The following is a 57,671-nucleotide window of genomic DNA, read 5'->3' on the forward strand; positions in this document are numbered from 1 at the left end:
AGCTACGCGGCCGCCCCCGTTACCGGGGCGGCCGGACGCCTCGGTGACCGGCTGGAACGTGTGATCTACGTGGACAGCGCCCCGTTCCCCGCGGGCATGTGCATGCTCGACCTCATGCCACCGCAGGCCGCCGACCAACTGCGTCAGCAGGTCGCCTCATCCGGCGACGGCTGGCGGCTGGCGATGCCGCCCGCCGAAGTCCTGGGCCTGTCCAACAGCCTAGACGGACTTGACGAGACCCAGCTTGACCTCCTGCGCACGCGTGCCACGCCTCAGCCGTTCGGCACTTACACCCAGCCCCTGACCGGACCAACCGAACCCGGGCCCGGCGTGGATCGCGTCGTGATCGCCTGCCATGACTTCACGGGGCTGCTCGATGCCGGCGTGCCGATGCTGGCCTTCCTGAACCAGCCGCCGTGGCAGCGCTTCGGCCTGTCCACCGGGCACTGGCCGATGCTCTCGGCGCCTGCCGAACTCGCCGGCATCCTGCATGCCGCCGTCTCCTCATAAATCCGCTCTCACCCGGCGAAGCGATAAGGACGCCGACGTTACTGCTCGTCGGCGTCGTCAGGGCCGCGCAGCGGTCTCATCCCGCCGGGCAGCTCTGGCAGTTGGAAGGAGTACCGGCCGAGCATATTGATGTGGTGCCGCACGAACGGCGAAAGACGGGCCACGTCGGCGTCGCGGACGTCGAAGCCCTGCCCGCTCAGCTCGGCGACGGCGGCGTCGATGTAGCGGGTGTTGAACAGCACGACGGCGTTCAGGACCAGGCCCAGGGCGCCGAGTTGGTCTTCCATGCCGTCGGCGTAGCGCTGGTAGAGCTGCCCGTTGCGGCCGTGGAAGATCTTGCGGCTCAGGGCGTGGCGGCCCTCCTGCAGGTTGGCCTGGGTCTTGATCTGGCGGCGGTAGCCGGGTTCGTCGGCCAGTCGCAGGATGTGAAGGCTCTTGGGTATGCGGCCATATGAGGCGATGCGGCCTTGCTGACCTGACCGGCGCCCGCATGCTCGCCGAGATCGGCGACGACCGGTCCCGCTTCGCCGACGCCCGCGCGCTGAAGGCCTACGCCGGATCGGCGCCCATCACCCGCGCCTCGGGCAAGAGCCTGGTCGTCCACCATCGCAAGGTGAAGAACCAGCGCCTGGCCGCAGCTGGGTATGTCTGGGCCTTCGCCTCCTTGCGAGCACCAGGCCCCCGGGCCCACTACGACCGCCGGCGCGCCGAAGGCGACCGGCACTCCAGCGCGCTACGCAACACCTTCAACCGGATGCTCGGCTGTCTGCACCACTGCCTCCAGAAGGGCACGACCTATGACGAACACGTGGCCTTTCCGGCGCGCCTGGAGGCTGCCGCTTGACGCCCTTACGCAGGTCGAATGTCTTCGCACTCGCGTTGATTTTGCTACGTGTCGCTGAATGCCTTCACAGCTCTGGGCCCTACGCTCACCCAGCTGAGTAGGGATACTCACGCGCCGTTCTAGCAGCCTTTATACGCTTCGATCATGTTTCTGAAGCTGGCCGCCACCGGGCGGTGGCTCGGATGGGCAGCCGTCGTCGCGGCGGTCGCAGCCGCCGCCGGCCTCTGGCTCTGGTGGACGCACCCTTTGGACGACGGCAACGACCGCTGGAAACTGGTGGCCGCCCAGTCGTCGGTCACCTACGGACAGGTCATCGCCACCGGCGAGCACGACGCCTGGGCCGTCGGCTGGGACATCCTCGGCATCGGCGCCTGGCTGCCGATGGCCGACGGCCCACACCGCCCCACGGTCTTCCACTGGGACGGCGACCGCTGGACGAAAAGCGACTTCCCAGTGGAACGCGGCGACATCAGCTCGCTCGCCGCGTCCTCCCCCTCCAACGTGTGGGCCCTGGCCAACGACGAGAGCGGCACCTCCGTCCTGCGCTGGGACGGACGCACCTGGGAGATCGCCCAGAAGCTTCCCGGTACGGCCGCGAGCCTTGCCGTCACCGCTGACAACGACGTGTGGGCCTGGGGCGATCACAAGGCCTGGCACTACAACGGCGCCACCTGGTCGGAACAGGGCGTCTCCTTCTCCGCCTATCGAGTCAGCGCCCGCTCCGCCTCCGACATCTGGGCCCTCGGCTGGGCCCTCGACGGCGAGGCCTCATCGGTGCACCACTTCGACGGCAAGGCCTGGACCCGAGTCGACGTGACCGCGGCGCTGCCCACGGCTCCGCCCCCGTCCGACGATTCTCCACTCGACCCGACCGGTCCTCGACTGGGCGCCATCACCGCCGACCCGTCCGGCATCTGGATTACGGGGGAGATCGAGGCGTCGTCGTTCCTGCTCTCCCAGACCGGTTCCGGCTGGCGCAGCGAGGACACCTCCGCGAAGGCCGGACGCATGGGCCGTGACCGCCCACCCGTTCCCGACGGCAAGGGCGGCCACTGGTTTCTCGGCTCCACCGACTTCAACGGTGACGACTCCGCCCTCGCCCACCGCGACCCATCCGGCCACTGGACCAGGCTTCCGTCCAGCGGAGAACTCACCTCGCTTTCGGCCGTCCCCGTTGGCCCGCTCCTGGCCACCGGAGTGATCGGCAAAGCCGTTCCATCCGTGCCTACCTGGCCGAGATCGCCGACCTGTCACCGGCCAGCCGCAAGCGCAAACGCGCCGCCGTCGCCTCCTTCACCAAGTGGGCGGTCCGCCACGACCTCCTGCAGGCCAACCCGATGGACCGCATCGACACCGTCAAGGTGCCCAAGAACCTGCCCCGCCCCGCCGCGGCGGCCGACGTCGCCAAAGCTCTCGCGGTGATCTGCTCGCGGCGGCCGCGCAAGCGACAGGCCTGTACCGGGCGCTCGCCGAAGCCGAGGAAGCCGACATGTCCGACGACGCACAGGCCATCGGCCCCCACCGCCCGGTCCGCGCCCGCATCACCGGCCGCAGAAGCGGCACCGACCCGGAGCTGATGGAACGGCTCACCGCACAAGTCCTGGACGGCGACACCGTGAGCCTCCGTCGACTTGAAGACGCAGGTCAAAGGGCTGGCGTGACGGTCGCCCCAGGTTCTCACGCTGGTCGGAGGCGGCAGTCTCCGGAGTAGATCGTCTGTCAGCGGTTGACTCCCGCCCAGAATCGGTCTCGATGTTCTGCCCGTTCTGTTCTTCAGGGCCGGTGACCCGTCACCGGCGGTCTCAAGACCAGGCGATCTCGCCATGGCGGTCGATGAAGCGTCCGGTGCCGGCGCCCCGATCAGCGGGTGAGGAGGGCGCGCAGGGCCCCAGCGACGCCGGCCGGGTCCTCTTCGGCCATGAAGTGCCCGCATCCGACCGTCGTGTGCACCAGGTCGGGGGCCCAGGCGCCCCACAGCGCCTCGGCGTCATACCCGAGGGCGGCCCCCCAGTCCTGCTGGAGCACGGTCACCGGCATCCGCAGCAGGTTCCCCGCCTCCCGGTCCGCCCGGTCGTGGTCCACGTCGATGCCCGCCGACGCGCGGTAGTCCGCCACGATCGAGGGCACCGCCGCACGGCAGGCGTCCAGGTAGGCGGCGCGTACGCCGGCGGGGATCGCCTCGTGGTCCAGGGTCCAGACGTCGAGGAAGTGGCCGAAGAAGTCGTCCGCGCTCGCGCTGATCATCCGTTCGGGCAGGCCGGGCGGCTGGGCCAGCAGGTACAGGTGGAAGCCGACGGCGGCGCCCGCGCCGTGCATCACCTCCCACATGTCCAGCGTGGGAAGCACGTCGAGGCACGCCAGGTGGCTGATCGAGGCCGGGTGGTCGAGCCCGGCGCGGAAGGCGACCAGCGCGCCCCGGTCGTGCCCGGCCAGCGCGAACCGCTCATGTCCCAGCGCCCGCGCCAGGGCGACGACGTCGGCGGCCATGGTGCGCTTGGAATAGGTCTCGCGACCGGCCTCGGCTGGCTTGTCGCTGGCGCCGTAGCCACGCAGGTCGGGACAGATCACGGTGTGGTCGGCGGCCAGGTCGGCGGCGACGTGCCGCCACATCAGGTGGGTCTGGGGGAAGCCGTGCAGCAGCACGATCGGGCTCCCCGACCCGGCGACGGCCGCGTTCAGCGACACGCCGTCGGCGACCGGCACGCGAAGGTAGTCGAAACCGGGAAGGACAGGCGCCATCACGCGCCCCCCTTTCTGTGCGGGATCAGATGCCCCCAGGCTGCCGGGCGTGAATGAGCATCCGGTCAGCGCGCTAACGTGACCTAAGGCCAGGCGGGGAAAGGGGCCGCAGGTGGGGATCGCGTTCGGCGTGCTGGGGCCGGTGACGGCTTGGGACGGCACCGGCGGCGCGATCGCCCTGAAGGGGCCGCGGCACCGGGCGGTGCTGGCCCGGCTGATCGTCGCCCGCGGCCGCGTCGTCCCGGTCACCCGCCTGATCGACGACCTGTGGGACGAACCGCCAGAGGGCGCGGTCGGGGCCGTACGGACGTTCGTGGCGGCGCTGCGCCGCGCGCTGGAACCCGACCGGCCGCCCCGCACCCCCGCACGGCTGCTGGTGACAGAGGGACCGGGGTACGCGCTACGGGCCGGCGCCGACGCGGTGGACGCATGGCGCTTCGAACACGCGGTGGCCGCCACCGCGGATCAGTCCCCCGAAGACGGGCTCGGACGGCTGGAGGAGGCGCTGGGGTGGTGGCGCGGCCCCGCCTACGCGGAGTTCGCCGACCAGGACTGGGCCCGCGCCGAGCGCTCCCGCCTGGCCGAGCTCCGGTTGCACGCGGTCGAGCGTCACGCGGAGATGCGGCTGGCCCTGGGCCGGGCGGCCGAGGCGGTGCCCGACCTGGACGCGCACGCGGCCGGGCACCCTTGGCGGGAGGAGGCCTGGCGGCTGCTCGCGCTCGCGCTGTACCGCAGCGGGCGGCAGGGCGACGCGCTCGCCGTGCTGCGCCGGGCGCGGGCGTTGCTAGTGGACGAGCTGGGAGTGGACCCGGGCCCGGGGCTGCGCCGCCTGGAGACCGACATCCTGCGCCAGGCCGATCACCTTGAGTCCTCCGTGCGCGGCGCGGCCGAACGGGTGTGGGCCGAGGCGACCGCCGCCTACGACCGCGCGGTCGCCTCCGGGGCGCGGGCCCGCCTTGAGTCGACGGCAGGACTACTGCGCGATCTCGCCATGACCGGGGGCGGCGGCCTGCAGGCGGCGCGCGAGCACCGCGTGGCCGCCGTCGAGGCGGCCGAGGAGCTCGGCGACGCGGAGCTGACCGCCAGGGTGATCGGCGCCTTCGACGTCCCGGCCGTCTGGACCCGGTCCGACGACCCCTGGCAGGCGGCGCGCATCGTGGCGGCGGCCGGGCGCACGCTGGCCGCCCTGGTCCCCGATCCCCAGACTGCCGATCCCCAGACTGCCGGTCACGAGGCGGCCGGTCACGAGGCGGCCCGGGCCCGCCTGCTGGCCACGATCGCGCTGGAGTCGCGCGGCGACCGCTCCGGCCGGGGGCCGCGGGCAGCGCGGCAGGCCGAGGAGATCGCCCGCCGCATGAACGACCCCGCATTGCTGGCGTTCGCGCTGAGCGGCCTGTTCATGCAGACCTTCGATCGCACGGGCCTGGCCGCCCGCCGCGACGAGATCGGCGCCGAACTGGTGGATCTGTCCGCCCGGCACGGCCTGGTCAGCTTCGAGGTGCTCGGGCGTCTCGTCCGGATGCAGGCCAGGTCGGCCCTCGCAGACTTCACGGCCGCCGACGCCCACGCCGCGGAGGCCGAGCGCCTGGCCGCACGGCACGAGCGGCCCCTCGTGGGCGTGTTCACCGCGTGGTATCGGGCGCTGCGCCTCGATGCGACCGGCCGGGCGACGGTGGAGGAGGCCGAGGCCGCCTACCGGGATGCCGCCGCCCGGCTGGACGGCGCCGGCATGCCCGGGATGGAGCGGGGCCTGCTGCCGCTCGCGTTGCTGTGCCTGCGCCTGCGGCACGGGCAGCCCCCGCCCGAGGTCGAACATGCCGATTGGGGGCCGTACGCGCCGTGGGCCCGGCTCCTGGTGCTGCTGGCGTGCGACCGCCGCGCCGAGGCGGCCGCGGCGCTGCGTGCCCTGCCCGAGCCGCCGCGTGACCTGCTGACGGAGGCCATGTGGTGCCTGGCCGCCCGGGCGGCCCTCACGCTCGGGGACCGCACGACGATGGAACGCGCCCACGCCGCGCTGCTGCCCGCGGCGGGCGAGCTGGCCGGGGCGGGCAGCGGCGTGCTGACGCTCGGCCCGGTGGCCGAGCACCTGGACGACCTGGCCGCCGCGCTCCGGCGGCCGACAGGAGTCGCGCCGAGCCGGTCGTGAGCCTGCTCTCCCGCTGCGGAATCGTCGGCTCAGCAGGGCTGGAGTGAGGGGAGGCGGCCCGCGAAGAAGGCCGCCGGAGGCACGCCCATCAGGGTGCGGAACTCGGCGGTCATGTGGGACTGGTCGTAGAAGCCGGCGGTCGCGGCGAGCTGCGCCCAGCGCGCCGTGTGGGCCCTGCCGCGGGCAAGCACCCGGCGCACGCGATCGATCCGCTCCAAGCGCGGGGCATCACGGTGGGGTGAAGGCCTCCGGGCGATGTGAACCTTGGTCGACTCACACCACGCCAGAAGGCCCTCACCCTTTTCGAGATCATCGACAGCGGGTCGCCAATACTCCTCCGCCGTCACCGACGTCCATGGGCAGAACACCTAGCGCGCCGGCTGACGCCGCCGCACCGGGGTCACCAGTTGGCCGGCAGGCCCGGGGTCGTGGCGGGCAGCCGGTGGCCCGGCGGGTGGATGACGTAGACGATCCCGCCGCTGCCGGTGCTGCGCAGCCAGACGTTCTCGAACGCGGCCCGCGGATACACGTGGCGTACGGCGTCGTCGTCCCGCGAGGCGGGGTCGTTGGCGATGACGTCGCCCGTGGCGGTGAAGCCGATGATCACCATGAGGTGGCCGTTGGTGCTGTATCCCGCGCCGGGCAGCTCCTCCGCCTTGAACGACTGGGAGGTGACGACCGGGACGCCCGCCCTGATCAGCCGCTCCAGTTCGGTCAGCGAGCGCAGCCGGGTGACGAACCCCTCCATTCCGTACCGCCCGGCGTAGGCGGTGTTGAACGGCCAGTTGCCCGCGCCCTCGTAGGCGTAGTCGTAGGTGTGGCGGGCGGCGTAGTCGACCTCGGGGTCGGGATCGGAGGGATCGACCCAGGAGGTGTCCCGCGCGCTGGGCCATCTCCCCCAGTAGCCGAGCGCCATGGTGGTCGAGGTCGGGCTGCACCAGGCCTCTCCCCCGCCGTCCCACTGCGGGTAGTGGCCCTCGTGGACGTTCTGCGAGCGGCGCGGCACGGGCAGTTCGACGCCCCACGCGATGCCGCCCGGGCTGACCGGGACCGTCTCCCGGTCCGGCACGGCGGAGGCCATCGCGCCGAGCGTGCGGACCACCGGCCGTACGGCCGAGCCCGGCGTGCGGTACAACGTCACACGCAGCTGGTACGCGGTGATGGCCCGGCCCGCCGCGGCCACGAACGTGTCGACCGAGACCGTGCCGTCGGCGTCGCGCTGTCCCGGCAGCGACGTGCGGCGGATGTCCTCGTCGCCGTACGCCCAGCGGCCGAGGACGTACCACTTCGTCTGCCCGGCGGCGTGGCGGCCGCGCATCTCGACCTGCAGCCAGCTGCCGGCCGGGACGTCGGCGGTCCAGGAGGCCACCAGTTCGGTGGCGGCGAACCCGACCGGCCGCTCGGGGCCGGTCCACCGGGCGTACTCCCAGCTCTTCGTGCCGAGCGCGTCGGTGTACGAGATCGTGCCCACTGGGGCGGCGAAGGAGAGGGTCCTCCCCGCCTTCACGCCCTCGCGCGTGCCGGGGCCGAAGACCGCCCGTTGGTAGACGACGTCGACGCCGCCCGGCGGGGGTTCGGCCCCGGCGACGGCGGCGGTGGCCGGGGAGGGGACGGTGAGGACGGATGCCGCCAGGACAACCGTCAGGAAGGCGGACAGGAGGGTGGACAGGAACGCGGTCGGCACGCGCATGGCTCACCTCGGGGTCTCGTCGGCGTCCTCGACGGTAGGGAACCCGGGCGGCCCGGCGCATCGGCAGGAATACGTATCCGGCCCCGCGGCGCCCGCACACTCGCGCCCCTCGCCGCACCACCACTTATGCCTTAAACCCCCAGAAGTCACATTAGTCACCCGTTTTGCCAATATTTTGCTATTAATCGTCCGAAGGCCAGGAATCGTCATGGCACGCTGAAACGCATGCCGACCCGTAAGCTTTTCCTTGGTGTCTCCATGGCGGCCTTTGCCCTGTTCACGGGGGTCGCGTCGCCCGCGCTCGCGCAGCCCGCCACGGCCGCTCCCGGCCCGGCCGCTCTGGTCCGCGAGCACACCACGGCGTTTCCCGCGTACACGGCGCCGCACGCGTACGGCCGGGCCGTCTATCTTTTCGACGCGACCACGGGACAGGAACTGCTGGACAAGAACGCCGGCAAGCGGATGCCGGTCGCCAGCCTCACCAAGATCATGACCGCCTATGTCGTCCTGCGGGAGGCGAACCTCGACGACCGCGTCAAGATCAAGCGTGAGGATGTCGAGTACGCCTGGAACAACGACGGCACGACGGCCGATCTCGAACCCGGCGACACCCTTCCGGTCCGGGAACTGCTCTACGCGCTGCTGCTCCCCTCGGGCGCGGACGCCGCGCACGCCCTGGCCCGCGTGTACGGCCCGGGAGTGGACGGCTTCGTGGCCAAGATGAACGCCACCGCCAAGAGCCTCGGACTGAACGACACGCTCTACGTCAACGCCGACGGGCTGCCCACGCGCGCCGGCGACGGCTACTCCACCGCCCGCGACCAGGCCCGCCTCGCGGCGATCACGCTGCGCGACCCGGTCTTCACCGAGATCACCTCGACCCGGCAGCACTCGACCGGCGACGGCAGGTACGACTGGTCCAACACCAACCACATGCTCGGCCTGCCCGGCGCGATCGGCGTGAAGACCGGCTTCACCAACGCCGCCGGGTTCTGCCTGGCGTTCGCCGCCGACCGCCACGACCACCGGCTGGTCGGCGTCATCCTCGGCGAGGACGACTCCAGCCGCCGCTGGGACACCGCCGGATCTCTGCTCGACTGGGCGGCCGAAAGCTGATTTCTTCACCAGAAAAGGTGGCGTCCGGAAAACACTCCGGAAAAGAGGGCCTTCCCACATCGGCGGAACGCGGTTAGTTTCCCGATCAGTGTCCAGCGGAGGCCGATCTCGGTCTCCAGTCTGCTGGGCCGTCTCGGATCGTCATTGGACCCGAAGGAGAGCCCAATGCGCGCCACCCTCGGCATGCGGGGCGTAGTCGCCGTCGCGGCGTCCGCCCTCGTGCTTCCCCTCCTGCCCGCCGCGCCGGCGAACGCCGACCCCGACCCCGCGGGGGTCGTGCAGACGATCGTCGCGTCCGCGGTCAAGAAGCACCTGACGAAGCTGCAGCAGATAGCCGACGCCAACGGTCACACCCGGGCCGCCGGCACTCCCGGCCACGTGGCCTCCCGCGACTACGTCGCCGGGGTGCTGAAGAAGGCCGGTTACAAGGTGACCCTGCAGGCGTTCGAGTTCCCGTTCTTCAAGGAGAACGCCACCGCGTCGCTGGAGCGCACCGCGCCGACCCCGAAGACGTACGCGCCGACTCCGCCGGACGGCAGCACCGTCGGGGAGTTCGCGACGATGACCTACTCCGGTTCCGGCGACGTCACGGCCGCCGTCCGGAACGTCGACCTGATGCTGCCGCCCGGGCCGACGCCCAGCAGTTCCACCTCCGGCTGCGAGGCCGCCGACTTCGCCTCGTTCCCGGCCGGCTCGGTGGCGCTGGTCCAGCGCGGCACCTGCACCTTCCAGGTCAAGGCGGAGAACGCGCAGGCCGCCGGGGCGGCCGCGGTCATCATCATGAACGAGGGCCAGCCGGGGCGCACCGAGACCCTGCAGGGCACGCTGGGCGCGCCCACCGTGCACATTCCCGTCGTGGGCGTGAGCTTCGCGGTCGGCCAGGAGCTGGCCGGCACCGCCGGGACCGTCGTCCACGTCAGGACGAGCACCACCAGCGAGATCCGCACCACCCACAACGTCATCGCCGACTCCAGGTGGGGCGACCCGAACAAGGTGGTTCAGATCGGGGCGCACCTCGACAGCGTGGTGCCGGGGCCGGGCATCAACGACAACGGCTCGGGCAGCGCCGCGATCCTGGAGGTCGCCGCGAAGCTCGGCGCCGTCCCGACCCGGAACGCGCTGCGCTTCTCCTTCTGGAGCGCCGAGGAGCTGGGCCTGCTCGGCTCGGAGCACTACGTCGCGAGCCTGTCGCCGGCCGACCTGGCGAAGATCAAGCTGTATCTGAACTTCGACATGGTCGCCTCCCCCAACTACGCGCTGAAGATCTACGACGGTGACGACTCCGACGCCACCGGCGCGCCCGCCGGACCGGCCGGCTCCGACGAGATCGAGAAGCTCTTCGTGAAGTACTTCGACACCATCCGGCAGGGCCACGTGGGCACCGACTTCGACGGGCGGTCGGACTACGGGCCGTTCATCGACGCCGGGATTCCCGCGGGCGGGCTGTTCACGGGCGCGGAGGGCGTCAAGACCCCCGAGGAGCAGGCGCTGTTCGGCGGCACCGCCGGCCAGGCGTACGACTCCTGCTACCACAAGGCCTGCGACACCATCGCGAACATCAACGACAAGGCCCTCGCGCTGAACACCGGCGCGATCGCCACGGCGGCCGTCGTCTACGCCTTCAGCCGTGACCTGCCCGGGCCGGACACCCGGCCCACCGCCCGGACCGCCGCGGCCTCCGCAGGCGCCCACGCGGACCACGGGCACGCCCTGACCGCGAGCTGATCCCCCGGCCGTACGCGGGGTCGTCCTCCGGGCCCCGCCGGACTTCGCGTCCGGCGGGGCCCGCCGCGTCTCACCCCGCCGTCAGCTGAAGACGACGTCGCTGCAGATGAAGTACGCCTGGTCCATGTGCGAGGCCTGCCAGATCGTGAAGACGACGGCCCGGCCGCTGCGCCCGGACGTGCTGGCGTTGATGGAGTAGCTCTGGCTCGGCGCGTACCTGCCGGTGCGGGTCAGCAGCTGCAGGTCGTTCCAGGTCAGGGCTTGCCTGGTCGGATCGAAGCCCGGCTTGGTCACGTAGACGAGGAAGTAGTCGGCGCCGTGGCTGGCCTGGTCCTGGAGCTTGACCGTGAAGCTGTTGCGGATGGTGGTGGTCTTCCACGCGCCGACCGCGTCCATCGCGTTGTAGCGGCCGCTCTCGGCGTGGCCGCCGCTGCACAGCTGCCCGTTGGGGATGCCGGCCTGGAAGTTGCCGCCGAGGCCGTTGCGGTACAGGCCGTTCCAGTTCCACATGGCGTTGGGCTCGGCCTGCCACGCCTGCCAGCACATCGGGTCCTGCTGGGCCATGGCCGGGTTCTGGAAGTCGTTGCCCCAGCGCTGCCAGCAGCCGTAGACGCGGGAGGCGGGGTCGATGACGGAGCCGTGGGCGAGGGCGGCGCCCGTCCAGGTGGCCAGGCAGGCCGCCGACGCGGTCAGCAGGGCCGTGAGACGCGGGGCCCAGCGGCGGGCGCGGGGGCGTGCGTGGAGCTGTGCGTGGGGCTGTGACTGCGTGTGCACTGTTGGGTCTCCATCTTCCGGTGGGGGGTTCCGGGCGAGATGGGGAGCGCTCCCGAGTTGCTGCGATCGTAGCCGACAGGCTGGAGTCGGCAAGCCTTACTCATGTCTGTAAGATCCATCGCCGCACCGCCGCCCGGACACCGGGCCCGCGGCACGGCCCGTCCGACCTGGCCGTTCACAGCGGGACACCGCGACCCGTGCGGGGGGCGGAACCGGACCCGCCGCCCATGTACCTTTCAGCGCGGCACGAGCGCCCCCCAAGCGCCGCCCGGCCGGGCGGCGGCTTGCAGCGGGAGGAAGCCGGCCGTCGCGGATCACGACGGGGTTGATCACGACGGGTCGGGGCGGCCGCTCGGGCCCTGCTCCGACTTGTGCAGGAACGGCGAGCGGCCGAGGACCACGATGCCCGCCACCAGCGCGACCAGCCCGCCCACCTCCCCCGCCAGGGCGGGCGGGTCGACGCGCAGGCGCTCGCCGAAGAGGGCGACGCCGAGGAGGATGCCGACGATCGGCTCGGTCGCGGTGGTGGCGGGCAGCGAGATCCGCAGCGGCGCGGCGTCGAACGCGCTCTGGTTGAGCAGGATGCCGGTCACCGCGATCACCGGCAGCGCGTAGAGCTGCGGGGAGGCGAACAGCGCCCCCGGTCCCCGCGCCAGCGTGAGCAGGGCACCGCGGGTGAGTGCGTCCTGCAGGCCGTACAACGCCCCGGCCGCGGCGGCGAACAGCATCGCCTTGGTCTGCAGGGGCACCCGCAGCGCCACCACGACCATTCCGGCGGCGACGGCGACCACGACGAGCACGGCGATCCACGCCAGGGACCCCGACGCCGGCATCCCGCCCCCGTGCGGGCGCCCGGCCACCAGGAACGCGGCGACGCCCCCGCTGACCAGCACCGCCCCCAGCCACTCCGTCCCGCCCAGGCGTTCCTGGTACAGCAGGGCCGCCGCGCCCAGGGCGAAGATGAGGTTGGTCGCCAGAAGCGGCTCGACCGACGCCACGTCGGCGCGCCGCAGCGCCAGCGCGCCGGCGATCTGGCCGCCGACCATCAGGGCGATCCCGGCCAGCCACACCGGCTTGCGCGCGAGGTCGAGCAGCAGACGCACGTGCAGCATCTCGCCCAGTGGCTCGGTGTACGCGACGTGCTGCTGCGCGACGAAGCCCAGCCCGAGGAGGGCCGCCGCCGCGAGGCCGAGGAACACCGTGACGGTCATGATCCCGCGCCCCACCCCCTCGCGCGCCGGTCGCGTCCTCCCAGGTTATGCGCCCGTCCCCGGTCCCGCCCGGGTCGCGTGCGACGTGTCCATCACTCCGTGCGGTGACGCAGGGTGTCCGATCGGTAACCGCTTTTTATTCCGGATGCCGCCGATCGGTAACACGCCCGGACTGAAGTAGCCGTCACGAGAGCGATGGCACCGCCTGGAGGTCCGGATGGCAGCACACAGCACGCCGCGGCTCGCCGGGGCACACTACCCGGTGGCGGTCGTCGGCGGCGGACAGGCCGGGCTGTCGATCAGCCACTGCCTGGGCCGGCGCGGCGTCGAACACGTCGTCGTCGAGGCGAACCGGGTGGGCCACGAGTGGCGCGAGCGCCGCTGGGACTCCTTCTGCCTGGTGACCCCCAACTGGCAGTGCGACCTGCCCGGCTTCCCCTACAAGGGAGCCGACCCCGACGGCTTCATGGTCCGCGAGGAGGTCGTCCGCTACCTGGAGGACTACGCCGCCTCCTTCGGGCCGCCGCTGGCCGAGGGCGTACGGGTGACCCGGCTTCGGCGGGCCGTGAGCGGGGTTTTCGAGCTCGCGACGACCGCCGGGGACCTCACCGCCGACCAGGTGGTGGTAGCGACCGGCCCCTACCACGCGCCGTCGCTGCCCCGCCTGGCCGAGCGGCTGCCGGCCGGCGTCGAGCAGGTCCACTCCTCCCGCTACCGCCGCCCGGCCCAGTTGCCCGAGGGCGAGGTCCTGGTGGTCGGCACCGGGCAGTCGGGCTGCCAGATCGCCGAGGACCTCCACCTCGCCGGCCGCCGGGTGCATCTCGCGGTCGGCGGCGCGCCCCGGGTGGCCCGCTTCTACCGCGGCCGGGACTGCGTGGCGTGGCTGCACGACATGGGCCACTACACCAGGAGCATCGACGAGTTCGGCGACGCCGACGCCGTGCGCATGCGCGCCAACCACTACGTCACCGGCCGCGACGGCGGGCGCGACATCGACCTGCGGGCCTTCGCCCGCGACGGCATGCGCCTGTACGGCCGGCTGACCGGCGTGGACGGCACGAGGCTGGAGTTCGCCGGCGACCTGAAGGACAACCTCGACCGGGCCGACGCGGTGGCCGAGGGCATCAAGGACGCCATCGACGCCCACATCGCGGCCCGCGGCGTCGCCGCCCCCACCGAGCCCCGCTACGTCCCGGTCTGGGAACCCGGCGAGCCGGTGCGTCACCTCGACCTGGCGGAGGCCGGGGTCACCTCGGTCGTCTGGGCGACCGGGTTCACCCGCGACCATCGATGGATCGAGATCCCCGCGTTCGACGGGCGCGGCTACCCGATGCACTGGCGCGGCGTGACGAGCTGCCCGGGGCTGCACTTCCTCGGGCTGCCCTGGCAGCACACGTGGGGCTCGGGCCGGTTGGCGGCCGTGGGCCGGGACGCCGAGTTCCTGGCCGCCCACATCGAGGCGTCCCGGAGACTCGCCGACGTGTGCGGGGTGCTCACCGGGGCCCCCGCCGGACTCTCCCCCGCCCTCCCGGTCGGGTGACGCCATGGTCTTCGACGCGCACCGCCACATCGGCGTACTGCCCGCCCACCCCTTCTACGGCGGCCCTCCCGTGAACCCCGACGTCACCGCCCGCGCCACCGTCAGGCGGCTCATCGCCGACCTCGACGCGGAGGGCACCGAGCGGGCGCTCGTGCTGCCCAACTACGGCGTGCCCGACCCGGACGCCGCCTTCGCGCTGAACGAACTCGCGCTGGAGGCGGCGCAGGCCGACGACCGCGTCCGCGCCGGGCTGTGGGTCTCGCCGCTGCCGCGCGACGAGGAGCGCACCGCCCGCGCCCTCGCCCTGGCGGGCGAGGCGGGCGTGCGGGCCCTCAAGCTCAGCTTCCTCCTGGGCGGCCGTCCCACCGACCCCGCCTGCCGGCCCGGACTCGACCGGATCTTCGCGGCGGCCGCGCGGCACGGGCTGGTCGTCCACGTCCACACCTCCCCCGGCGCCGCCTCCGACATCGACGAGGTCGGCCACCTGGTCGAGTGGTACGCCGACCGCGTGCCGGTCCACCTGGTGCACTTCGGCGGCGGGATGAGCGGCCACATCAAGCTGGCCGGCTCCCGGTTCTTCGACTGGATCGCGGCCGGCAAGCGCGTCTACACCGACCTGTCCTGGGCCATCGGCTTCGCGCCGTACTGGCTGGCCCGGGAGATCGAGCGGCGCGGCCTCGGCCACGACCGGGTGCTGTTCGCCAGCGACCAGCCGTGGGGCGACTTCGCGGGCGAGCACGCCCGGATGCGCGCCGCGACCGGCGGCGGCGAACTGGGCCGTCTCGTCTTCCACGACACCTTCGCCTCTCTCTACGACTGATCCCACCTATTCGAAGGAGACGCACGTGACCGTCGACATGACCGACCTCGAGAAGAAGAGCATCGAGGAGATCCCCCACCCGTCGCTGCCCGAGGGCTCCACCATCTACGGCACCACGAAGGTCTTCCCCGACTACAAGGCCGAGAACGGCGAGTCGTACTTCACGCTCGTCCACGGCATCGCGCACGAGTCGTCGGTGAGCTTCGTGGCCGTGCTCCAGGCCACCCGCGCCCTGCGCAAGGGCTTCGAGACCGCCATCTACTTCTACGGCCCCGGCTCGCTGAACTGCCTGGCCACCCGCGGTTTCCCGACCACCGGCAACTCGGCCTTCCCCGGCGAGCACAACATCAACAACCAGCTCAAGACGTTCATCGCCGAAGGCGGGAAGGTCTACTGCTGCCGCTTCGGCCTGTCCCTGCACGGCGCCCGCGAGGAGGACCTGATCGAGGGCGTCATCCCGACCCACCCGCTGGACGTGCAGGACGCGCTGATCCACTACGCCCGCAAGGGCGCCGTCATCAACTCCACCTACCAGCTCTAGCGCCGTGACCGACGTACGGATCATGACCCGCGCCGAGCTGGCCCTGCGCGGCGTGGCGCTGGACACCCCCGTGCGGCGGCCGGAGGGCGCCGGGCCCAGCGGCGACGGCCACGTCCTCGTGGACGGCGCCGGCGCCGCGCTCCCGGTCAACCCCGACAGCCCGTTCACGGTGCGGGACGGCACGGTCTGGCTCGGCGAGCAGGACACCGGCGTCACGCTGGTCCCCGTCCGCAGGCCCCGGTTCTACGATCTGGTCACCGCCGACGGCGTGCCCTACGAGCGGATCGCCCGGCTGCACGGCGCCGACGTGCTGGCCACGACCGTCGTGCAGACCTGCGTCCGGTACGGCGAGGCCGACCGCTGCCGGTTCTGCACAATCGAGGAGTCGCTGCGGTCGGGCGCCACGACCGCCGCCAAGACGCCCGCCCAGCTCGCCGAGGTGGCGGAGGCGGCGGTGCGGCTCGACGGCGTCCGGCAGATGGTGATGACCACCGGCACCACCGCCGGGCCCGACCGGGGGGCGCGGAACCTGGCGCGGTGCGTGCGCGCCGTGCTGGAGGCCGTCCCGGAGCTGCCGATCCAGGTGCAGTGCGAGCCGCCGGGCGACCTCGCCTGGATCGGCGCGCTGCGCGAGGCCGGGGCCACCGCGATCGGCATCCACGTGGAGTCCCTGGACGAGGAGGTGCGGCGGCGCTGGATGCCGGGCAAGTCGTCGGTGCCGCTGCGCGAGTACGAGGCCGCCTGGGACGAGGCGGTCCGGGTCTTCGGGCGCAACCGCGTCTCGACGTACCTGCTGGTCGGGCTGGGCGAGGACCCCGGCGAGCTGATCGCGGGCGCGGGCCGGCTGATCGACCGGGGGGTCTACCCCTTCGTGGTCCCGTTCCGCCCGATGCGGGGCACGCTCGCCGCCCGCGACGGGATCGGCGCGCCCGGTGCCGGGCTGCTGCGGCACGTCACCGAGAGCGTGGCGGCGCTGCTGCGCGCGGCCGGCATGCGCGGCGCGGACCAGGGCGCGGGCTGCGCCGCCTGCGGAGCGTGCGGCGTGCTGAGCGCGGCGGGCGGGTGAGGGCCGTGTACCTCGACGGCGGCACGCGCGCCCCGGCGCGGGAGACCCCGCCCGACATCCTCGCCCTGCTCGGCGACCACAGCACGCTGTCCCGCCGGACCGGCATCCGGATCGAGCAGGCCGGGGACGCCGCGACGCTGGCGGCCTACCACCGCCTCCGCCGGGAGGCGTTCGTCCGGGAGCAGGGCCTGTTCGAGGGCCACGACCTCGACGACCGGGACGACGACCCGCGCACGGTCGTGCTGGTGGCCAGGGACCCCGCCGGCTCGGTCGCCGGCGGGGTGCGGCTCGGCCCGGCCGGCGACGGCCCCGACATCGGCTGGTGGACGGGCGGACGGCTCGTCGTGGCCCCCGCCGCCCGCGGCACGCGGCATGCGGGCGGGGGTGCGGGCGCGGCGCTGGTGCGGGCGGCCTGCGCCCGCGCCGAGGCGGAGGGCGCGCTGCGGTTCGAGGCGACCGTACGGGCCGGGGCGGAGGCGTTCTTCCGGCGGCTCGGATGGGCGCGGGTGCGGCCGGCGGTGGTCGCGGGCGCGCCGCACGTGCTGATGCGCCACCCGATCGGCCGGATCGCGGCGCAGGCGGCCGCGGCCAAGTCGGCGCTCGGCCCGCTGCTGGCCGCCCTGCCGGGCGGTCCGGCACGGCTGGGCGGGCCGGGCTTCGTCGGCGACGACGGCGCGCCGGTGCCCGGCACCGATCTCGTCGCCGCCTGCGACGCGATCGTGCCGTCCATGGTCGAGCGGGACCCGGAGTGGGCCGGCTGGTGCTCGGTCCTGGTGAACCTCAACGACCTCGCCGCGATGGGCGCCGCCCCGGCCGGGCTGCTCGACGCGCTCGCCGCGCCCGACGCCGCGCACGCCGCCCGGGTGATCGGCGGCCTCGCACGGGCCGCCCGCGCGTACGGCGTGCCGGTGCTCGGCGGGCACACACAGCTCGGGGTTCCCGCCGCACTGTCGGTCACCGCGCTGGGACGGACCGCCCGGCCGGTGCCGGGAGGCGGCGGGCGCCCGGGCCACGCCGTACGGCTCACCGCCGACCTCGGCGGCGGCTGGCGGCCCGGGTACCGGGGCCGCCAGTGGGACTCCACCACCGGCCGCCGTACGGATGAGCTGCGCGAGATGCTCGGCGCGGTCGCGGCGGCCCGGCCCGCCGCCGCCAAGGACGTGTCGATGGCCGGGATCGCCGGCACGCTCGGCATGCTGGCCGAGGCGGGCGGCTGCGGGGCCGTGCTGGACGTGGCCGCGGTGCCGCGCCCGGCCGCCGCCTCCATGGGCGACTGGCTCACCTGTTTTCCCGGCTTCGGCATGCTCACGGCGGACCGGCCGGACGCGCCGGCGCCGCCCGCGGGCCCGGCCGTCGCGCGGGTCTGCGGTGAGTTGACCACCGGCCGGGGCGTGTCGCTGCGCTGGCCCGACGGACAGGTCACGAAGGCCGTGGGCGGCCCGGTGACCGGATTGGGGACCGCGTGAGCGCCCTTCGCATGGCGGCGGTGTCCGCCGGGTTCGGCCGCGACCTCGAAGACGACTTCGCGGTCGCCGAACGCCTGATCAAGGAGGCCCGCACCGGCGACGTACGGCTGCTCGCGCTGCCCGAGGCGTGCCTGGGCGGTTACCTTCTCAGCCTCGACGGCGACGCCGCGGACGCGGGGCCTCCCCCGCTCGCCGTGGACGGCCCGGAGATCCGGCGGCTGGCCGCGCTCGCCGGCGACATGGTCGTGGTCGCGGGCTACTGCGAGGACGGCGGCGACGCCCGCTACAACAGCGTGGTGTGCGTGAGCGGCGACGGGGTCCTCGGCAACCACCGCAAGGTCCACCAGCCGCTCGGCGAGAACGCCAGCTACTCCTCCGGCGACGGGTTCCGCGCCTTCGACACGCCGGTCGGCAGGATCGGCATGATGATCTGCTACGACAAGGCGTTCCCGGAGGCCGCCCGCGCGCTGGCCCTGGACGGCGCGCAGATCGGGGTGTGCGTGTCGGCCTGGCCCGGGTCCCGTACGGACGCGGCGCCGGATCTGGAGCGGGACCGCTGGAAGCGGCGGTTCGACCTGTTCGACCGGGCGCGGGCCCTGGAGAACCAGATCGTGTGGCTGTCGGCGAACCAGGCCGGCACGTTCGGGTCGCTGCGCTTCGTCGGCAGCGCGAAGGTCGTGGAGCCCGGGGGCGAGATCCTCGCCGGGACCGGCGTCGGGGCGGGCATGGCGGTCGCGGAGATCGACGTGCCGGCGGCGCTGGAGACCGCCCGCCGGTCGATGGGCCACCTGCGCGACCGCCGCCCGGAGACGTACGGGCCGCCGCGCGAAGGCCGATCGTGAGCATGCTGCGGATCGCCGCCGCGGCCGCCCACTTCGGCCGCGACCTGGAGTTCGACCTCGCCCGCGTGGCCAAGCTGATCGCCGACGCGCGCGGCGCGGGCGCGGGGCTGCTGGTGCTGCCCGACGCCGCGCTCGGCGGCTACCTCGCCGACCTGCGCCGCCCGGACCCCGACGCGCTGCCGCCCGCGCTGAAGCCGGACGACGCGGTGATCGCCCGCGTGGCGGCGCTGGCCGCCGAGATGGTCGTGTGCGTCGGGTTCTGCGAGGACGGCGGCGACGCCCGCTACAACGCCGCCGTCTGCGTCAGCGGCGACGGCGTGCTCGGCCTGCACCGCAAGGTGCACCTGCCCGCGGGCGAGACGGCGGCCTACGCGCCCGGCGACCGGTTCGAGGCGTTCGACACCCCCGCCGGGCGGATCGGCATGCTGATCGACTACGACAAGACCTTCCCGGAGTCGGCCCGCAGCCTCGCCCTCGGCGGCGCGCAGATCCTCGCCTGCCTGTCGGCCTGGCCGACCAGCGTCACCAACCGCGCGCCGCGGATGGCCCAGGACCGGCAGTCACGCCTGTTCGACCTGTACGACCAGGCGCGGGCCGCCGAGAACCAGGTCGTGCTCGCCTCCTCCAACCAGACCGGGGTGATGGGCGGCATGCGGTTCCTCGGGCAGGCCAAGGTCGTCGGCCCGGGCGGCGACGTGCTCGCCCGCACCTGGTCCAAGGCCGGGCTCGCCGTCGCCGAGATCGACGTCGCGGCCGAGATCGACCGCGCCCGGCGCATCCTCCACCACATCCGGGAGCGCAGGCCGGACGTCTACCGGGAGACCGCCACGTGAACATCGCGCTGCTCAGCTACTCGACCAAGCCGCGCGGCGGGGTCGTGCACACCCTCGCCCTGGCCGAGGCGCTGGCGGCGGCCGGGCAGCGGGTGACGGTGTGGACGCTCGGCCGGGGCGGCGACGCCGGGTTCTTCCGCCCGGTCGAGCCCGCCGTACGGCTGCGGGTGGTGCCGTTCCCCGACATCCCCGGCGAGTCCGTCGGCGCGCGGGTGCTGCGGTCGATCGCCGTGCTGCGCGCGGCCTTCGCCCCGGCCGCCGCCGCCTACGACGTCGTGCACGCCCAGGACTGCATCAGCGCCAACGCGGCGGGCGACTGCGTACGCACGGTCCACCACATCGACCACTTCACCACCCCCGAGCTGGCCGCCTGCCACGAGCGCGCGATCGTCACCCCGTACGCGCACGTCTGCGTGTCGGCGGCGGTGGCGGCCGAACTGGAGGCCGACTGGGGCATCAGGGCCACGGTGATCCCCAACGGGGTCGCCGCCGAGCGGTTCGCGTCGGCCGACCCGGCCGCCGTCCGCGAGTGGCGCCGCCGCCTGGGGACCTACGTCCTGACGGTCGGCGGCATCGAGCCGCGCAAGGGCTCGCTCGACCTGCTGGAGGCGTACGCGCTGCTGCGCGGGACGCACCCGGACGTCCGGCTGGTGATCGCCGGCGGCGAGACGCTCTTCGACTATCGCGACTACCGGGCGCGGTGGGAGGCCCGCGCGGCGGAGCTGGGCGCCGGCCCGGTGGTCCTCGGCCCGGTGCCCGACGCCCATCTGCCGTCGCTGGTGGCGGGCGCGGACGCCTTCGCCTTCCCCTCCCTGAAGGAGGGCTTCGGCCTCGCCGCGATGGAGGCGCTCGCGGCGGGCGTCCCCCTGGTGGTCCGCGACCTGCCGGTGCTGCGGGAGGTCTTCGGCCCGGCCGCGCGCTTCGCCGCCGGTCCGCCCGCCCTCGCCTCCGGGCTTCGCGACGCCCTCGCCGGCGACGACCCCGGCAGGCGTACGGCGGGCCGGGAGCTCGCCGCCCGCCACACCTGGTCCGCCGCCGCAGAACGCCACATCGCCTTCTACACGGCACTGGCCGCGTAGGCTCTGAAGCGTGGCGGGCAGACCATTCGACGCGGTGCTGTGCGACTTCGACGGCGTCCTGAAACTGCAGGACCTGGAGCAGCAGGCGGAGATCGAGCAGGCGTACGGGGTGGAGCCGGGGACGGTGGCCCGGGTGACCGGCGCTTCGGCGCTGGTGGTCCCCGCACTGACCGGGCTCGTGACCCGCGAGGAGTGGCTGGCGTCGGCCGTGCCCGTCCTCGCCGAGCTGGTGGGCTCGGCGGCGCGGGCGGGCGCGCTGATCGACGAGTGGGTCACGGCCCGCACCTGGGCCGACGAGGAGGTGCTGGCGCTGCTCACGCGGGCCCGCGCCCGCGTCCCCGTCGTGCTCGTCAGCAACGCGACCTCCGAGCTGGCCGCCCACCTGCGTGAGCTGGAGCTGCACGACGCCTTCGATCACGTGGTGAGCAGCTACGACGTGGGCGTGGCCAAGCCCGACCGGAGGATCTTCGAGATCGCCGTCGAGCACGCGGGCGCGCCCGCGCAGCGGTGCCTGTTCGTGGACGACCGGGCCGAGAACGTCGCCGCGGCGAGCGCCCTCGGCATGACCGGCGTCCACTACCGCGTGCCGGCGGACCTGGAGGCGGCGCTGCTCCCCCTGCTGGCGGACTAGGCTCCGGTCATGGTGCGCTGGATCGTGGCCTATGTCGACCGGCCCCGTGATCGGTTCGCGGCGGGCGCGGCGTTCTGGACCGCCGTCACCGGCACCCGGCTGTCGGCCCGCCGGGGCGGCGACAGGGAGTGGGCCACGCTGCTGCCGGAGGACGGCGACGCCTGCGTGAAGCTCCAGGCCGTACGCGACGGCGGCGGCGCCCACGTCGATCTGGAGGTGGACGACGTCCGCGCGGAGGTGACCAGGGCCGTCGCGCTCGGCGCCGCCGTCGCGGCCGACCACGGCGACTGGGCCGTGCTCCGCTCCCCCGAGGGCAGGGCGTTCTGCCTCACCCCGTGGGAGGGAGCGGCCCGGCGGCCGCCCGTGTTCGCCGCCACCCGCCTCGACCAGGTCTGCCTCGACATCGCCCCCGGCGCGTACGGCGAGGAGGTGGCGTTCTGGGCGGCGCTGACCGGATGGCCCCCGCTCACCGGGTCGCTGCCCGAGTTCACGGTGCTGCGGAGCCCGGACATGCCCGTACGCCTCCTGCTGCAGCGGCTCGGCGACGGGCTGGGCCGCACCGCCCACGTCGACCTGGCCTGCGCCGATCCCGAGGCCGCCCGCGTAAGGCACGAGCGGCACGGGGCGGCGTTCGTGGCGCGCGGGCGGCACTGGATCGTCATGCGCGACCCGGCCGGCGGGGTCTACTGCCTCACCGGACGGGACCCGGAGACCGGCTCCCTGCCCGGGTGACCGCCCCCGGCTTGATTCCCGGCGGCGTTTCCGCCGCGTTCCCGGGCGTCAGGCGGCGGGGCGCAGGTGCCGCAGCGCGGCGGCGAGCCGGGCGAGCTCGGCCAGCATCGCGTCCGCCGAGCTGTCCATCACGTCGTTGGGCCGCAGGTCGCCCTCCGCGTCGACGAACTGGGTGACGAACGGGATCGAGACCGCCTCGGACACCGGCACCATCTTCAGCGTGGTGACGACCTGCTTGAGCATCTGCACCGCGCGCGTCCCGGCGGAGACCCCGCCGTAGCTGACGAACCCGACCGGCTTGTACTGCCACTCGTGGTGCAGGTAGTCGATGGCGTTCTTCAGCACCGCGTTGAAGCCGTAGTTGTACTCCGGGGTGACGAACACGAAGGCGTCGCCGCGTTCGATGGTCGCGCTCCACTCCTTGGTGTGCTGGTTGACGTACTGCCGCAGCCGGGGGTGGTGGGGCTCGTCCAGGAACGGGAGGTTCACCTCCGCCAGGTCGACGAGCTCGACCTCGAACGCGTCGTGCGCGACCGCGCGCTCCCGGAACCACCGCGCGACCGGCAGCCCCGTCCGCCCCGGTCGCGTGCTGGCTACGACGATCTGCAGAACCGGGTTCCCCACGATTCCCCCATTTAGCGCTCCAAGGGATATAACGCCCACCACGGTACGCCGTGATCGGAACGGGCGCCGACCGGGTCTCCCCATCCCGGGAGGCCCGGTGTCCTGGCGGGTTACCGGCCCGAGAACCGCTTCGCGACGTCGCGGGCCCATCGCGCGGCCTCGGCCGCCTGAGCCCCGGTCACGGGCGCGCCGGGCATCCCGCCCAGGCGCTCCACCTGCTCGGCGTAGCGCAGGTGCTCCCGGTGCGCGTGCTCGCGGCACGCGAGGCAGGTGACGCTCTCCGGACGAGGCGAGGTCATCGCGTACGGCACCTGGAGACCGCACCCGGTGGCGACGACGCTTGGCGCGTCGGGCGCGCGCCCCAGCGACGACGTGAGCAGACCGCGGTAGACGGCACCGGCCTGCATGACCTTCTGCTCGACATGGATGTGCGGGTCTGTCTCGGTCATCCGCCGCACGCACCTCCGTCCGCGTCGTCCAGGTATGAGGCTCCGGAGCGAGACTAACGCGTGGGCCCGGTGCCGCACGCGGCCGTCTTCGGCGGGCGAGGCGGCGGCCGACGACGCGGCGCCGCTGGATCTGATCGCCGCCCTCGAAGATCCGCATGATTTGGCCGATGATCCTTCTGGCGGCACGGCGACGGGGTCCAATTGAGGCATGAGCAATGACTCGGACGCCTCCTCCGGCCACCCGGCTTCCCCGCTCTCCAAGTACGGCAGGCGCCTCTTACAAGGCTTGTACAAGGCCGCGACTCTTTCTGCCATCGCATTGACCGTCGCCACCACCTATACGTTGATCGATCGGATTCCAGCTCCCGCGATCAACCCGCTGAGCCCTGTCTGGATCTTGACTGGTGCCCTCCTGTCGATGCCGTATGTCGCCCTCGGAGTTCTGGATCGGCTGCGACGTGGCCGGGACCGGCGACGACTCGACGCGGCCGCCGACGAGCCCGGCAAGCGGCTGAACGACCGGATCAGAGCAGTCAGCGACGCGTTCACCGAAGCGGCGACCCTGATGAACGAGCTCCAGCGCGATCTCAAAGCGCAGCAGGCGGCCCGCGAAGCGCTCCTCACCGAAGCCCAACGGCAGCAGAAGCTTCTTGAAGTCGACAAGGAGCAGGCCGAGAAGATCCGGGAGATTCTGATCGGCGAGACAAAGGCCACCATTCGCGCCGAACGGCGCCAGCAGCTGCTGTTCTTCGCGCTCGGCCTGGTGGCGTCCGTGCCCATAGGCGTTCTCGTCAACTGGATCAGCTGAGCCGTGGAACCGGCTTCGGATCGGTACGGATATGCGGCGACAGGGCCACTGCCTGCGGTGCTGGCCGGAACAGGACACCGGCACCCCTTGATTACCTCTCCCCCGGTGAGAAGGTGGAGTCCCCGGATCGAAGAGGACAACGATGTCACACACTCACGCTCAGGGCTCTGACGCGCGAACCCAGGCGATCGTGCGGGAACTGGCCGTAGTCCACCAGCTCGCCGCGAAGGACCATCAGGTAGGGGAACCCGGGCTGTACTCCCGGATCATAGTGATCGTCGACGGCAACATCCCTTCCCAGGACGACGATGAAAGCTGCTACCTGACCCCGGTCGCGGCGCCCAGGTCCGGCCAGGGCTACTACACCCTCACGAAGGCAGACGGTGCCAAACGTCCCGCGGGGATCAGCGAGGACGAGGCCAGGCTCTCGCAGCAGGACAGCGAGGTCACCACTCTGCTCGATGCCTACTACTGGATAACCGACCGGGGATTCGACGTCGCCGCCCAGAGCATCCAGGTCATCCTGATCAGCAACATCGGGCCGTGCACGGGCTGCCAGGCCCGTCTCCGGATCTTCCACGGTGACCTCCTCGCTGCGGCCCAGCAGACCGGGAGCAAGGTATCCATCACCGTCGATAGCGTCTACGACACCCCCGAAGCCTTCCGGAACAGGACACGGGGCAACAAGATTCCCACGACGTACGGTTATCCGGACGCGGTGAGGACGCCGTACGACATCTCGGGCCAGCAGGGAGCGTACTGGGTCTACAGGCTGCCCAGCCTCCAGTGACGGTGGCGCTTCGACCAGGTCGATGCGCTACCTGGCGAGGTGGCGGCTGATGACGAGGCGCTGGATCTGGTTCGTGCCCTCGAAGATCTGCATGATCTTGGCCTCACGCATGTAGCGCTCGACCCGGAACTCGCGCGTGTAGCCGTACCCGCCGAAGACCTGGACCGCGTCGGTGGTGACCCGCATCGCGGTGTCGGTCGCGACCAGTTTGGCGACGCTGGCCTGCCTGCTGTACGGCAGTCCGGCGTCGCGGCGGCGGGCCGCGTCGACGTAGGTGGCGCGGGCGGCGTCGACTCCGGCGGCCATGTCGGCGAGCAGGAAGCCGAGCCCCTGATGGTCGATGATCTTCTTGCCGAACGTCTCGCGCTCCTTGGCGTACGCGACGGCCTCGTCGAGCGCGGCTTGGGCGAGCCCGGTCGCGCAGGCGGCGATGCCCAGCCTGCCGGAGTCGAGCGCCCCGAAGGCGATGGAGAGGCCCTGTCCCTCCGCGCCGATGAGCCGGTCCGCCTCGATCACCGCGCCGTCCCAGTGCGCGGTGGTGGTCGGGATGGCGTGCAGGCCCATCTTCTCCTCGGGGCGGCCGAACGTCAGGCCCTCGGCCGCGCCGGGTGCGAGGAAGCAGGAGACGCCGCGCGAGCCCGGGCCGGTGCGGGCGAACAGCGCGTAGAAGTCCGCCCGGCCGCCGTGCGTGATCCACGCCTTGGTGCCGGTGATCCGGTAGCCGCCCTCGGTCTTCTCGGCCCTGCAGGTCAGGGCGGCGGCGTCGGAGCCGGCCTGCGGCTCCGACAGGCTGTAGCCGCCGATCAGCCGCCCGGCCAGCATGTCCGGCAGCAGGCGCTCCCGCTGCTCGGCCGTGCCGTACTCCGCCAGGGGGAAGCAGGCCAGCGTGTGGACGCTGACCGCGACCGCGACGGCCGCCCACCGCGCCGCGAGTTCCTCGATGACCTGGAGATACACCTCGTACGGCTGGCCGCTCCCGCCGTACTCCTCCGGATAGGGCAGGCCGAGCAGCCCGGCGGAGCCGAGCGTGGCGAAGAGCCCCTCGGGATAGGTCTCGGCGCGCTCGTGCTCGTCGACGCGGCGGGCGAGCTCCTTGTCGGCGATCTCCCGGGTCAGCTCGATCAGGTCCCGGGCGTCCTGCCCCGGCAGCAGCCGCTCGACAGTCACCGTGCCTCCCCAATCACTGTGCCTCCACGGGTGACGGGTCGTCCAGCCGGGCGAGAAGGGTCGCGGCCCGGTCGCGGAACTCGGCCACCCTGGCGAGCTTGATGCCCTCGTAGCCGCGGATCATGTCCGGCAGCGCGGCGATCTCGGCGACGGCGGCGGCGTTCGCCGGAGTGAGCCGGTCGAGGGCCCGCCGCACCAGCTCGCGGTACTCCCCGGGCAGCGTGCGCTCCACCCTGCGGACGGCGGCGTACCCGAACACGTCGGCAGCGGTGCCCCGCAGCGCGCGGGCGGCGCGCAGCCCGCGGAACACGACGCCGGCGGACCGGCGCAGCCTGATCTTCCGCTTCAGGCCCATCGCCCTGAGCAGCGGCGGATGCAGCAGCACCGACACGTCGGCGTCCGCGCCGAACTCCCGCTCACGCCTGGCGCGCTCCACCGGGTCGAGGTGCAGCCGCGCGACCTCGTACTCGTCCTTGTACGCCAGCAGCTTGTGCAGCCCCCGGGCGTACGCGATCGCGATCCGGTCGCCCGCCTTCTCCCCCGCGCGCTCGGCGGCCAGGGCGGCCACCCGGCGCACCTCGCGGGCGTACGACCCGGCGTACCCGGCGTTCTGGTATCCGGTCAGGTCGGCGGTTCGCACGGCCAGCGTGTCTTCCAGGGTCTCCTCCGCCGTCTCCTCCCGGGTCTCGTGCAGGGCCGCGGTCCCCGGGGTCGCGGCCCGGAACACGGCCCCGAACACGGCCTCGCGGTCCAGTACGGCGGCCCGGCCCCACCGGAAGGCGGCGAGGTTCGTCTCGACGGCGGCCCCGTTGAGCCCGATCGCCCGCTCGATGGCGTCCGCCGAGAGCGGCAGGCAGCCGTGCTGGTAGGCCGCGCCCACCAGCAGGAGGTTCGCGGGCATGTGGTCGCCGAACAGCGCGTCGGACAGCGCGCCCGCGTCCAGGTGGACGTTGCCGCCCGGCACGGTGGCCGACTCCAGGCGGGCGAGCGCGTCCTCGGGCCCGGGAAGCGCGGCGCGGCCGGTCAGCATGGCGGCGGTCGGCACGATCGCGGTGTTCACGACGGCGACCGTGCGTCCGGGCGAGGCGACGGCGAGGGTGCCGTCCGCGGCGGCGCCGAGCAGGTCGAAGCAGAGCAGGACGTCGGCCGCGCCCCGGGTGGCGCGCACCGAGCCCGTGATCGGGTGCGGGGAGAGGCGCACGTCGCTGACGACCGGGCCGCCCTTCTGCGCCAGCCCGGTCTGGTCGAGCCCGGCGGCGTGCAGGCCGTCCAGGTGCGCGGCCATCTGGAGGATCTGTGAGACGGTGACCACTCCGGTGCCGCCGATGCCGGGCAGCCGCAGCAGAACCGGCCGCCCGGAGAACCTCGGCGCCGGCTCGGTCAGCGCGACCGGCGGCGCGGGCACCGCGTCCCGGACCCGCGGGCGGGGCTCGACGAGCAGGAACGAGGGGCAGTCGCCCTTGAGGCAGCTCAGGTCGGAGTTGCACGACGCCTGGTGGATGCGGGTCTTGCGGCCGAACTCGGTCTCCACCGGCTGCACCGACAGGCAGGTGGACGCCTCGCCGCAGTCGCCGCAGCCCTCGCACACCCGCTCGTTGACCACCACCTTCGCCGTCGGCGTGGGCAGTTTGCCGCGTTTGCGCAGCCGCCGCTCCTCCGCCGCGCAGCGGTCGTCGTGGACCAGCACGGTCACCCCGTCGACCTCGGCGAGTTCCCGTTCCACTTCCTGGAGGTCGTCGCGGTGCCGTACGGACGCGATCGGCGCCAGCCGGACGCCGCGGTAGGTCTCCGGCTCGGGCGTGGTGACCACGATCCGGCGCACCCCCTCGGCGGCCAGCGACCGCGTGAGCGCGGGCACGTCGAGGCGGCCCTCGGCGCGCTGCCCGCCGGTCATCGCCACCGCGTCGTTGTAGAGCAGCTTGTAGGTGATCGAGACGCCGGCGGCCACGGCGGCGCGGATCGCCAGCGAACCCGAGTGGTGGAAGGTGCCGTCGCCGAGGTTCTGGGTGAAGTGCCGGTCGGAGGTGAAGGGGGCCAGGCCGAACCACAGGGCGCCTTCGCCGCCCATCTGCGTGATGCCGACCTGCCTGCCGCGCCCCTCGGTGTGGAGCGCGACCATCGCGTGGCAGCCGATGCCGGGGCCGACCAGGGTGTCATCGGAGGCGCGGGTGGAGATGTTGTGCGGGCAGCCCGAGCAGAAGTACGGCGTGCGGGCCGCCACCAGCGGAAGCAGGGGACGCACCGCGGGACGGGCGGACAGGACCACCGCGCGGCGGGGCAGCCGCTCCTTGCCGAGGCAGACGGCGAGCGCCTCGGCGACGTCCTCGGCGGAGAGGCCGCCACGGGCGGTCAGCAGCACGCGGCCGACGACGTCGGGCCGGTGGTCGGTGTCGTACAACGCCTGCTTGAGATGGCCCTCCAGGAACGGCACCTTGTCCTCGACCACCAGCACCCGGTCGAGGCCCGCGGCCATGGCCGCGAGGTGGTCGTACGCGAGGGGGAACGGCATGGCGAGCCGGATGAGCCGCAGGCCGAGGTCGTCCATGGCGGTCTCGTCCAGGCCGAGGTCGGCGAGGGCGCGCAGGACCACCGCGTAGGAGGTGCCGGACGCGAGCACGCCCGTCGTGGCCCGCGGCGCGTCGTGCGTCACCCGGTTGAGGTCGTGGGCGCGGGCGTACTCGCGGGCCAGGCCGAGCCTGCGGGTGAGCATGTCGTGCTCGGCGTCGAGCGAGGCCGGGCCGACGAGCGTGGGCGGCGCGCCGCGGGGGGTGCGGTCCGGCACGGGGACGCCCTCGCGGAGCGGCCCGAGGCCGACGGTCGCCGAGGAGTCGGCGACGTCGGTGACGATCTTCATCCCGGCCCACAGGCCGGTGGCCCGCGACAGCGCCACGGCGTGCAGCCCGAGCTCGATGATCTCCGCGACGGATCCGGGGGCGAACAGCGGCATCGACAGGCTCTGGCACATCGGCTCGCACGTGCTGGGGACGGTCGACGACTTGCTGCCGGGGTCGTCGCCGATCCAGGCCACCGCGCCGCCGAGCGCCGCCGTCCCGGCGACGTTGCCGTGCCGGATCGCGTCCGCCGCGCGGTCGAGGCCGGGGTTCTTGCCGTACCAGAAGCCGGTCACGCCCTCGTGCCGGCGGCCCGGCAGCTGGTCGAGCAACTGCGTGCCGGCGACCGCCGTCGCCGCGAGCTCCTCGTTCAGCGCGGGTCTGGCCACCACGCCCGCCTCCGCCAGGAACCGCGCGGCCCGCGCCATCTCCAGGTCGACCCCGCCGAGCGGCGAGCCGGGGTATCCGGAGACGAAGACCCGCGTGTCCAGGCCGCGCGCGGCGTCCAGGCGGCGCTGCTCAAGTGTCAGGCGGACCAGCGCCTGGACGCCCGACATCAGCACGGTGCCGCTCTCGGCGGCGTACCTGTCGTCGAGCGAGACGGGACGCGGAGACATGCTCACACTCACGCGAACCTCCTGGGCTACTGGGGGGTGACCCACAGCACAGCAATCTCCCGCCCCGTACGCAAGCACGGCGCGGCAGACGGCGGCCACGACGCAAAACTATGAAGAATCGCTCTCATATGAGTACTGTTCTTTGCGTCGGTTACGGAGGTGGCCCCATCGCGGAGATAGACGAGATCGACCATCAGGTGCTACGCCTGCTGCGCGAGGACGGGCGCAGGACCTTCTCGGAGATGGCGGCCGAGATCGGCCTGTCGGTGGCCGCGGTGAAGCGGCGCGTCGACCGGCTGCGCGAGATCGGCGTCATCACGGGCTTCACCGTGCGGGTCGACTACGCCAAGCTCGGCTGGGGCATCGAGGCGTTCACCGAACTGCGGTATCCCGGCACGACCCCGGTCGCGAAGATCATCCGTACCGCCACGGACGTGCCCGAGGTGCAGGAGGTGTTCACGATCGCCGGCGATCCGGACGCGCTCATCCACGTCCGCGTCCGGGACCTCAGCCACCTTCAGCAGGTGATCGACCGGCTGCGCCGCGCCGGCGACGTGACCGGCACCAAGACCCTGCTGGTGCTCGGCTCCTGGACCCGCGACACCGGGTCGGCCAGAGACACAGGGTCGGCCAGAGACACCCGGTCGGCCACAGACACCCGGTCGGCCACAGACACCGGCCCGGCCGGAGAGCCCGGTCGCCGCCCTCCCCGCTGACCCCTCCGGAGGCCTCGCGGGACCCCCCGCCCCCGGCATTCGCTCCCCGTATGCCCCGGCGGTTCCGGACGTCTCGCGGCTGATGCGTCACGGGGATCCCGGCGGCCGCGGCCGTGGCGGGCGTCTCGCGTCGCGGGCGTCCCGGGGATTCGGCGGCCCGGGAACGGTCAGTTCGGCCGGCCGCCGACGCCGGCGTCGAGGAAGCTCGTCAGCGGGCCGTCGGCGAGGCGGCCGTCGCGGTGCGCCTTCTGCAGCTCGCGGACCAGGTCGTAGACGCGCCTCGCGCCCTTGTCCCCCCGGCCTCTGCCCCGGTCGTGGAGGAGGTCCCTGGCCGCCTTCCTGATCGTGTCGTGCGCCCGGCGGGCCAGCCCCTGCTCGATGCCGCCCCGGCTCTCCTGCTCCTGTACGGCGTGGTCGAACGCGGCCAGCCACTCCTGATATCCCCCGTAGACGCGACGCACCGGGGTGGGGGGCGCGGGCGTGGGCCTGCCGGACGCCCGCGGCGTCGCGGGCGTCGGGCGCGGCGAGGCGGTCCGCGTGGGGGTGGGCGAGGTCTCGGCACGGGTGGTCGTCGCCGTGGGGGCGGCGGCCGTGGGCTCGCTCTGCCCTCCGGGGCCGGACAGCGCCGCCACCCCGATGACGATCACGGCCAGGCCCGCCACCGCCGCCCCCAGCCGGATGAGCGTCCGCCGCTCGGGCGACCCGCCCGCGGCCGGCGACCCGGCCGGCCCGCCGTATGGCCCCCCATCAAGTGGCCCGTGCGGCGGCCCGCCGTACCGAGGCCCGTCGAACTCCTGCCCAACGGGCGGCGGCCCGCCGAAGGAGGGCACGTCCAGCAACGCGGTGTCCCCCGCGCGGGCGCCGCCCCCTGCGGCGGGGGGCCTCGCGGCCGGGTGTGGGGCGGTGAGGGCGACGGCGGCCAGGACCTGGCGCGCGACCTCCGCTCCGGGGCGGGCGGCGGGGTCCTTGGCCAGCAGCGCCATGATCAGCCGCTCCAGCTCAGCGGGGATCTCCGGCCGATGCCGGCTCGGCGGCACCGGAGCCTGGTGGATGTGCCGGTACACCAGTTCCGGAGCCGACCCGGTGAACGGCGGCTGCCCGCACAGCAACTCGTAGCAGACGCATCCCAACGCGTAGAGGTCGCAGGCCGCCCCGGCGCCCCGGCCCTCGATCTGTTCGGGAGCCAGGTAGGCGGCGGTGCCGACGACGGCGCCCACCGCGGTGAGCCGCGCCGCCTCCGTCGCGACCTGCGCGACGCCGAAGTCGACCACCTTGAGCGCGCCGTTCGCCGTCCGGTGCAGGTTGGCGGGCTTGACGTCCCGGTGCACGACCCCGGCGCGATGCGCGGCGTCCAGGCCCGCGGCGGCCTGGCTCGTCAGGTCGCACGCCTCCGCCACGGAGTATCGGCCCCGGTCGGCCAGTTCGTCGGCCAGGCTGCGGCCGGTGAGCAGTTCCATCACCAGGTACGGCCGGGCGTCCTCCTCACCGACGTCCAGCACGGTCACCACGTTGGGGTGGACGATCCGGGCGGCGGCCCGGGCCTCGCGGGCGAAGCGCTCCCGTGACGCGACCCCGGCGACCTGCGGCGCGAGGATCTTGACCGCGACGGGGCGGTGGGCCCGCAGGTCCCGGCCCCGCCAGACCTCGCCCATCCCGCCCCGGCCGATCAGCCCCTCCAGCTCGTAACGACCGCCGAGCACGGACGGCACCACGTCCCGCACCTCCCAGCCTCGCGCACATGATCGGGAGCCAACCTATCCTCCCCGGAGGCCGGGAGAGAGCGCGTGCCGGCTCACCCTGGGACGGCGGCCCGGGTGAAGATCCCTGAAACTTCCAGAGGATCGGCCCGCGACGCGGGGCGGACCCGCCACCGCACACCGGTGGCCCGGCGCGCGCCGTACCAGTGCGGCTTCCGGGCCTGTAGCCCCGGCCCGTCAGCGCGCCGGGAGCGGCGGAGCGCACGCAGGCTTTTCGTGCCTTGACACCTTTCATGGTCGTTTTCACACTGTCCCGAGACGGCTCCCCTGCCTGGTCGGTGGTGGTGGCGGGGGTCGCCGGAAGTGGCACGCGTGCCGCGTCCGGCGACGCGGCGGGCCGTGGGTTTCACGTGCCTGGACCGTCATGTCCACGGCTCGATCAGTGTGAACCGGGCGGGAACGCCGCGCCGCGAGCACCGGAGGCGAACAGGTGACCGGATCCACGGATCCGTCGTACCCCAGCCCGTTCCTCCATCTGCGTACGGTTCACACACGCGAACAAGCCGACCGGGGGACCTCGGCCGGCACCACCGCACACGGCGGCCTCGCCTCCGTGTCCCTCACTGGAGTGTGCATTGACCACGTTCGCAAGACTCCGTACGGCGCTCTTCGCCGCCTCGGCGGCGGGGATGGCGCTGACGGCCGCTCCAGCCGTCAGCGCCTCCGCGTCGGCGGTCCCCGCCGCCGCGCCGGCGGCGGCGCGGCTGGCCTCCTGGCCGTCCCCGAGCGGCCAGCAGGCCGTCGGCGCCACGATCAGCGTCTCGGGGACGTACGACGGGAAGCTCAGGCGCTACTACGGCACCGGCGCCCTCGGCTCCGGCGGTCAGCAGGAGGGCCAGTCGCCGATCTTCAAGCTGGCCGACGGCGCCGTGCTGAAGAACGTCGTCCTCGGCTCCCCCGCGGCCGACGGCATCCACTGCACGGGCACCTGCACGCTGCAGAACGTGTGGTGGGAGGACGTCGGCGAGGACGCCGCGACCTTCAAGGGCACCTCGTCGTCGCAGACGATGACCGTCGACGGCGGCGGCGCGAGGGCGGCCAGCGACAAGGTCTTCCAGCACAACGGCCCGGGCACCATGGTCATCAAGAACTTCCAGGTGCAGAACTTCGGCAAGCTCTACCGGTCGTGCGGCAACTGCTCCAAGCAGTACAAGCGCAACGTCGTCATCCAGAACGTGACCGCGACCACGCCGGGCAAGGTCCTCGCCGGCATCAACACCAACTACGGCGACACGGCGCGCTTCTCGCAGATCACGATCGTGAACGACGGAAGCAGGAAGGTCGTCGTCTGCGACAAGTACAAGGGCGTGACCAGCGGGGAGCCGACGCGGATCGGCAGCGGCGCCGACGGCGTCAACTGCCTCTACTCGTCGTCGGACATCGTCTACCGGTAGACCCGGTCCGCGCCCTCCATGACGTCCATGACGTCCGGTCCCGGCGGCGGCTCCCCTTCCCGCCGCCGGGGCCGGCCCGACCGTCGCGACAGGTCCTCCAGCAGGCGCACCGCCCGGGCGGCCTGCCGGTACGGCACGAAGAGGTGATCATGGTGGAAACCGGCGACGACGTTGCAGCTCAGGCCCGCCGCGGCGAGCTCCCGCGCGACGGCGGCGGTCAGCCCGACCGCGTCGAGCGCCGAGTGGACCCCCAGCGTGATCCACCCCGCGACGTAGTCGTACTTCAGTCCCGCCGCGTCGGCGTCCCGCTGCGGCACGACCAGCGTGAGCCCTTCGTCCTCCGCCACCGTGACGACGGGACGGACCCCGGGCGGGATCTCGCCGTCGACGGTGGTGAACACGTAGCGCCCCGGATTCGGCCGCGGGCGCATCGTGGTCAGCAGTTCACGCAGGTCGGTCTCGCCGCTCACGATCCGCAGCCTACAAGCGCGCCTCACCGGGCCACCGGTCATGAGCACGAGCTCACGAGGCGGTCCGGCCGCCGCACATGGGGGCTCCGGCATTCACGCATCGATGTGTTAACGCTAACAATGGGAGGTTTCCGATGAACACCCGTTCACCGGTGCGCGGCGCTCTGGCGTCGGCGCTCACGTTGCTCCTGGCCCTGGGCCTCGGGCTCGTCCTGACCGGCCCGGCCCGGGCGGCGACGATCGACACGAACGCGTCGTACGTGCTGGTCAACCGCAACAGCGGCAAGGTCCTGGACGTCTACAACTGGGCCACCAACGACGGCGCGCCACTGGTGCAGTACTCCCGCAACGACGGGGCCTGGCAGCAGTGGCAGTTCGTCGACTCCGGCGGCGGCTACTACCGCCTCAAGTCGCGGCACAGCGGCAAGGTCGTCGACATCTCCGGCCGCTCGACCGCCGACGGGGCCGACGTCATCCAGTACACCGACAAGAACGCCACGAACCAGCAGTTCCGGGTCGTCGACACCGACAGTGGCTACGTCAAGCTCATCAACCGCAACAGCGGCAAGGCCCTCGAAGTCTGGGAGTGGTCCACCGCCGACGCCGGCCGCATCTCCCAGTACACCGACCTCAACGGCGCCAACCAGCAGTGGCAGCTCGTCAAGCTCGTCGCCTACCCCGACCCGGGCTACGTCACCGGTGACGTCGGCGCGCACGACCCCGAGGTGACCAAGAAGCCGGACGGCTCCTACCTGCTCGCGTACACCGGCGACAACATCGCGCTCAAGACCTCGACCGACCGGACCGCCTGGCGCAACGCGGGCGTGGCGTTCCCCGGCGGGGCCTCGTGGACCCATGCCTACACCAACGGCAGCAACACGCTGTGGGCGCCGGACATCACGTACCTCAACGGCAGGTACTACATGTACTACGCGGCCTCGACCTTCGGCTCCAACCACTCGGGGATCTTCCTGGCGACGAGCACGACCGGGGCATCGGGGTCGTGGACGAACCAGGGCCTGGTCATCGAGTCGAACACCTCGGACAACTGGAACGCCATCGACCCCAACCTCGTCGTCGACGACCAGGGCCGCTGGTGGCTCGACTTCGGCTCGTTCTGGTCGGGGATCAAGATGGTCCAGCTCGACCCGGCGACCGGAAAGCGGCTGAACAGCACCGTTCTCAGCATCTCGGGCCGTAACGGCGGTGCGACCGAGGCGCCGTTCATCTACCGGCACGGCGGCTACTACTACCAGTTCGTCTCCTTCGACCTGTGCTGCAAGGGCGCGTCGAGCACGTACCGGATCATGGTGGGCCGCTCCACCTCGGTCACCGGCCCGTACGTCGACCGCAACGGGACCGCGATGACCTCGGGAGGCGGCACGCAGGTGCTGGCCGGGCACGGGAGCATCCACGGCCCCGGCCACCAGGCCGTCCTCGCCGACAACGACGGGGACATCCTCTTCTACCACTGGTACGCCGACGACGGATCCTCGCGTCTCGGCATCAACAAGCTCGGCTGGGACAGCGCGGGCTGGCCCTACGTCTACTGACCGACCGATCGCATCGGCCACCCCTCGCGACGACGTGCGCCGGCGGCGGGCACGGCGGACGTCTGCCGCCACTGTGATCGCCTCCCGGCGGGCGCGTCAAGAGGGGTGGGCCCGCGACGGCCGCGGTCGTGGAACTTTCGCCCCGGCCGGAAATCGGGCCTTGACGCGGGAGAGTCAGAAGTCAAAACTGAGCACCGATCCCCACGCATGACTGTGAGGCGGCGGTTCACAGTTGTGAATGTTAGCGCTAACAAGGATGGTACGCACGTCAGCCAGAGTCACCCCCCACCAGAAAGGCACCAAGGTCATCATGATCTCCGCATTACGACGCCTGAAGACGGCATCGCTGGCCGCGGGCTCGGCGATCGCGCTCACGGCCGGTCTGCTGGCCGGTCTCTCCGCACCGACGGAGGCCGCGACGCAGGGTCCGTGTGACATCTACGCCGCGGGCGGCACCCCGTGTGTCGCGGCGCACAGCACGACCCGCGCCCTGTACGCGAGCTACAACGGCCCGCTCTACCAGGTGCGCCGCTCCTCGGACAACACCACCCGGGACATCGGCGTGCTGAGCGCCGGAGGAGTCGCCAACGCCGCGACCCAGGACTCGTTCTGCGCCGGGACGACCTGCCTGATCACGATCATCTACGACCAGTCGGGCCGCAACAACCGCCTCACCCAGGCGCCTCCCGGCGGCTTCTCGGGCCCGGCGGCGGGCGGGTACGACAACCTCGCCAACGCGACCGCCGCGCCGATCACTGTCGGCGGCCAGAAGGCGTACGGCGTCTACGTCGCGCCCGGCACCGGCTACCGCAACAACGCCACCAACGGCGTCGCCAAGGGCGACCAGCCGGAGGGCATGTACGCCGTCTTCGACGGCACCCACTACAACGGCGGCTGCTGCTTCGACTACGGCAACGCCGAGACCAACAGCCGTGACAACGGCAACGGCACCATGGAGGCCATCTACTTCGGCAACATCAAGGTCTGGGGCTACGGCGCCGGCAACGGCCCGTGGATCATGGCCGACCTGGAGAACGGCCTGTTCTCCGGCGTCAACCAGAAGTACAACGCGGGCGACCCGAGCATCAGCCACCGTTTCCTGACGGCCATCATCAAGGGCGAGCCGAACCACTGGGCCATCCGCGGCGGCAACGCGCAGTCGGGCGGCCTGGGCACCTTCTACGACGGCGTGCGTCCCAACGTCGCGGGTTACAACCCGATGAAGAAGGAAGGGGCCATCATCCTCGGCATCGGGGGTGACAACAGCATCGGCGCCCGCGGCACCTTCTACGAGGGCGTGATGACCTCCGGCTACCCGACGGCGGCCACCGAGGACGCGGTGCAGGCGAACATCGTCGCCGCCGGCTACGCCACGGGCGGCGGCAACCCGGGCACCGGACAGCAGATCGTCGGCGGCCAGTCCGGCCGCTGTGTCGACGTGCCGAACAGCAGCACCACCAACGGCACCCAGGTGCAGCTGTGGGACTGCAGCGGCCAGAGCAACCAGCGCTGGACCGCCACCTCCGGCAAGGAGCTCCAGGTGTACGGCAACAAGTGCCTCGACGCCTACGCGAAGGGCACGACCAACGGCACCCAGGTGGTCATCTGGGACTGCAACGGCGGAACCAACCAGCAGTGGAACGTCAACTCCAACGGCACGATCACCGGCGTGCAGTCGGGGCTGTGCCTGGACGCCAACTCGGCCGCCACCGCCAACGGCACGAAGCTCATCCTCTGGGCCTGCAACGGCGGAACCAACCAGCAGTGGAGCCTGCGCAACTGAGCCCCTGCCCGATCCGCGCGTGATCCGCGCATGACCTTCGGCCGGGCGCCTTCCTGACCAGGCGTCCGGCCGTACGGTGGAGCCGCCCCCGCACCCGTGTGGGGGCGGCTCTCCGCGTTCCGGCGGCTCCCTCACGGCACCCGCGCGCGAAAAAAGTTGCATCAGGCAAAATGCCTGGTAAACACACCTTTCGGCGTCCGCAAAAGGCCGTGTCGCGGGGGCCGCGCCGTTTGGGAGGAGTGGCATCGGGAAGGGCGACCGGCGAGCCGCTCGAAGCCGCGGAACCTCGAAAGACCTCGACGCGGCGGGGCGCGGTGGCACGGCCGTCGCGGCCGCCGCCGGCCCGATCCGTGCACGGTCTACCCGAACGGAGAGGCAGATGACTGAGATCGTCGGTGAGAGCCTGGCCAGACGGCTGGTGGAGTGGGGAGTCGACACGATCTTCGGGCTCCCCGGTGACGGCATCAACGGCCTGATGGAGGGTTTCCGGCGGCAACGGGAGAAGATCCGCTTCATCCTGGTCCACCACGAGGAGGCCGCCGCGTTCATGGCCACCGGCTACGCCAAGGCCACCGGCAGGCTCGGCGTGTGCGCCGCGACCTCCGGCCCCGGCGCGATCCACCTGCTCAACGGGCTGTACGACGCCAAGCTGGACCACGTCCCGGTGCTGGCGCTGACCGGCATGCAGGAGACCTCCGTCCTCGGCACCCACTACCAGCAGGAAGTGCATCTCGACCGGCTCTACCAGGACCTGGCCGCGTACAACCTGATGATCACCAACCCGCAGCAGATGCCGGGGGTGGTGGACCTCGCCATACGCAACGCGCTGACCAGGCGGACGGTCTCCCACCTGACCTTCCCCAACGACATCCAGGTCGCCGCCGCGGCCGAGGACCCCTACCGGCACGTCGGCCCCGGCACCCCGCCGGCCAGCATGCCCAACCGCTCGGTTGCGCCGCTGCGGCCCGCCGAGGACGAACTGGCCCGCGCCGCCGACGTGCTGCGACAGGGCGGCAAGATCGCCATGCTGGTCGGGGTCGGCGCCCGCCACGCCCGCGACGAGGTCCTGGCCGTCGCCGAGAAGCTCGCGAGCCCGATCGTGAAGACCCTGCCGGGCAAGTTCACGGTGCCCGACGACCACCCGCTGACCACCGGCGGGCTGGGCCTCCTCGGCACCGCGCCCAGCGAGGAGCTCATGGAGGAGTGCGACACGCTGTTCATGATCGGCACCTCCTTCCCGTACGGGAAGTATCTGCCGCCGGAGGGGCAGGCCCGGGTCGTGCAGATCGACGCCGACCCCACCCTGCTGGGCATCCGGAGGCCCACCGAGGCGCCGGTCGCCGCCGACGCGAAACTCGCCCTCCAGGCGCTCCTGCCGATGCTGGACGAGGCCAAGGACCGGTCGTTCCTGGAGAAGTACCAGCGGAAGATGGACGACTGGCGCTCGGACATGAAGGCGCTGCAGGACCCCTCCCGCGACCCCATCGCCCCGCAGTACCTCATGGGGTGCGTGGACGAGGCCGCGGCCGGCGACGCGATCCTGACCTGCGACTCGGGCACGATCGCCACCTGGGCCGCCCGGCACTGGACGATCCGCGGCGGCCGGGAGTTCTACCTGTCGGGCAACCTCGCCACGATGGCCCCCGGCCTGCCGTACGCGATCGGGATCCAGCACGCCTATCCGGGCCGGCAGGTGGTCGCCTTCGTCGGCGACGGCGGTTTCGCCATGCTCATGGCCGACTTCCTCACCGCCGTCCGGCACGGCCTGCCGATCAAGGTCGTCGTCAACAACAACAACTCCTACGGGCAGATCCTGTGGGAGCAGATCATCCTCGGCTACCCGGAGTACGCCGTACGCCACCAGCGGCCCGAGGCCGACTTCGCCGCCTGGGCCCGCGCCTGCGGGGCGTACGGAGCGAAGATCAAGGACCCCGGCGACCTGCCCGGCGCGATCCGCGAGGCGCTCGCCCACGACGGCCCCGCCCTGGTCGACTGCGACGTCGACCCCAACGAGCCGCCCATGCCCGGCAGGGTCAAGTACGACCAGGCCAAGCACTTCGCCGAGGCGTTCCTGCGCGGTCAGCCGCACAAGGCGAGCACGCTGGCCGCCGTCGCCCGCGACAAGATCAACGAGCTGTTGTCATGACGGAGACACTGCACCTCCTACCCGACCCCGTGACGGTGCCTCCTCCGCCCGGCGGCGGCCGGGTGGATCTCGCGGCGCTCGAACGCGACCTCAGGGAGGCGGTGGACGGCGAGGTCCGCTTCGACGCGACGATGCGCGGCGCCTACTCCACCGACGCGTCCAACTACCGCCAGGTGCCCCTCGGGGTGGTGGTCCCCCGTACGGTCGACGCGGCGGTGGCGGCGGTGGCGGTCTGCCGCCGGCACGGCGCGCCCCTGCTGTCCCGGGGCGGCGGCACCAGCCTCGCCGGTGAGTGCGTGAACACCGCCGTGGTGATCGACTGGTCCAAACACTGCGACCGGCTGCTGGAGGTCGACCCGGAGAACCGCACCTGCCTGGTGGAGCCGGGCATCGTGCTGGACATCCTCAACGAGCGGCTGCTCGGCACCGGCCTGGAGTTCGGCCCGAGGCCCTCCACGCACAACCACTGCACGATCGGCGGGATGATCGGCAACAACTCCTGCGGGGCGACCGCCCAGCGGGCCGGCAAGGTCGTGGACAACATCGCCGAGATGGAGGTGCTCCTCTACGACGGCACCCGGATGTGGGTGGGCGAGACCGGTGACGAGGAGTACGCGGCGATCCAGCGGCAGGGCGGCCGGAAGGCCGAGGTCTACGCCCGGCTGCGGGCGCTGCGCGACACGTACCTGGAGCCGATCCGCACCCGCTACCCGCACATCCCGCGGCGGGTGTCCGGTTACAACCTCGACAGCCTGCTGCCCGAGAAGCGCTTCAACGTGGCCCAGGCCCTGATCGGCTCCGAGGGCACCCTCGTCACGGTGCTGCGGGCCAGGCTGAAGCTGATCCCGGTGGTCAGGGCGCGCACCATGGCGTACGTGGCCTTCCCCGGCATCGCCGCCGCCGGGGACGCCGTGCCGGCGGTCCTGCCGCACCGGCCGATCGCCCTGGAGGGCATCGACGACAAGCTGATCCGTTACCAGCGCGAGGTCCACCTCAATGCCGAGGCGCTGAAGAAGCTGCCGGAGGGCGGCGCGTGGCTGCTGATCCAGATGGGCGGCGAGGACAAGGACGACGCCGACCGCAGGGCCGAGGAGGTGCTGCGGTCGCTCGGCAGGCGGCGCGGCGACGCCGGCGTGGCCGTCTTCGACGACCCGAAGCTGGAAGAGCAGATGTGGCAGATCCGGGAGTCGGGCCTCGGCGCGACGGCCCGCGTGCCCGGGCTGCCCGACACCTGGCCGGGCTGGGAGGACTCGGCGGTCTCCCCCGACCGGCTGGGCGACTATCTGCGCGATCTCAATCAGCTGTTCGAGAGGTACGGCTACGGGCAGACCTCGGTCTACGGGCACTTCGGGCAGGGCTGCGTGCACTGCCGCATCCCGTTCGACCTCACGTCGGCCGAGGGGGTGGCGGCGTTCCGCTCCTTCCTGGAGGAGGCCGCCGACCTGGTCGTCGCGTACGGCGGATCGTTCTCGGGCGAGCACGGCGACGGGCAGGCCCGCGCGGAACTGCTGCCGAAGATGTTCGGCGACGAACTCGTCGAGGCGTTCGGCCGGTTCAAGGCGATCTTCGACCCCGGCGACCGGATGAACCCCGGCAAGGTGGCCGCGCCGTACCCGCTCGACGACCTGCTGCGGCTGGGCGCCGGCTACAACCACGGCGACGTGGCCACGCACTTCGGGTATCCCCACGACGGGGGCAGCTTCGGCCGCGCGGTGCTGCGGTGCGTCGGCGTGGGCAACTGCCGCCGTCACGAGGGCGGGGTGATGTGCCCGTCCTACATGGTCACCCGGGCCGAGGAGCACTCCACCCGGGGCCGGGCCCGGCTGCTGTTCGAGATGCTGGACGGCACGGCGCGGGGCGGCGCGGTGGCGCACGGCTGGCGGTCGCGGGCCGTCCACGAGGCGCTCGACCTGTGCCTGGCCTGCAAGGGCTGCAAGTCCGACTGCCCGGTCAACGTCGACATGGCGACGTACAAGGCGGAGTTCCTGTCCCACCACTACGAGGGGCGGCCGCGCCCGCGCGCCCACTACGCGATGGGGTGGCTGCCCGTGTGGGCGAGCCTCGCGGCGTACGCGCCGCGGGTGGCCAACGCGCTGTCGCACGCGCCGGGGACGGCCCGGCTGGCGAAGGCCGCCGCTGGGGTGGACCGGCGGCGGGAGCTGCCGCTGTTCGCGCCGCGGACCTTCCGGGAGTGGTTCGCGGGCCGCGAACCGGCCGGCGACGGGTCGCGCGGGGAGGTCGTGCTGTGGCCCGACACCTTCAGCGACCACTTCCACCCCGAGGTCGCGCGGGCGGCGGTCGAGGTGATGGAGTCGGCCGGGTGGCGGGTGCGCGTGCCGGACCGCGCCGTGTGCTGCGGCCTCACCTGGATCTCCACCGGCCAGCTCACGACGGCCAAGAAGGTGCTGCGCCGTACGCTCGACGAACTGCGGCCGCATCTGCGGGCGGGCACGCTCGTGGTCGGCCTGGAGCCGAGCTGCACCGCCGTCTTCCGCGGCGACGCGCCGGAACTGTTCCCCGACGACGAGGACGTGCGGCGGCTCGCCGGCCACACGGTGACGCTCGCCGAACTGCTGCACGACCGCACACCGGGATGGAAGCCGCCGAGGGTGCCGCGCGAGGCGCTCGTGCAGGTGCACTGTCACCAGCACGCGGTCATGCGGCACCGGGCCGACGAGGCGCTGCTCGACGCCATTGGGGTGGACGCCGAGGTGCTCGACTCCGGCTGCTGCGGCCTGGCGGGGAACTTCGGGTTCGAGAAGGGGCACTACGAGGTGTCGGAGGCCTGCGCCGAACGGGTGCTGATGCCCGCCGTACGGCAGGCCGATCCCGCGACGGTGCTGCTCGCCGACGGGTTCAGCTGCCGTACGCAGATCGACCAGGGCGACGCGGACGGCCGCCGCGCGATGCACCTGGCCGAGTTGCTGCGCGCCGGGCTGCGCGGCGACCGGGGGGACACGCCGTGCCCGGAGGAGACCTACGCCCTCCGGCCCGCGCCGCCCTCGGCGGCGGCCCGGGCCGCCGCGACCGCCGCCGCCGTCGCGACCGCCGCGGCCGTGGCGGGCGGCGCGCTGCTCGCGGGGCGGCGGCTGCTGCGGAGGTGAGCCGGTGACGACCGGGCCCGAAACGCCCGCACGGCTCAGCGCGCGGGCGTACACGATCCCGGCCGACTTCCCCGAGGCCGACGGGACGCTCGCGTGGACGAGCACGACGATCGTGGTCGTCCACGCGGGCGCCGGCGGCGTGCGCGGGCTCGGATGGACCTACGGCCCCGCCGCCACCGCGTCGGTGGTGACGGACGTGCTGGCCCCCGCCGTCGCCGATCTCGACCCGGACGACGTGCCGGGCGCGTGGACGGCGATGGCCCGCGCGATCCGCAACGCGGGACGGCCCGGGATCGCCGGGCTGGCGCTGTCGGCGGCCGACAACGCCCTGTGGGACCTCAAGGCGCGCCGGCACGGGCTGCCGCTGGCCCGCCTCCTCGGCGGGGCCCGCGCCACCGTGCCGGTGTACGGCAGCGGCGGCTTCACCACCTACGACGCGGAACGGCAGCACCGGCAGCTCGCCCACTGGGCCCACGAGCTGGGCATCCCCCGCGTCAAAATCAAGATCGGGGAGTCGTGGGGGCGGCGCCCCGGGCGGGACCTGGAACGCATGGCCGCCGCACGGCGGACCATCGGCGACGACGCCGAGTTGTTCGTCGACGCCAACGGCGCCTACACCCGCAAGCAGGCCGTGCGGCTGCTGGACCGGGCCGCCGATCTCGACGTGCGGTGGTTCGAGGAGCCGGTCTCCTCCGACGACCTGCCGGGCCTCGGGCTCGTCCGCGATCTCGTGCGGGCCGACGTGACCGCCGGGGAGTACGGCTACGACCTCGTCTACTTCGCCCGCATGGCGCCGTACGTGGACTGCCTGCAGGTCGACGTCACCCGGTGCGGCGGGATCAGCGAGTTCCTGCGCGCGGCGGCCGTCGCCGCCGCCCACGGGCTGGAGGTCTCCGGGCACTGCGCCCCGCACCAGCACCTGGCGGTCGCGGCCGCGGTGCCGAACCTCCGGCACCTGGAGTGGTTCCACGACCACGTGCGGATCGAGAGCATGGTGTTCGACGGGGCCGCCTCGCCGGTGGGCGGCGAGGCGCCGGTCGACCGCGCCGGCCCCGGCAACGGGCTCACGTTCAGGGAGGAGACCGCCGCCCCCTGGCGCGTCGTCTGACCCCTTCCGGGACCGGTGATCCGTGAAAAGGGATATTTCCTGACTCGGCGTGTCCATACTCGGTTACGATCTTGGCGAGATTCCGCCAACCCGGTGGCACGGCGTACCCGTCCGGGATGTGCTTCACCCGGTCCGCCGCCGGCGGAGACCCGGCAGGAATGCGAGTAGCAAATCCCCCCGCAGGAAACCCAGCAGGAAGAGGCCCGCCACGTGAGACGCGCGACCCGCAGCGCGGCCCTGGCCGTCGCGGCGCTGCTGCTGCCCGCCATGCCCCCGATGCCCCCAGTGTCCGCAGTGTCCGCAGTGTCCGCGGCGCCCGCCTCCGCGACCGGCGCACAGTCCGGGGCACAGGTCTCGTGCGCGGCGACGCTGTCCGCGCCCACCCGGGACGCCGCCTTCGCCGCGGCGGCCCGGGACACCGGCGTGCCGGAGCCGCTGCTCAAGGCCGTCTCCTACATGCTCTCCCGGTGGGACGACCACTCGGGCCGGCCCAGCGCGGACGGCGGTTACGGCGTCTTCGACCTGAGCGACCGTACGCCCGGCCCGGGCACCGGCGCGGACAAGGGCCGCGTGGCCGAGGCGAAGAGCCAGATCACGCGGGCGGCCGAGCTGACCGGTCTGACGGCCGACGCCCTCAGGCGGGTGCCAAACGCGGGTGTGTGCGGCGGCGCGGCGCTGCTCGCCTCCTACCAGCGCGAGAACCCGCGGCGGGACGGCCTCCGGAGCGGCGGCGACCTGGCCGCCTGGCGGGACGCCGTCGGGCGTTTCGGCGCCGGGCACGACTTCGTCCGGCAGGTCTACCAGACCCTGCGCGGCGGCGAGAGCCGGGTCACGGCCGACGGCCAGACGGTGACGCTCCCCGCCGACGAGTCGGTCCCGCTCCCCCCGGCCGAGACCGCCGCCGCCCCTGACACCGGCTGCCCGGAGGATCTCGGCTGTGAGGCGATCCCCGCGCCGTACGCCAAGCTCACGCCCACCGATCCGGACAACACCACCAAGTACGGCAACCACGACATCGCCGATCGGACCGGGTCCGGCGGGCCGAAGCTGGACTACATCGTCATCCACGACACCGAGGGCTACTACGACCCTTCGGTGCGGCTCGTGCAGGACCCGGCGTACCTCGCGTGGAACTACACGATCCGCTCCTCCGACGGCCACCTCGCCCAGCACCTCGACCCGAAGGACGTGGGCTGGCACGCCGGCAACTGGTACGTCAACATGCATTCCATCGGCGTCGAGCATGAGGGCTTCGCCGGGGACGCGACCTGGTACACCGAGTCGGCGTACCAGACCTCGGCGACGCTGGTGAAGCACCTCGCCGCGACGTACGGCATCCCGCTCGACCGGGCGCACGTCATCGGCCACGACCAGGTGCCGGGCACTGTCGCGGGCACGACCAAGAGCATGCACTGGGACCCGGGGCCGTACTGGGACTGGGACCACTACTTCGAGCTCCTCGGCGCGCCGATCGGCGGCGGCCGGGCGGCCACGACCCAGGTCTCGGCCGGCGACGTCGTGGAGGTCCGCACCGGATACCAGGACAATCGGCAGCCGCTCACCGGCTGCGCCGCGGCGTCGCCGCCCTCGCCGGAGTGCGTCCCGGGAGCGGGCACGAACTTCCTGCCGCTCCGCCAGGCGCCGTCGGAGGACGCCCCGCTCGCCGCCGACCCCGGCTGGAAGCCCGCCGGCGAGGCCGGCACGACGTACGTGAGCGACGTCAGCGCGCGCGTCGTCTCCGGGCACAAGCTCGTCGTCGCGGAGGTGCGGGGCGACTGGCTGGGCGTGTGGTGGGCGGGTTCACTCGCCTGGCTGCACAACCCCGCCGACCGGCCCGTCGTGCTCCAGGCGGCGGCGAAGACGGTCACCGTGAAGGCGGGCGCGACCGGTCCCGCCGCCGTCTACGGCCGCGCCTATCCCGAATCGGCGGCGTACACCGGGACCGATGTCCCCGTGCAGGCGGTCTCGCCCCTGGAGTACACGATCCCCGCCGGGCAGACGTACGCGGTGAGCGACGACGACGTGGTGACGGACTACTACCGGGCGACGTCGTTCGACGGGTCGGCCCCGGGCGACCGCACCGACGTCACCGGCCAGGACCGGTACTACCAGCTCTGGTACGCCCACCGGCAGGTGTTCGTCCGGGCGGCCGACGTGGACCTGCACGACGCGCGGCCGTCCGCCCTGGTCAGCACGGCGCCCCCGGTGGTGCGCGGCGTCCCGTGGGTGGGCCGGCGGCTGACGGCCTCTCCCGGCGCGTGGACGCCCTCGCCGAAGAGGATCCGCTACCAGTGGCTGCGCGACGGCGCGAAGATCAGGGGCGCGACGGGGCGGGCCTACCACGTCACGGGCCGCGACCGAGGCACGCGGTTCTCCGTACGGGTGACGGCCTCGGCCCCCGGCTACGAGAGCGGTGTCGCCACGTCGGCGGCCACCGCCCCCGTCCGTTCCCCATGGCACCCCCACCGCCACTCCCACCGTCACCACCGTTAGGCGGAGCCGCTGGGCCCTACCGGCTCCCCGGCCTCGGCGTGAAGTAGTGCGCGACCATGTAGGCGGTGACCTGCGCGCCGATCTTCGCGCCCCGCTCGTCCGCCGTGCGGGTGTGGATGCCGCCCCAGACGCGGGCCTCGACGACCTCGGCGAGCGCCTGGGAGAAACCCCGGAAATACCTGGTGGTACCCGAGTCGGCGCTGTAGCCGCTGAAGGGAACGCGGGCGGCGCCGGCCGCCACTGACCGGGCCGGGTGCCCACCGGCCAGGTCCGGTCGCCGAACGCCCCGTCGTCCCACCGCGCCGCGATCATCGCGTCGGCGGCCTGGGTGCCCACGGTGATTCCCCGCTGTTTCGCGGTGCCTTCGCGTATCGCGCCCAGCGACTCGTCGTACTGCGTTCTCAACCTCGCCTGCTGGTCGGGGAACAGCGCTCGCAGCACCAGGTAGCTCGCGGTCGCGACGGCCGCGTCCGTCGATTCCGTGCCGTCGGCGGCCGGTGCGACCAGGTACGGCCGATAGGGAGCGCCGGCGATCGCGTTCACCGCGTCGTAGACCGCTCCGTGCACCATCGCGAAGCTGCGTGCCTGGACCTGCGGCTGCTGACCGGCGACGTCCCAGATGGCGGTCTGGGCGTTGCGGTCCCAGACGACAACAAATATCGATCCAGCCGGAACACCCGTCTCCCAGGTCGTCGAATATGCGAGTTTCCGGCATCCGGTTTCGTCAGCCGGGCTGCTCGCGGGTGCCGGAGAGGTCGTCCCGCGCCGTCGTCCCCCGTGTCCGTACGGCGAGAGCGACGAGCGTGACCCCGCACGCCAGGAGCAGGACCAGTTGCAGGGACCCGACGAGGGTGATCAGTCCGGTGAGGTACCCCTCCGCGCCCGGGTGCAGGGTGGCGGCCCGGGCCACCACGGCGGGCACGGCCAGGATCGCCGCCGCGGGCGCGACGGAGCCGGAGGCCACGACCGGCGGCGCGGAGACCGGGGCCGCGATCGCCGGGGCGGGGGTGGCCGGGGCCGGGGTGGCGGAAGCCCGGGGTGCGGACCGGCGCCGGGCCACGCACCACGCCGTCACCGCGAGCAGCGAGACGCAGGCGAGGCCCTGTGGGTCGAGCCACAGCCACGGCTGCAGCATGAGCGGGGTCGGTTCGCCTCCGGCTCTCGCCGCCGCACCGAGCACCCCGACGGCCAGGGCGAGCAGGACGCCCGCCGCGGCCGGGAAGGCGACGACCCGCGCGGCCGCCGCACCGCGCAGGCGCGGCGGCGGAGCGTCGCGGTGGAACCCGGCCGTCAGCGCCAGCACCGTCACCAGGGCCGGCAGCGCCGTCAGGAGCCCCACGACCCGGGCCGGGCCGCCGGCCGTCGCGGGTTCCAGCGCGTACGGCAGGACCAGGGCCGCCCACGCCGACGCCTTGGCCGTGCCCGCCCGGCCGGCGACGAGCGCTCCGAGGCTCGCGGCCCACAACAGCGGCGCGAGGCCGGACAGCACCTGACGCAGCCGCTCGGGCGAGCCGGGGTCGCCGATTCCCATGAGCCCGTCGGGGAGCACGCCCGCGACGACGCCGTATGTGAGCACCGTCTGCGCGGCGAACAGCGTGCCGGCCATCGTCCAGAAGACCAGGCCGAGGATCGCGGCCCCCCGGACCGCCTCTCCCGTGGCGTACTCCCCCGGCGGCGAGCCGGGGCCGCCGAGCCGCACCCGCAGCGCGAGCGCGGCCACGCCGGCGATCTCCGCCCACCGCACCCGCTGGTCGTCGAGTCCCGTCTCCGCGCGCCGGGCGCCGTCGAGGAAGGCGGAGACCATCTCCTCCTCGCGCCGCGCCCGGTAGGACGCGGGCAGCAGCCGGAGCACCCGCCGGTAGCGTTCCTCCAGCACGCTCACGCCAGGCCTCCCGCCTGGCGGAGGCGCAGCCGCTCGACGGCGCGGCGGGCGTTGTCGGCCAGCCGGACGGCCTCCTCCTCCAGCGCCCGCGCCCCCTCGTCGGTCAGGCGGTAGTAGCGGCGCAGCCGCCCCTGCCGCACCTCCTCCCGGTCGGGCTCCACCAGGGCGTCGGCCGCGAGCCGGTCGAGCACGCCGTACAGGGTGCCGATCTTGAGCTGGACGCGCCCTCCGGAGAGCCGCTCCACCTCCTGCGCGATGCCGTAGCCGTGCCGCGGCTCGTCGACCAGTGCGGTGAGGACGAGAAAGGCGGGTTCGGTGATCGGCCGTGATGTCATGCGCCCATCATATATTGCAAGGCATGATATTCAAGGCCGGACGGCATGGACGCGCCGTCAGGAAGTGATGCGGAAGGTGGCGTCCTGCCGGTCGACGGAGCTGGAGGACGCGCTCAACGGGTCGATGCGGAGCAGGTAGTCGTAGTGCCTGATGTAGCGGTCGGGGTAGTTATAGGAGCGGAACGACGTCCACGCCGAGTCGGCCAGGCCGGCGGTGCGGTAGAAGGTGGCGTCGGCGCGGAACGTCGCGGTGTTGTCGTTGGCGGCGAGCCGCAGCTCGTAGTTGTAGTGCCGCAGGTAGCTGCCGGGGTAGTTCACCGACTCGAACGACACCCCGGCCGAGTCGGCGAGGCCGGGGACCATCCGCCACATCTGGTCGCGGTACGGATCGAAGGGATAGGCGTCGATGCGCGCGACGTTGTTCTGGTGCCGTACGAACCGGTCGGGGTAGTTGGAGGACTTCAGCCGGACCCAGCTCGGCGTCCCCCACCGGCTGACCAGGGCGTTGTACTCGGCGTCGGTGATCTGGGCGATCGAGCCGTGCTTGGAGTTCAGCGGCGGGGTGTAGTCACGCTGGTTCAGCACGCTCCAGGAGTTGGCGCCGACGTTGGCCGACCCCCAGGCGTAGTAGTCGTTGTTGACCGGGCTGTACGAGTCGCCCCACAGCCGCCACCCGCCCTCGTTGGTCCGATGCAGCAGCGGCGCCTCGATGCCGCTCCCCTGGATAAGGCCGCTGGTGTAGGTGGTGAAGCTGTTGGGGGCGCCCGTGGACGACCGCGCGCCGTACAGACGGCCGTCACCGAGGTTCTTGTAGTAGAGGTAGGTGGTTCCACCGTCCACGACGATGTCACCGTCGAGGACGCCGAAGCCCGGGCTGAAGAAGGTCTGGGCGGCGCCGACGGTCACGAAGTCCGTCGTGTAGTTCACCCTGAGGATCTCGGCCGCGGAGTAGACGATGCCGTACTGCCCGCGCGAGGCGTCCCAGAAGACCGTCGGCGCCCAGGTGTGGTCGTTGGTGGTCTGCATCCGCACCCGGCGGTATCCCGTGAAGTTCGTCAGGTTCACCGAGTCCCAGACGTGCAGATACTGACTGTTCGAGTTCCAGTCGGTGCCCTTGAGGTCGGTGGCGATCACGACGAACGTGCCGTCGTTCTTCCGGAACACCTGCGGGTCGCGCAGGCCCAGCTGACCGGCCGTCGGGGTGACGACCGGGTTGTTCTGGTTCAGCGGCGTCCAGTTCAGACCGTCCCGGCTGACCGCCAGGTGCAGGCCGTAGTCCGCGCCCTGGCCCGACGGCGACTCGGTGAAGTACGCGAAGACGTAGCCGGCGTACGTCGCCGCCCGCGCCGCCCGCGGGAAGCCCGCCGCGCCCGCGGTGACGAGCGCGGCGGAACCGAGGGCCGCCTTGGTGAAGTCTCTCCGGGACAGGGTCACGAGGAGCCTTCCTTTCTCGATCTCAGGGACGATCTCAGGGGACGGACCCGCGGAGCGAAGGTGAGACGGGCACCTCAGCGGTAGCCGGCGGCGACCACGTCGGCCTGGACCGCGTTCTCGGTCGCGTCGGACGGGTAGCCCGAGACGATGGCGCCCTCGTAGAAGGTGCCGGCGCTGAGGTTGGTGTTGGTGGCGCAGCAGTCGCCGCCGCTGCCGAGGATGATCGCGCCCTGCTTCTTCATCGGGCTGTAGCCGCGGGGCAGCGCGCCGTCATAGAGGGTGTACAGGCTGCCGGACTGGGCGTTGCTGCCCTTGATCGCGAACCGGGACGTGCCGTTGTTCTTGAGCGTCGCGGTGACGAACTTGCTGGTGAAGGCCCGCTGGTTCGGGTTCCAGGAGCTGCTCCCGCCGGGGTAGAGGCCGTATTCGAGGTCGGCCTGCACCCACGGACCGCTTCCGGAGCAGCCGCCGAACCAGCAGCTCGTGCCGAAGTAGATCGCGTCCATGGCGCCGGCGCCGTCGGCCCTCCGGGTCGTCTCGCTGTTGCCGTAGTCGAAGCAGCAGCCGCTGTTGACGTGGGTGCCGCTGGTGACCATGTAGACGCCCTCGGGAGCGCTGCCGGTCGGCACGCCGGTCGTGTGGCCGTCGCGCCAGTAGCTGTTGCCGGGGTTGATGTACAGCGAGTACGCCTTGCTGCCGCCGACCGTCAGCGACTCGGTCGTCGCCTTCGCGGGGGTGGCCCTGCCGCCGGCCCCGCCCGATCCCTGGTACCAGACGTCGTTGCCCCGCCCGGACTGGTCGTACACGACGGTGATGACGCAGGTGGTGCCGGAGCAGAACGAGTCCTGGGCGGCGGCGTTGGCGACGCCGCCCGCGCTCAGCACGCCGATGTTCCTGGTCGCGTTGTCGGACGACCGCCTGACCTGGTACAGGTTGCCGTTGTAGGCGCGGTAGAGCGCGCGGGTCGTGCTGTGCGCGGCCACGCAGGGCGTGCCGCCCGCCGCGTAGATGTCGCAGGGCTTGGAAGACGCCTGCGGGGTGGACGACGGACTGGCCGAGGGACTCGCGGAGGGGCTGGCCGAGGGGCTCCTCGACGGCGTGCTCGAAGGCGTGCTCGACGGGGTGGTGGAAGGTCCCGTCGAACCGGTGCAGGCCGTGCCGTTGAGGGCGAAGCCCGACGGGGTGGAGGTGGCGCCGTCTCCGTTGCCGTTGAAGCCGAAGCTCGTGCTGCCGCCGCTCGGGATGCCGCCGTTGTAGGAGACGTTGGTCACCGTCACCTCGGAGCCGGACTGGGTGTAGGTGCCGTTCCAGAGCTGGCTGATCGTCTGCCCGCCGGGGAACGACCACGTCAGCCGCCACCCGTTGACCGGGTCCCCGAGGTTGTTGACGGTCACGTTCGCCCCGAAGCCGCCGGGCCACTGGCTGCTGACCGAGTAGTCCACCCGGCATCCGGTGGCGGCGTGGGCGGTGGTCGTGGTCAGCGCACCGGCCGCGCCGATGACGGCGGCGACCCCGGCGGCGATCCAGAGCCGCAGACGAGGAATCTTCATGAGCGCTCCCGGACGGGCTGCGAGGAGAAGGGTTGTTAGCGCTAACACAGGGGGGCCTGAAGTGTTAGCGCTAACAAGTCTTCAAGGAGGACAGGCCGTTCTTCTGTCGGGTCGTGACGGTGGTGGTGCAGCGGAGCAAACACGAGGCGGTGACACCCCGTCAAGGTCCGTGCGCCGCCTCCCCCTTCGGCCGAGACACCGGGACCGCGCCCCATCTGCCGGTTCGAGACGGGACCCGGACCGTCGATGGGAAGTGGAGGGTGAAATTTACAGCGCGGCGTTCCGGTGCCGGACCGCCTCGGCATGACATCGCCCCTGGTGCGTTACACGACATAAATGCTGTTACGGTTAGCCGCGGTGTGCCGGGAAGTCTGGTCGGCGGCGTCCCGCCGTTTCCGGACAGGGGAGGTTTCCGGGTGGTAGCGAGCACGGCGGGCCGCCCATGAGCGCGCCGCTGCCGGCATGAGGCTGTTCTGGGCGGTGCTGGGGCGCTTCACCCAGCCGGCGCAGGTGATCACGACCGTGTTCGGCGCGGCCGTGCTCCTGGGGACCGCGCTGCTGTCCAGTCCGCTCGCGACGACCTCGGGCAGGCCCTCCGACTGGGTCACCGCCCTGTTCACCGCCACCTCCGCGGTGTGCGTGAACGGGCTGACCATCGTGGACACGTCCGCGCACTGGTCGCCGTTCGGCGAGGTGGTCATCGCCGCCCTGATCCAGGTGGGCGGCCTCGGCATCATGACCCTCGCCACCGTCTTCACCCTCCTCGTCTCCCGCAGGCTGGGCCTGCGCGCCCGGTTGTCCGCCCAGGCGGAGACCCGGGTGCTCAACGCAGGCGACCTGCGGCGGGTGGTGGGCAAGGTCGTGGTGTTCAACCTGCTCTGCGAGGCCGTGACGGCGGCCGTCCTCACGCTCAGGTTCGTCGTCGGGTACGGCGAGTCCCCCGGCCGCGGCCTCTACCTGGGCGTGTTCCACGCGGTCTCGGCGTTCAACAACGCCGGTTTCGCGCTGTGGCCCGACAGCCTGGTCCGGTTCGCCGCCGATCCGTGGATCTGCCTGACCGTCGCGGTGGCGGTGATCGTGGGCGGGCTCGGTTATCCCGTGGTGTTCGAGCTGCGCCGCTCTTGGCGCCGCCCGAAGCGCTGGTCGCTGCTGACCCGCATCACGCTCGCGGTCACCGCCGTCCTGCTGGCCGGCGGCACGCTGGTCTTCCTCGTCACCGAGTGGGCCAACCCCCGCACCCTCGGCCCGCTGGACGGGGAGGCCAAACTGCTGACGGCCTTCTTCACCGCCGTCATGCCGCGCAGCGCCGGCTTCAACAGCGTCGACATCGCGCAGATGCACCCGTCCGGCTGGCTGGTCACCGAGCTGCTGATGTTCGTCGGCGGCGGCAGCGCGGGCACCGCCGGCGGCATCAAGGTCACCACGCTGGGCCTGCTCACTTTCATCGTGTGGGCGGAGCTGCGCGGTGAGAGCCAGGTGAACATCGGCCACCGCCGCCTCACCGAGGCGGCGCAGCGGCAGGCGGTCTCGCTCACCGTGCTGAGCGTGGGCCTGGTCGCGCTCTTCACCTACATCCTGCTGGTGCTGACGCCGCACGCCCCGAGCAGGGTGCTCTTCGAGGTGGTCTCCGCCTTCGGCACGGCCGGGCTGTCGGTCGGCGTCGTCTCCGCCGTCTCCCCCGCCGCGCAGACGCTGCTCACACTGCTGATGTTCGTCGGCCGGATCGGCCCGCTCACGCTGGGCTCCGCGCTGGCGCTCAAGGAACGCACCCGCCGCTACGAATTACCGGAGGAGGACGTCATCGTTGGCTGACAAGAGAAACGACCCCGTGGCGGTGATCGGTCTCGGCCGTTTCGGCACCTCGCTCGCCCTCGAACTGGTGCGGCGCGGCACCGAGGTGCTGGCCATCGACCACCGGCCCAAGGTGGTGCAGAGCCTCGCGGGCCAGATCACCCACATCGCCAGGGCGGACGCCACCGACCCCGAGGCGCTGCGTCAGCTCGGGCTGCCGGACTTCTACCGAGCGGTCTGCGCCATCGGCAGCGACCTGGAGGCGAGCATCCTCACCTCGTCGCTGCTGGTGGAGATGGAGATCGACGACATCTGGGCCAAGGCGGTCAGCCGCCAGCACGGCCGCATCCTCAGCCGGATCGGCGTCCAGCACGTCGTCTTCCCCGAGCACGACATGGGCGAGCGCGTGGCCCACATGGTGAGCGGGCGGATGCTGGACTACATGGAGGTCGACGAGAACTTCGCGCTGGCCAAGACCCTCCCGCCCAAGGAGTACGTCGGCGTCCCCCTCGGCGAGTCCAGCCTGCGCCGCAAGTACGGCGTGACGGTCGTGGCCGTGAAGCGGCCGGACGAGGAGTTCACCTACGCCACCGCCGAGACGGAGCTCGGCTACGGCGATGTGATCATCGTGTCCGGCCGTACGGACCGGGTCGAACGGTTCGCCGAGCTGCCCTGAGTCCGGGCGGGGCCGATGGCGCGAATGTCCGCCTTTACCACCCGCCACATCACGAATTCGAGTAACGTCATCACTCGTAGTGATCGAACGTCTCGCGTGACCACCTGGGCGGGATGATCCCAAAAAGCCGTCATACGCCGCGGAAGATCGGGAGTGTCCGCTTCGGAGCCGGGAAGGAGTAAAGCCATCACTGAAGGTGTCTCGTAATGGCGCGGGGGCCGGCATTGGAGTCGCGATGAGTTCTCAGAGCCTCCTGCGCGCGTTGCCGTTCATCGCGATCTCCCTGGTCGTCGTCGTCGACCTGATCAGCGGGCCCGGTGTGGGCTTCCTGCCGCTCCTCACCCTGGGACCGACCTTCGCCTCGGTGGCGGGCGGCGTCCGCCGTACGGCCCTGGTGGGCGCGCTCGCCCTGGCCATCTGCCTCCCCCTCGCCGTCTACGACGGCCTGTTCGGCCGGACGCAGAACAACCTCACGATCGCGGCGATCGTCGGCGTAACCGCCGCGAGCATGCTGGCCAGCAGGCTGCGGAACCGGCGGGAGCGGGAGCTCGCCAACGTCCGCCTGGTCGCCGAGGCCGCCCAGAGAGTGCTGCTGCGCCCGGTCCCCCGCCGGGCCGGCGACCTGCGGGTGGCGCTCTCCTACACCTCGGCCGCGGCGGAGGCCCAGATCGGCGGCGACCTGTACGAGGTGGTCACCACGCCGGAGGGCGTCCGGATCCTCATCGGCGACGTGCAGGGCAAGGGGCTGGAGGCGGTCGAGACCGCGGCGTGGGTGCTCGGCGCCTTCCGGGAGGCCGCCTACGACCAGTCCGAGCTTTCCGGGGTGGCCGAGCGCGTGGAGGCCAGCCTGGGCCGCCATCTGAGCGGGGAGAAGTTCGTCACCGCGATCCTCGCCGAGGTTCACGAGGGAGAGATCTCGCTGCTCAACTGCGGCCATCCGGCCCCGCTCGTGCTGCGGGCCGACGGCACGGCCTACTTCGCCGAACCCCAGGAGGAGGCGCTCCCGCTCGGGCTCGGCGCGCTGGGCTCGCCGCGGCCCAAGCCGCACCGGCTGCCCTTCGGGGAGGGCGACCAGATCCTCTTCTACACCGACGGCGTGATCGAGGCGCGCGACCGGGCGGGACGCTTCTATCCCCTCGCCGAGCGGGCGCACCTGGCCCGGGGCGCCGACCCCCAGGCGGCGCTGGACGACCTGCGGGCCGACCTGCTGCGCCATGTCGGCGGCCCGGTCCCCGACGACGCCGCGATGCTGCTGCTGCGCCGCCATCCCGGCTGACCGGCCGGACCTCCGTCCCGGCACCCGCCGCCGGAGCCGCCGCCAGGGCCACTGGCAGGGGCCGCTACTGGGGGTGCTCGCCGCTGGCGCGGTCGCGCAGCCGGCCCACCAGCGTGGCGGCCGGGGCGCACGGGCGGACCCGCCGTTTACGTGGGCGAACGGCGGGAAGGGCATCCCGGCACACGGGCACGGGCACCCCGGGAACACCGCGAGGGGCACCGCCGACTGGAGCCGACCATGGAATCCCTGAACACCGCCATCAAGAACCTGGGCGACACGGTGGTGTCGGCGGCCGGGAGCGTCGCGGGTGCCGTCGCCGACCCGAAGGGCGGCCTGAAGCAGTTGAAGTCCGCGATGTCGTCGCCGAAGGCGCTCGCCGCCGCGGCGGGGCTCGTCGCCGGCTACGCGCTCGGCTGGTGGTGCGGCCACCGCGCCGCCACCCGCTGACCACCGCCACCCGCTGACAACCCGCAGCCGCACCGGCCACCCACCAGGGGCAACCGGCCACGGGCCGCCACCACCTGCCGCCACAGCGAGCCTCCACCACGGGGACGGCTCGGTCACCGGCGGGCGGCACAATCGTTCAAGACCACCGCCTCGGCATGCGCTACAACGGTCTCCGGCGCCGGCCATGGCGGTCGGCGCGGGAATCTGCGCGCGGAGGCGGACGATGGACGTGGGCTTCGTCGGGCTCGGGATCATGGGACAGCCCATGGCGCTCAACCTGGCCCGGGCGGGGACGCCGCTGGTGGTGTGGAACCGCACGCCCGCCAGGAGCGAGCCGCTGCGGGCCGCGGGCGCGGTGGTCGCGGACGACGTGGCCGGCGTGTTCCGCCGGGCTTCCACGGTGCTCCTCATGCTGGCCGACGAGGCCGCCGTCGACGCCGTTCTGGAGCGCGGCACGCCGCGCTTCGCCGGGCTCGTCGCGGGCCGTACGGTGGTCCACATGGGCACCACCTCCCCCGCCTACTCGGCCGGGCTGGAGGCCGACGTGCTCGCGGCCGGGGGCCGCTACGCCGAGGCGCCGATCTCGGGTTCCCGGGTGCCCGCCGAGGAGGGGCGGCTGGTGGCGATGCTGGCCGGGCGGCCGGACACGGTGGCGGAGGTCCGCCCGCTGCTGGCGCCGATGTGCGGCAAGACGGTGGTATGCGGCCCGGCGCCGAGGGCGCTGCTGACGAAGCTCGCGGTGAACATCTTCCTCATCACCACGGTCACCGGCCTGGCGGAGTCGCTGCACTTCGGCGAGCGCCAGGGCCTGGACCTCGGGCTGCTCGTGGACGTGCTGAACTCCGGCCAGATGGCGAGTGACGTCTCCCGCGTCAAGGCGACGAAGCTCGCCGGGCGTGACTTCGCCGCCCAGGCCGCCATCGCCGACGTGCTGAAGAACAACCGCCTCATCGCCGAGGCGGCGCGGCAGGCCGGCATCGCCTCGCCGCTGCTGGACGTCTGCCACACCCTGTTCGGCGAGACCCTCGGGCTGGGCCACGGCGCGCTCGACATGGCGGCCGTCGTCCACGCGATCGAGGCGAGAACGCGGGAGGCGCAGGGGGCGCCGGAGACAGGCGGAACACGCCAAGAAGGAGCATGCGCATGACCTCTCGCCCGGTCGTCGTCGTCACCGGCGGCACCCGCGGCATCGGCCGCGGCATCGTCGAACTCCTGTGCGCGGACGGGTACGGGGTCGTGTTCACGCACTCCGGCTCCGACGCCGACGCCAAGGCGCTGGAGGACGACCTCGGCGGCCGCGGCGCCCTGGTCCGGGGCGTACGCCTGGACGTGACCGAGGAGGACGCGCCGGCCCGTCTGTTCGACCTGGCCGAGTCGGCCGGCGAGGTCACGGGCCTGGTGAACAACGCCGGGGTCACCGGCAGGCTCGGGCCGTTCGCCGAACTGACCGACGCCGACCTGCGGCGGGTCGTCGAGGTGAACCTCGTGGCGCCGGTGCGGCTGTGCCGGGAGGCGGCGCGCCGCTGGTCCGGCCGTACGCCCACGACCGGCCCAGCGACCGCCGCGACGACCGGCACAGCGACCGGCGGGACGATCGGCCGGGTGATCGTCAACGTCACCTCGGTCGCGGCCCGCACCGGCTCGCCGGGCGAGTACGTCGCCTACGCCGCGACCAAGGCGGCGGCCGAGACGCTGACCGTGGGCCTGGCCAGGGAGCTCGGCCCGGCGGGCATCCGGGTCAACGCCGTCTCGCCGGGCACGATCGACACGACGATCCATGCCCGGGCCGGAGAGCCGGGCCGGGCGGCACGGGTCGCGGCGCGGGTGCCGCTGGGCCGTCCCGGGAAGGCGGAGGAGATCGCCGAGGCGGTCCGCTGGCTGCTGTCGGACCGCGCGTCCTATGTCAACGGCGCCGTCCTGGAGGTCGCCGGAGGGCTCTGACCCGCTCCCGGCCCGCGGCGATGACCGGAGCGAGGACCGGAGTGTCGCGACGATCCCGATGACCGCGTGCCCGATGACCGCGTGCCGAAACCAGGCGAACGCCGGTCAGGCGAGCACGGATCAGGTGAGCCGGTCAGGCGGGAATGGTCAGGCGAGCGCGGCGGTCCACCGGGCGGGCGTGAGGCCGTAGGTGCGCTTGAACATGCGCGTCAGATGGGCCTGGT

Annotated in this window: 48 protein-coding genes and 2 pseudogenes (2 of these 50 running past the window's edge); 32 read left to right on the top strand and 18 right to left on the bottom strand. The window is 72.7% G+C overall.

Features of this window, described 5'->3' with window-relative positions:
• On the top strand, positions 1 to 510 hold the 3' portion of the coding sequence (locus HHX40_RS16005) for an alpha/beta fold hydrolase (RefSeq protein WP_182881184.1). The gene continues 228 nt to the left of window position 1, outside the view; 510 of the gene's 738 nt are visible here — the last part of the coding sequence; its start codon lies beyond the left edge, outside the window; its stop codon occupies positions 508 to 510.
• Between the two features lie 38 nt (positions 511 to 548).
• On the opposite strand, the pseudogene HHX40_RS16010 reads toward HHX40_RS16005, so the two are convergent.
• Positions 549 to 971, bottom strand: a pseudogene (locus HHX40_RS16010) (Tn3 family transposase); the annotation flags it as partial.
• 2 nt (positions 972 to 973) lie between these two features.
• Between HHX40_RS16010 and HHX40_RS16015 the strand changes: the two are divergent.
• Both HHX40_RS16015 and HHX40_RS16020 read left to right on the top strand, forming a co-directional pair.
• Positions 974 to 1,354: pseudogene (locus HHX40_RS16015) on the top strand (transposase); the annotation flags it as partial.
• A 144-nt stretch (positions 1,355 to 1,498) separates the two neighbouring features.
• Positions 1,499 to 2,776, top strand: a complete 1,278-nt coding sequence (locus HHX40_RS16020; protein WP_182881185.1) for a hypothetical protein — start codon at positions 1,499 to 1,501, stop codon at positions 2,774 to 2,776.
• Between the two features lie 438 nt (positions 2,777 to 3,214).
• On the opposite strand, the gene HHX40_RS16025 is transcribed toward HHX40_RS16020, so the two are convergent.
• Positions 3,215 to 4,093: an alpha/beta fold hydrolase gene (locus tag HHX40_RS16025; RefSeq protein WP_182881309.1), complete on the bottom strand. Its 879-nt coding sequence runs from the start codon at positions 4,091 to 4,093 to the stop codon at positions 3,215 to 3,217.
• A gap of 112 nt (positions 4,094 to 4,205) precedes the next feature.
• Here HHX40_RS16025 and HHX40_RS16030 point away from each other — a divergent pair, with 112 nt between their 5' ends.
• Complete coding sequence (locus HHX40_RS16030; RefSeq protein WP_182881186.1) at positions 4,206 to 6,239, top strand: AfsR/SARP family transcriptional regulator; 2,034 nt, start codon at positions 4,206 to 4,208, stop codon at positions 6,237 to 6,239.
• A 29-nt stretch (positions 6,240 to 6,268) separates the two neighbouring features.
• On the opposite strand, the gene HHX40_RS35725 is transcribed toward HHX40_RS16030, so the two are convergent.
• Both HHX40_RS35725 and HHX40_RS16040 read right to left on the bottom strand, forming a co-directional pair.
• Entirely contained in the window at positions 6,269 to 6,439 is a 171-nt protein-coding gene (locus HHX40_RS35725; RefSeq protein ID WP_220499137.1) for a helix-turn-helix domain-containing protein, read from the bottom strand.
• Positions 6,440 to 6,639: 200 nt separating this feature from the next.
• Positions 6,640 to 7,929: a C39 family peptidase gene (locus HHX40_RS16040; RefSeq protein WP_182881188.1), complete on the bottom strand. Its 1,290-nt coding sequence runs from the start codon at positions 7,927 to 7,929 to the stop codon at positions 6,640 to 6,642.
• Positions 7,930 to 8,187: 258 nt separating this feature from the next.
• On the opposite strand from HHX40_RS16040, the gene HHX40_RS16045 reads away from it, so the two are divergent.
• Entirely contained in the window at positions 8,188 to 9,045 is an 858-nt protein-coding gene (locus HHX40_RS16045; protein ID WP_259403603.1) for a D-alanyl-D-alanine carboxypeptidase family protein, read from the top strand.
• 165 nt (positions 9,046 to 9,210) lie between these two features.
• Positions 9,211 to 10,770 carry a M28 family metallopeptidase gene (locus HHX40_RS16050; protein WP_182881190.1) on the top strand — a complete coding sequence of 520 codons (1,560 nt, stop codon included), beginning with the start codon at positions 9,211 to 9,213 and terminating at the stop codon, positions 10,768 to 10,770.
• A gap of 81 nt (positions 10,771 to 10,851) precedes the next feature.
• On the opposite strand, the gene HHX40_RS16055 is transcribed toward HHX40_RS16050, so the two are convergent.
• Positions 10,852 to 11,544, bottom strand: coding sequence for a lytic polysaccharide monooxygenase auxiliary activity family 9 protein (locus HHX40_RS16055; RefSeq protein ID WP_111702065.1), 693 nt, complete (start codon positions 11,542 to 11,544; stop codon positions 10,852 to 10,854).
• 329 nt (positions 11,545 to 11,873) lie between these two features.
• A complete protein-coding gene (locus HHX40_RS16060; RefSeq protein WP_182881191.1) occupies positions 11,874 to 12,755 on the bottom strand; it encodes a DMT family transporter in 882 nt (293 codons plus the stop codon).
• A 217-nt stretch (positions 12,756 to 12,972) separates the two neighbouring features.
• On the opposite strand from HHX40_RS16060, the gene HHX40_RS16065 reads away from it, so the two are divergent.
• Genes HHX40_RS16065 through HHX40_RS16110 form a run of 10 tightly spaced genes read left to right on the top strand, consistent with a single transcriptional unit; the run spans position 12,973 to position 22,305 of the window.
• Positions 12,973 to 14,295, top strand: coding sequence for an MSMEG_0569 family flavin-dependent oxidoreductase (locus HHX40_RS16065; RefSeq protein ID WP_182881192.1), 1,323 nt, complete (start codon positions 12,973 to 12,975; stop codon positions 14,293 to 14,295).
• A 4-nt stretch (positions 14,296 to 14,299) separates the two neighbouring features.
• Positions 14,300 to 15,115 (top strand): amidohydrolase family protein, encoded by an 816-nt coding sequence (locus HHX40_RS16070; RefSeq protein ID WP_138460864.1) that lies wholly within the window; start codon positions 14,300 to 14,302, stop codon positions 15,113 to 15,115.
• A 25-nt stretch (positions 15,116 to 15,140) separates the two neighbouring features.
• A complete protein-coding gene (locus HHX40_RS16075; protein ID WP_111702059.1) occupies positions 15,141 to 15,656 on the top strand; it encodes an MSMEG_0572/Sll0783 family nitrogen starvation response protein in 516 nt (171 codons plus the stop codon).
• A 4-nt stretch (positions 15,657 to 15,660) separates the two neighbouring features.
• Positions 15,661 to 16,722, top strand: a complete 1,062-nt coding sequence (locus HHX40_RS16080; protein WP_220499138.1) for an MSMEG_0568 family radical SAM protein — start codon at positions 15,661 to 15,663, stop codon at positions 16,720 to 16,722.
• On the top strand, positions 16,692 to 18,188 hold the full coding sequence (locus HHX40_RS16085) for an MSMEG_0567/sll0787 family protein (RefSeq protein ID WP_220499139.1): 1,497 nt from the start codon (positions 16,692 to 16,694) through the stop codon (positions 18,186 to 18,188). The genes HHX40_RS16080 and HHX40_RS16085 overlap by 31 nt, the downstream gene beginning before the upstream one ends.
• Positions 18,185 to 19,030, top strand: a complete 846-nt coding sequence (locus HHX40_RS16090) for a carbon-nitrogen hydrolase family protein (RefSeq protein WP_182881193.1) — start codon at positions 18,185 to 18,187, stop codon at positions 19,028 to 19,030. Before HHX40_RS16085 ends, HHX40_RS16090 begins: the two co-directional genes overlap by 4 nt.
• 2 nt (positions 19,031 to 19,032) lie before the next feature.
• The gene (locus HHX40_RS16095) at positions 19,033 to 19,863 is read left to right on the top strand and encodes a carbon-nitrogen hydrolase family protein (RefSeq protein WP_259402205.1); all 831 of its coding nucleotides are present in this window, start codon (positions 19,033 to 19,035) and stop codon (positions 19,861 to 19,863) included.
• The gene (locus HHX40_RS16100; RefSeq protein ID WP_182881194.1) at positions 19,860 to 20,942 is read left to right on the top strand and encodes an MSMEG_0565 family glycosyltransferase; all 1,083 of its coding nucleotides are present in this window, start codon (positions 19,860 to 19,862) and stop codon (positions 20,940 to 20,942) included. The genes HHX40_RS16095 and HHX40_RS16100 overlap by 4 nt, the downstream gene beginning before the upstream one ends.
• Before the next feature lie 10 nt (positions 20,943 to 20,952).
• A complete protein-coding gene (locus HHX40_RS16105) occupies positions 20,953 to 21,573 on the top strand; it encodes an HAD family hydrolase (RefSeq protein WP_182881195.1) in 621 nt (206 codons plus the stop codon).
• A 9-nt stretch (positions 21,574 to 21,582) separates the two neighbouring features.
• A complete protein-coding gene (locus HHX40_RS16110) occupies positions 21,583 to 22,305 on the top strand; it encodes a VOC family protein (protein ID WP_182881196.1) in 723 nt (240 codons plus the stop codon).
• A 48-nt stretch (positions 22,306 to 22,353) separates the two neighbouring features.
• Here HHX40_RS16110 and HHX40_RS16115 read toward each other — a convergent pair whose 3' ends face one another.
• Positions 22,354 to 22,929 (bottom strand): NAD(P)H-dependent oxidoreductase, encoded by a 576-nt coding sequence (locus HHX40_RS16115; RefSeq protein ID WP_310738130.1) that lies wholly within the window; start codon positions 22,927 to 22,929, stop codon positions 22,354 to 22,356.
• Between the two features lie 110 nt (positions 22,930 to 23,039).
• The gene (locus HHX40_RS16120; RefSeq protein WP_182881198.1) at positions 23,040 to 23,378 is read right to left on the bottom strand and encodes a hypothetical protein; all 339 of its coding nucleotides are present in this window, start codon (positions 23,376 to 23,378) and stop codon (positions 23,040 to 23,042) included.
• A gap of 208 nt (positions 23,379 to 23,586) precedes the next feature.
• Between HHX40_RS16120 and HHX40_RS16125 the strand changes: the two genes are divergently transcribed.
• Positions 23,587 to 24,186, top strand: coding sequence for a hypothetical protein (locus HHX40_RS16125; RefSeq protein WP_182881199.1), 600 nt, complete (start codon positions 23,587 to 23,589; stop codon positions 24,184 to 24,186).
• Positions 24,187 to 24,328: 142 nt separating this feature from the next.
• On the top strand, positions 24,329 to 24,976 hold the full coding sequence (locus HHX40_RS16130; protein WP_182881200.1) for a hypothetical protein: 648 nt from the start codon (positions 24,329 to 24,331) through the stop codon (positions 24,974 to 24,976).
• A gap of 27 nt (positions 24,977 to 25,003) precedes the next feature.
• On the opposite strand, the gene HHX40_RS16135 is transcribed toward HHX40_RS16130, so the two are convergent.
• Both HHX40_RS16135 and HHX40_RS16140 read right to left on the bottom strand, forming a co-directional pair.
• Positions 25,004 to 26,143: an acyl-CoA dehydrogenase family protein gene (locus HHX40_RS16135; protein WP_138460871.1), complete on the bottom strand. Its 1,140-nt coding sequence runs from the start codon at positions 26,141 to 26,143 to the stop codon at positions 25,004 to 25,006.
• Between the two features lie 13 nt (positions 26,144 to 26,156).
• Positions 26,157 to 29,603, bottom strand: coding sequence for an indolepyruvate ferredoxin oxidoreductase family protein (locus HHX40_RS16140; RefSeq protein WP_310738131.1), 3,447 nt, complete (start codon positions 29,601 to 29,603; stop codon positions 26,157 to 26,159).
• 116 nt (positions 29,604 to 29,719) lie between these two features.
• On the opposite strand from HHX40_RS16140, the gene HHX40_RS16145 reads away from it, so the two are divergent.
• Complete coding sequence (locus tag HHX40_RS16145; RefSeq protein WP_220499140.1) at positions 29,720 to 30,307, top strand: Lrp/AsnC family transcriptional regulator; 588 nt, start codon at positions 29,720 to 29,722, stop codon at positions 30,305 to 30,307.
• A 167-nt stretch (positions 30,308 to 30,474) separates the two neighbouring features.
• On the opposite strand, the gene HHX40_RS37720 is transcribed toward HHX40_RS16145, so the two are convergent.
• Positions 30,475 to 32,019, bottom strand: coding sequence for a serine/threonine-protein kinase (locus HHX40_RS37720; RefSeq protein ID WP_182881201.1), 1,545 nt, complete (start codon positions 32,017 to 32,019; stop codon positions 30,475 to 30,477).
• A gap of 620 nt (positions 32,020 to 32,639) precedes the next feature.
• Between HHX40_RS37720 and HHX40_RS16155 the strand changes: the two genes are divergently transcribed.
• Positions 32,640 to 33,458: a pectate lyase gene (locus HHX40_RS16155; RefSeq protein ID WP_259403604.1), complete on the top strand. Its 819-nt coding sequence runs from the start codon at positions 32,640 to 32,642 to the stop codon at positions 33,456 to 33,458.
• On the opposite strand, the gene HHX40_RS16160 is transcribed toward HHX40_RS16155, so the two are convergent.
• A complete protein-coding gene (locus HHX40_RS16160) occupies positions 33,449 to 33,928 on the bottom strand; it encodes an ACT domain-containing protein (RefSeq protein WP_182881202.1) in 480 nt (159 codons plus the stop codon). The genes HHX40_RS16155 and HHX40_RS16160 overlap by 10 nt on opposite strands.
• Positions 33,929 to 34,062: 134 nt before the next feature.
• On the opposite strand from HHX40_RS16160, the gene HHX40_RS36700 reads away from it, so the two are divergent.
• From HHX40_RS36700 to HHX40_RS16190, 6 genes are all read left to right on the top strand, one after another.
• Entirely contained in the window at positions 34,063 to 35,481 is a 1,419-nt protein-coding gene (locus HHX40_RS36700; RefSeq protein ID WP_182881203.1) for a family 43 glycosylhydrolase, read from the top strand.
• A 310-nt stretch (positions 35,482 to 35,791) separates the two neighbouring features.
• Positions 35,792 to 37,264, top strand: a complete 1,473-nt coding sequence (locus HHX40_RS36705; protein ID WP_182881204.1) for an arabinofuranosidase catalytic domain-containing protein — start codon at positions 35,792 to 35,794, stop codon at positions 37,262 to 37,264.
• 379 nt (positions 37,265 to 37,643) lie between these two features.
• On the top strand, positions 37,644 to 39,410 hold the full coding sequence (locus HHX40_RS16175; protein ID WP_182881205.1) for a thiamine pyrophosphate-dependent enzyme: 1,767 nt from the start codon (positions 37,644 to 37,646) through the stop codon (positions 39,408 to 39,410).
• A complete protein-coding gene (locus HHX40_RS16180) occupies positions 39,407 to 42,514 on the top strand; it encodes an FAD-binding and (Fe-S)-binding domain-containing protein (protein WP_182881206.1) in 3,108 nt (1,035 codons plus the stop codon). The genes HHX40_RS16175 and HHX40_RS16180 overlap by 4 nt, the downstream gene beginning before the upstream one ends.
• A 4-nt stretch (positions 42,515 to 42,518) precedes the next feature.
• Positions 42,519 to 43,622 carry an enolase C-terminal domain-like protein gene (locus HHX40_RS16185; protein ID WP_182881207.1) on the top strand — a complete coding sequence of 368 codons (1,104 nt, stop codon included), beginning with the start codon at positions 42,519 to 42,521 and terminating at the stop codon, positions 43,620 to 43,622.
• 210 nt (positions 43,623 to 43,832) lie between these two features.
• Positions 43,833 to 46,115, top strand: coding sequence for an N-acetylmuramoyl-L-alanine amidase (locus tag HHX40_RS16190; protein WP_220499142.1), 2,283 nt, complete (start codon positions 43,833 to 43,835; stop codon positions 46,113 to 46,115).
• Positions 46,116 to 46,131: 16 nt separating this feature from the next.
• Here the strand turns inward: HHX40_RS16190 and HHX40_RS35745 are convergent, their stop codons facing one another.
• From HHX40_RS35745 to HHX40_RS16215, 5 genes are all read right to left on the bottom strand, one after another.
• The gene (locus HHX40_RS35745; RefSeq protein ID WP_220499143.1) at positions 46,132 to 46,413 is read right to left on the bottom strand and encodes a hypothetical protein; all 282 of its coding nucleotides are present in this window, start codon (positions 46,411 to 46,413) and stop codon (positions 46,132 to 46,134) included.
• 426 nt (positions 46,414 to 46,839) lie between these two features.
• Positions 46,840 to 47,997, bottom strand: a complete 1,158-nt coding sequence (locus HHX40_RS16200) for a hypothetical protein (RefSeq protein ID WP_182881208.1) — start codon at positions 47,995 to 47,997, stop codon at positions 46,840 to 46,842.
• Positions 47,994 to 48,332, bottom strand: a complete 339-nt coding sequence (locus tag HHX40_RS16205; RefSeq protein ID WP_220499144.1) for a PadR family transcriptional regulator — start codon at positions 48,330 to 48,332, stop codon at positions 47,994 to 47,996. The genes HHX40_RS16200 and HHX40_RS16205 overlap by 4 nt, the downstream gene beginning before the upstream one ends.
• Before the next feature lie 57 nt (positions 48,333 to 48,389).
• Positions 48,390 to 49,766 carry a glycoside hydrolase family 43 protein gene (locus tag HHX40_RS16210; protein WP_182881209.1) on the bottom strand — a complete coding sequence of 459 codons (1,377 nt, stop codon included), beginning with the start codon at positions 49,764 to 49,766 and terminating at the stop codon, positions 48,390 to 48,392.
• A 74-nt stretch (positions 49,767 to 49,840) separates the two neighbouring features.
• Positions 49,841 to 51,316 (bottom strand): arabinofuranosidase catalytic domain-containing protein, encoded by a 1,476-nt coding sequence (locus HHX40_RS16215; protein ID WP_182881210.1) that lies wholly within the window; start codon positions 51,314 to 51,316, stop codon positions 49,841 to 49,843.
• A gap of 462 nt (positions 51,317 to 51,778) precedes the next feature.
• Here HHX40_RS16215 and HHX40_RS16220 point away from each other — a divergent pair, with 462 nt between their 5' ends.
• The 6 genes from HHX40_RS16220 to HHX40_RS16245 all read left to right on the top strand — a co-directional run bounded on the left by HHX40_RS16220 (position 51,779) and on the right by HHX40_RS16245 (position 57,447).
• Positions 51,779 to 53,128 (top strand): TrkH family potassium uptake protein, encoded by a 1,350-nt coding sequence (locus HHX40_RS16220; RefSeq protein ID WP_182881211.1) that lies wholly within the window; start codon positions 51,779 to 51,781, stop codon positions 53,126 to 53,128.
• Complete coding sequence (locus HHX40_RS16225; protein WP_182881212.1) at positions 53,121 to 53,783, top strand: potassium channel family protein; 663 nt, start codon at positions 53,121 to 53,123, stop codon at positions 53,781 to 53,783. Before HHX40_RS16220 ends, HHX40_RS16225 begins: the two co-directional genes overlap by 8 nt.
• Positions 53,784 to 54,018: 235 nt before the next feature.
• Positions 54,019 to 55,059, top strand: a complete 1,041-nt coding sequence (locus HHX40_RS16230; protein ID WP_182881213.1) for a PP2C family protein-serine/threonine phosphatase — start codon at positions 54,019 to 54,021, stop codon at positions 55,057 to 55,059.
• Positions 55,060 to 55,296: 237 nt separating this feature from the next.
• A complete protein-coding gene (locus HHX40_RS16235; protein WP_117408289.1) occupies positions 55,297 to 55,506 on the top strand; it encodes a hypothetical protein in 210 nt (69 codons plus the stop codon).
• 223 nt (positions 55,507 to 55,729) lie between these two features.
• Entirely contained in the window at positions 55,730 to 56,653 is a 924-nt protein-coding gene (locus HHX40_RS16240) for an NAD(P)-dependent oxidoreductase (protein ID WP_182881214.1), read from the top strand.
• Positions 56,650 to 57,447, top strand: a complete 798-nt coding sequence (locus HHX40_RS16245; RefSeq protein WP_182881215.1) for an SDR family oxidoreductase — start codon at positions 56,650 to 56,652, stop codon at positions 57,445 to 57,447. The genes HHX40_RS16240 and HHX40_RS16245 overlap by 4 nt, the downstream gene beginning before the upstream one ends.
• A 147-nt stretch (positions 57,448 to 57,594) precedes the next feature.
• Here the strand turns inward: HHX40_RS16245 and HHX40_RS16250 are convergent, their stop codons facing one another.
• Positions 57,595 to 57,671: the 3' end of an AraC family transcriptional regulator gene (locus tag HHX40_RS16250; protein WP_310738132.1), read on the bottom strand. Its footprint extends 817 nt past the window's final position; only the last 77 of its 894 coding nucleotides appear in the window; its start codon lies beyond the right edge, outside the window — the gene reads right to left on this strand; it ends in the stop codon at positions 57,595 to 57,597.

Origin of the sequence: Microbispora sp. H10949 (assembly GCF_014161435.1) — a bacterium.
Taxonomy (GTDB): domain Bacteria; phylum Actinomycetota; class Actinomycetes; order Streptosporangiales; family Streptosporangiaceae; genus Microbispora; species Microbispora triticiradicis.

Excerpts from the sequence above, each read along its gene's own strand:
- HHX40_RS16220 (WP_182881211.1), top strand. The coding sequence starts at position 51,779 with ATGAGGCTGTTCTGGGCGGTGCTGGGGCGCTTCACCCAGCCGGCGCAG.
- HHX40_RS36700 (WP_182881203.1), top strand. The coding sequence starts at position 34,063 with ATGAACACCCGTTCACCGGTGCGCGGCGCTCTGGCGTCGGCGCTCACG.
- HHX40_RS16175 (WP_182881205.1), top strand. The coding sequence starts at position 37,644 with ATGACTGAGATCGTCGGTGAGAGCCTGGCCAGACGGCTGGTGGAGTGG.
- HHX40_RS16070 (WP_138460864.1), top strand. The coding sequence starts at position 14,300 with ATGGTCTTCGACGCGCACCGCCACATCGGCGTACTGCCCGCCCACCCC.
- HHX40_RS36705 (WP_182881204.1), top strand. The coding sequence starts at position 35,792 with ATGATCTCCGCATTACGACGCCTGAAGACGGCATCGCTGGCCGCGGGC.
- HHX40_RS16215 (WP_182881210.1), bottom strand. The coding sequence starts at position 51,316 with ATGAAGATTCCTCGTCTGCGGCTCTGGATCGCCGCCGGGGTCGCCGCC.
- HHX40_RS16145 (WP_220499140.1), top strand. The coding sequence starts at position 29,720 with ATGAGTACTGTTCTTTGCGTCGGTTACGGAGGTGGCCCCATCGCGGAG.
- HHX40_RS16040 (WP_182881188.1), bottom strand. The coding sequence starts at position 7,929 with ATGCGCGTGCCGACCGCGTTCCTGTCCACCCTCCTGTCCGCCTTCCTG.
- HHX40_RS16025 (WP_182881309.1), bottom strand. The coding sequence starts at position 4,093 with ATGGCGCCTGTCCTTCCCGGTTTCGACTACCTTCGCGTGCCGGTCGCC.
- HHX40_RS16130 (WP_182881200.1), top strand. The coding sequence starts at position 24,329 with ATGTCACACACTCACGCTCAGGGCTCTGACGCGCGAACCCAGGCGATC.
- HHX40_RS16050 (WP_182881190.1), top strand. The coding sequence starts at position 9,211 with ATGCGCGCCACCCTCGGCATGCGGGGCGTAGTCGCCGTCGCGGCGTCC.
- HHX40_RS16060 (WP_182881191.1), bottom strand. The coding sequence starts at position 12,755 with ATGACCGTCACGGTGTTCCTCGGCCTCGCGGCGGCGGCCCTCCTCGGG.
- HHX40_RS16230 (WP_182881213.1), top strand. The coding sequence starts at position 54,019 with ATGAGTTCTCAGAGCCTCCTGCGCGCGTTGCCGTTCATCGCGATCTCC.
- HHX40_RS16095 (WP_259402205.1), top strand. The coding sequence starts at position 19,033 with ATGCTGCGGATCGCCGCCGCGGCCGCCCACTTCGGCCGCGACCTGGAG.
- HHX40_RS16120 (WP_182881198.1), bottom strand. The coding sequence starts at position 23,378 with ATGACCGAGACAGACCCGCACATCCATGTCGAGCAGAAGGTCATGCAG.
- HHX40_RS16235 (WP_117408289.1), top strand. The coding sequence starts at position 55,297 with ATGGAATCCCTGAACACCGCCATCAAGAACCTGGGCGACACGGTGGTG.
- HHX40_RS16180 (WP_182881206.1), top strand. The coding sequence starts at position 39,407 with ATGACGGAGACACTGCACCTCCTACCCGACCCCGTGACGGTGCCTCCT.
- HHX40_RS16240 (WP_182881214.1), top strand. The coding sequence starts at position 55,730 with ATGGACGTGGGCTTCGTCGGGCTCGGGATCATGGGACAGCCCATGGCG.
- HHX40_RS16020 (WP_182881185.1), top strand. The coding sequence starts at position 1,499 with ATGTTTCTGAAGCTGGCCGCCACCGGGCGGTGGCTCGGATGGGCAGCC.
- HHX40_RS16065 (WP_182881192.1), top strand. The coding sequence starts at position 12,973 with ATGGCAGCACACAGCACGCCGCGGCTCGCCGGGGCACACTACCCGGTG.
- HHX40_RS16045 (WP_259403603.1), top strand. The coding sequence starts at position 8,188 with ATGGCGGCCTTTGCCCTGTTCACGGGGGTCGCGTCGCCCGCGCTCGCG.
- HHX40_RS16110 (WP_182881196.1), top strand. The coding sequence starts at position 21,583 with ATGGTGCGCTGGATCGTGGCCTATGTCGACCGGCCCCGTGATCGGTTC.
- HHX40_RS16205 (WP_220499144.1), bottom strand. The coding sequence starts at position 48,332 with ATGACATCACGGCCGATCACCGAACCCGCCTTTCTCGTCCTCACCGCA.
- HHX40_RS16125 (WP_182881199.1), top strand. The coding sequence starts at position 23,587 with ATGAGCAATGACTCGGACGCCTCCTCCGGCCACCCGGCTTCCCCGCTC.
- HHX40_RS16245 (WP_182881215.1), top strand. The coding sequence starts at position 56,650 with ATGACCTCTCGCCCGGTCGTCGTCGTCACCGGCGGCACCCGCGGCATC.